This window comes from Mesorhizobium silamurunense, from assembly GCF_014843905.1.
GTDB lineage: Bacteria > Pseudomonadota > Alphaproteobacteria > Rhizobiales > Rhizobiaceae > Mesorhizobium > Mesorhizobium silamurunense.
Map to the genome: position 1 here is coordinate 1 of NZ_LPVS01000053.1, position 55,000 is coordinate 55,000.

General features: G+C 61.2%; 57 protein-coding genes and 1 pseudogene (1 of these 58 cut by a window edge). 21 read left to right on the forward strand and 37 right to left on the reverse strand.

Annotated features, from left to right (window positions below; translation table 11 throughout):
* Window positions 1-299 precede the first annotated feature (299 nt).
* The 11 genes from AU465_RS14435 to AU465_RS14485 form a co-directional block, all read right to left on the reverse strand.
* On the reverse strand, window positions 300-1,517 hold the full coding sequence (locus AU465_RS14435) for an efflux RND transporter periplasmic adaptor subunit (protein WP_192248461.1): 1,218 nt from the start codon (window positions 1,515-1,517) through the stop codon (window positions 300-302).
* A 5-nt stretch (window positions 1,518-1,522) separates the two neighbouring features.
* Window positions 1,523-3,886 carry an ABC transporter permease gene (locus AU465_RS14440; protein WP_192248464.1) on the reverse strand — a complete coding sequence of 788 codons (2,364 nt, stop codon included), beginning with the start codon at window positions 3,884-3,886 and terminating at the stop codon, window positions 1,523-1,525.
* A 6-nt stretch (window positions 3,887-3,892) separates the two neighbouring features.
* Window positions 3,893-4,600 carry an ABC transporter ATP-binding protein gene (locus tag AU465_RS14445; RefSeq protein ID WP_192248467.1) on the reverse strand — a complete coding sequence of 236 codons (708 nt, stop codon included), beginning with the start codon at window positions 4,598-4,600 and terminating at the stop codon, window positions 3,893-3,895.
* Between the two features lie 26 nt (window positions 4,601-4,626).
* Complete coding sequence (locus tag AU465_RS14450) at window positions 4,627-5,841, reverse strand: methionine adenosyltransferase (RefSeq protein WP_192248470.1); 1,215 nt, start codon at window positions 5,839-5,841, stop codon at window positions 4,627-4,629.
* A 28-nt stretch (window positions 5,842-5,869) separates the two neighbouring features.
* On the reverse strand, window positions 5,870-6,550 hold the full coding sequence (locus AU465_RS14455) for a methyltransferase family protein (RefSeq protein WP_192248472.1): 681 nt from the start codon (window positions 6,548-6,550) through the stop codon (window positions 5,870-5,872).
* Complete coding sequence (locus AU465_RS14460) at window positions 6,547-6,804, reverse strand: DUF2933 domain-containing protein (protein ID WP_192248474.1); 258 nt, start codon at window positions 6,802-6,804, stop codon at window positions 6,547-6,549. Before AU465_RS14460 ends, AU465_RS14455 begins: the two co-directional genes overlap by 4 nt.
* A gap of 10 nt (window positions 6,805-6,814) precedes the next feature.
* Window positions 6,815-7,192: a cupredoxin domain-containing protein gene (locus tag AU465_RS14465; protein WP_192248476.1), complete on the reverse strand. Its 378-nt coding sequence runs from the start codon at window positions 7,190-7,192 to the stop codon at window positions 6,815-6,817.
* Entirely contained in the window at window positions 7,189-9,720 is a 2,532-nt protein-coding gene (locus AU465_RS14470) for a heavy metal translocating P-type ATPase (RefSeq protein ID WP_376774855.1), read from the reverse strand. Before AU465_RS14470 ends, AU465_RS14465 begins: the two co-directional genes overlap by 4 nt.
* Window positions 9,721-10,481: 761 nt before the next feature.
* Window positions 10,482-10,730, reverse strand: coding sequence for a hypothetical protein (locus AU465_RS14475; RefSeq protein WP_192248479.1), 249 nt, complete (start codon window positions 10,728-10,730; stop codon window positions 10,482-10,484).
* Window positions 10,709-12,166 (reverse strand): glucoamylase family protein, encoded by a 1,458-nt coding sequence (locus AU465_RS14480; RefSeq protein ID WP_192248481.1) that lies wholly within the window; start codon window positions 12,164-12,166, stop codon window positions 10,709-10,711. Before AU465_RS14480 ends, AU465_RS14475 begins: the two co-directional genes overlap by 22 nt.
* Window positions 12,167-12,234: 68 nt before the next feature.
* On the reverse strand, window positions 12,235-12,648 hold the full coding sequence (locus tag AU465_RS14485; protein WP_192248483.1) for a Spy/CpxP family protein refolding chaperone: 414 nt from the start codon (window positions 12,646-12,648) through the stop codon (window positions 12,235-12,237).
* On the opposite strand from AU465_RS14485, the gene AU465_RS14490 reads away from it, so the two are divergent.
* Entirely contained in the window at window positions 12,614-13,219 is a 606-nt protein-coding gene (locus tag AU465_RS14490; protein ID WP_192248485.1) for a hypothetical protein, read from the forward strand. The genes AU465_RS14485 and AU465_RS14490 overlap by 35 nt on opposite strands.
* Before the next feature lie 280 nt (window positions 13,220-13,499).
* Here AU465_RS14490 and AU465_RS37145 read toward each other — a convergent pair whose 3' ends face one another.
* The 5 genes from AU465_RS37145 to AU465_RS14510 all read right to left on the reverse strand — a co-directional run bounded on the left by AU465_RS37145 (window position 13,500) and on the right by AU465_RS14510 (window position 19,897).
* Complete coding sequence (locus tag AU465_RS37145; RefSeq protein ID WP_281396760.1) at window positions 13,500-13,628, reverse strand: hypothetical protein; 129 nt, start codon at window positions 13,626-13,628, stop codon at window positions 13,500-13,502.
* A gap of 465 nt (window positions 13,629-14,093) precedes the next feature.
* Window positions 14,094-17,285 carry an efflux RND transporter permease subunit gene (locus AU465_RS14495; RefSeq protein ID WP_192248487.1) on the reverse strand — a complete coding sequence of 1,064 codons (3,192 nt, stop codon included), beginning with the start codon at window positions 17,283-17,285 and terminating at the stop codon, window positions 14,094-14,096.
* Window positions 17,282-18,292 carry an efflux RND transporter periplasmic adaptor subunit gene (locus AU465_RS14500; protein WP_192248490.1) on the reverse strand — a complete coding sequence of 337 codons (1,011 nt, stop codon included), beginning with the start codon at window positions 18,290-18,292 and terminating at the stop codon, window positions 17,282-17,284. Before AU465_RS14500 ends, AU465_RS14495 begins: the two co-directional genes overlap by 4 nt.
* An 81-nt stretch (window positions 18,293-18,373) precedes the next feature.
* Window positions 18,374-18,577 carry a YgaP family membrane protein gene (locus tag AU465_RS14505; RefSeq protein WP_192248493.1) on the reverse strand — a complete coding sequence of 68 codons (204 nt, stop codon included), beginning with the start codon at window positions 18,575-18,577 and terminating at the stop codon, window positions 18,374-18,376.
* Window positions 18,578-18,604: 27 nt separating this feature from the next.
* A complete protein-coding gene (locus tag AU465_RS14510; RefSeq protein ID WP_192248496.1) occupies window positions 18,605-19,897 on the reverse strand; it encodes an NAD(P)/FAD-dependent oxidoreductase in 1,293 nt (430 codons plus the stop codon).
* Window positions 19,898-20,066: 169 nt separating this feature from the next.
* Here AU465_RS14510 and AU465_RS14515 point away from each other — a divergent pair, with 169 nt between their 5' ends.
* Both AU465_RS14515 and AU465_RS14520 read left to right on the forward strand, forming a co-directional pair.
* Window positions 20,067-20,363: an ArsR/SmtB family transcription factor gene (locus AU465_RS14515; RefSeq protein ID WP_192249154.1), complete on the forward strand. Its 297-nt coding sequence runs from the start codon at window positions 20,067-20,069 to the stop codon at window positions 20,361-20,363.
* A 134-nt stretch (window positions 20,364-20,497) separates the two neighbouring features.
* Window positions 20,498-20,929 carry a baeRF12 domain-containing protein gene (locus tag AU465_RS14520; RefSeq protein ID WP_312891253.1) on the forward strand — a complete coding sequence of 144 codons (432 nt, stop codon included), beginning with the start codon at window positions 20,498-20,500 and terminating at the stop codon, window positions 20,927-20,929.
* A gap of 779 nt (window positions 20,930-21,708) precedes the next feature.
* On the opposite strand, the gene AU465_RS14525 is transcribed toward AU465_RS14520, so the two are convergent.
* Window positions 21,709-22,536, reverse strand: coding sequence for a universal stress protein (locus tag AU465_RS14525; RefSeq protein WP_192248499.1), 828 nt, complete (start codon window positions 22,534-22,536; stop codon window positions 21,709-21,711).
* Window positions 22,537-22,633: 97 nt separating this feature from the next.
* A complete protein-coding gene (locus tag AU465_RS14530) occupies window positions 22,634-23,167 on the reverse strand; it encodes a flavin reductase family protein (RefSeq protein ID WP_192248502.1) in 534 nt (177 codons plus the stop codon).
* 218 nt (window positions 23,168-23,385) lie between these two features.
* Between AU465_RS14530 and AU465_RS14535 the strand changes: the two genes are divergently transcribed.
* The 7 genes from AU465_RS14535 to AU465_RS14565 all read left to right on the forward strand — a co-directional run bounded on the left by AU465_RS14535 (window position 23,386) and on the right by AU465_RS14565 (window position 27,652).
* On the forward strand, window positions 23,386-23,583 hold the full coding sequence (locus tag AU465_RS14535) for a hypothetical protein (RefSeq protein ID WP_192248504.1): 198 nt from the start codon (window positions 23,386-23,388) through the stop codon (window positions 23,581-23,583).
* On the forward strand, window positions 23,580-23,963 hold the full coding sequence (locus tag AU465_RS14540) for a phasin family protein (protein WP_192248507.1): 384 nt from the start codon (window positions 23,580-23,582) through the stop codon (window positions 23,961-23,963). Before AU465_RS14535 ends, AU465_RS14540 begins: the two co-directional genes overlap by 4 nt.
* Window positions 23,964-24,117: 154 nt before the next feature.
* Window positions 24,118-24,501 (forward strand): c-type cytochrome, encoded by a 384-nt coding sequence (locus tag AU465_RS14545; RefSeq protein ID WP_246506095.1) that lies wholly within the window; start codon window positions 24,118-24,120, stop codon window positions 24,499-24,501.
* Window positions 24,498-25,385, forward strand: coding sequence for a nucleotidyltransferase family protein (locus AU465_RS14550; protein ID WP_210325104.1), 888 nt, complete (start codon window positions 24,498-24,500; stop codon window positions 25,383-25,385). The genes AU465_RS14545 and AU465_RS14550 overlap by 4 nt, the downstream gene beginning before the upstream one ends.
* Window positions 25,363-25,788 (forward strand): DUF3775 domain-containing protein, encoded by a 426-nt coding sequence (locus AU465_RS14555; protein ID WP_192248510.1) that lies wholly within the window; start codon window positions 25,363-25,365, stop codon window positions 25,786-25,788. The genes AU465_RS14550 and AU465_RS14555 overlap by 23 nt, the downstream gene beginning before the upstream one ends.
* A 399-nt stretch (window positions 25,789-26,187) precedes the next feature.
* Window positions 26,188-27,003 carry a universal stress protein gene (locus AU465_RS14560; protein WP_192248513.1) on the forward strand — a complete coding sequence of 272 codons (816 nt, stop codon included), beginning with the start codon at window positions 26,188-26,190 and terminating at the stop codon, window positions 27,001-27,003.
* A 58-nt stretch (window positions 27,004-27,061) separates the two neighbouring features.
* Complete coding sequence (locus AU465_RS14565; RefSeq protein ID WP_192248516.1) at window positions 27,062-27,652, forward strand: universal stress protein; 591 nt, start codon at window positions 27,062-27,064, stop codon at window positions 27,650-27,652.
* A 119-nt stretch (window positions 27,653-27,771) separates the two neighbouring features.
* Here the strand turns inward: AU465_RS14565 and AU465_RS14570 are convergent, their stop codons facing one another.
* Entirely contained in the window at window positions 27,772-27,948 is a 177-nt protein-coding gene (locus AU465_RS14570; RefSeq protein ID WP_192248520.1) for a hypothetical protein, read from the reverse strand.
* Window positions 27,949-28,014: 66 nt separating this feature from the next.
* On the reverse strand, window positions 28,015-29,637 hold the full coding sequence (gene groL / locus AU465_RS14575; RefSeq protein WP_192248523.1) for a chaperonin GroEL: 1,623 nt from the start codon (window positions 29,635-29,637) through the stop codon (window positions 28,015-28,017).
* A gap of 121 nt (window positions 29,638-29,758) precedes the next feature.
* Here groL and AU465_RS14580 point away from each other — a divergent pair, with 121 nt between their 5' ends.
* From AU465_RS14580 to AU465_RS14590, 4 genes and pseudogenes are all read left to right on the forward strand, one after another.
* The gene (locus tag AU465_RS14580; protein WP_210325105.1) at window positions 29,759-30,115 is read left to right on the forward strand and encodes a hydrolase; all 357 of its coding nucleotides are present in this window, start codon (window positions 29,759-29,761) and stop codon (window positions 30,113-30,115) included.
* Window positions 30,057-30,256 (forward strand): annotated as a pseudogene (locus AU465_RS37810) (hydrolase); the annotation flags it as partial. The gene AU465_RS14580 and the pseudogene AU465_RS37810, both read left to right, overlap by 59 nt.
* 107 nt (window positions 30,257-30,363) lie before the next feature.
* A complete protein-coding gene (locus AU465_RS14585) occupies window positions 30,364-31,335 on the forward strand; it encodes an alpha/beta fold hydrolase (RefSeq protein WP_192248527.1) in 972 nt (323 codons plus the stop codon).
* A gap of 130 nt (window positions 31,336-31,465) precedes the next feature.
* Complete coding sequence (locus AU465_RS14590) at window positions 31,466-31,822, forward strand: SHOCT domain-containing protein (protein ID WP_192248530.1); 357 nt, start codon at window positions 31,466-31,468, stop codon at window positions 31,820-31,822.
* Between the two features lie 119 nt (window positions 31,823-31,941).
* Here AU465_RS14590 and arcC read toward each other — a convergent pair whose 3' ends face one another.
* The 8 genes from arcC to AU465_RS14630 form a co-directional block, all read right to left on the reverse strand.
* Window positions 31,942-32,844, reverse strand: coding sequence for a carbamate kinase (arcC, locus tag AU465_RS14595; protein ID WP_192248533.1), 903 nt, complete (start codon window positions 32,842-32,844; stop codon window positions 31,942-31,944).
* Window position 32,845: 1 nt separating this feature from the next.
* Window positions 32,846-33,847 carry an ornithine carbamoyltransferase gene (gene argF, locus AU465_RS14600; RefSeq protein ID WP_192248536.1) on the reverse strand — a complete coding sequence of 334 codons (1,002 nt, stop codon included), beginning with the start codon at window positions 33,845-33,847 and terminating at the stop codon, window positions 32,846-32,848.
* An 11-nt stretch (window positions 33,848-33,858) separates the two neighbouring features.
* Complete coding sequence (locus AU465_RS14605; protein ID WP_192248539.1) at window positions 33,859-35,073, reverse strand: arginine deiminase; 1,215 nt, start codon at window positions 35,071-35,073, stop codon at window positions 33,859-33,861.
* Window positions 35,074-35,084: 11 nt separating this feature from the next.
* Window positions 35,085-36,551, reverse strand: coding sequence for an arginine-ornithine antiporter (gene arcD, locus AU465_RS14610; RefSeq protein ID WP_192248543.1), 1,467 nt, complete (start codon window positions 36,549-36,551; stop codon window positions 35,085-35,087).
* Between the two features lie 121 nt (window positions 36,552-36,672).
* The gene (locus tag AU465_RS14615) at window positions 36,673-37,917 is read right to left on the reverse strand and encodes an MgtC/SapB family protein (protein WP_192249177.1); all 1,245 of its coding nucleotides are present in this window, start codon (window positions 37,915-37,917) and stop codon (window positions 36,673-36,675) included.
* Window positions 37,918-38,007: 90 nt separating this feature from the next.
* Window positions 38,008-38,457 (reverse strand): pyridoxamine 5'-phosphate oxidase family protein, encoded by a 450-nt coding sequence (locus tag AU465_RS14620; protein WP_192248546.1) that lies wholly within the window; start codon window positions 38,455-38,457, stop codon window positions 38,008-38,010.
* The gene (locus AU465_RS14625) at window positions 38,454-39,191 is read right to left on the reverse strand and encodes a phosphoribosyltransferase (RefSeq protein WP_192248549.1); all 738 of its coding nucleotides are present in this window, start codon (window positions 39,189-39,191) and stop codon (window positions 38,454-38,456) included. Before AU465_RS14625 ends, AU465_RS14620 begins: the two co-directional genes overlap by 4 nt.
* Before the next feature lie 3 nt (window positions 39,192-39,194).
* Window positions 39,195-39,623 (reverse strand): DUF2267 domain-containing protein, encoded by a 429-nt coding sequence (locus AU465_RS14630; RefSeq protein ID WP_192248552.1) that lies wholly within the window; start codon window positions 39,621-39,623, stop codon window positions 39,195-39,197.
* Window positions 39,624-39,868: 245 nt separating this feature from the next.
* Here AU465_RS14630 and AU465_RS14635 point away from each other — a divergent pair, with 245 nt between their 5' ends.
* The gene (locus AU465_RS14635; RefSeq protein WP_192248555.1) at window positions 39,869-40,063 is read left to right on the forward strand and encodes a hypothetical protein; all 195 of its coding nucleotides are present in this window, start codon (window positions 39,869-39,871) and stop codon (window positions 40,061-40,063) included.
* Window positions 40,064-40,142: 79 nt separating this feature from the next.
* On the opposite strand, the gene AU465_RS14640 is transcribed toward AU465_RS14635, so the two are convergent.
* The 3 genes from AU465_RS14640 to AU465_RS14650 all read right to left on the reverse strand — a co-directional run bounded on the left by AU465_RS14640 (window position 40,143) and on the right by AU465_RS14650 (window position 43,381).
* Window positions 40,143-40,685: an Hsp20/alpha crystallin family protein gene (locus AU465_RS14640; RefSeq protein ID WP_192248557.1), complete on the reverse strand. Its 543-nt coding sequence runs from the start codon at window positions 40,683-40,685 to the stop codon at window positions 40,143-40,145.
* Between the two features lie 607 nt (window positions 40,686-41,292).
* Window positions 41,293-41,904 carry a response regulator FixJ gene (fixJ, locus tag AU465_RS14645; protein WP_192248560.1) on the reverse strand — a complete coding sequence of 204 codons (612 nt, stop codon included), beginning with the start codon at window positions 41,902-41,904 and terminating at the stop codon, window positions 41,293-41,295.
* Window positions 41,894-43,381, reverse strand: coding sequence for a PAS domain-containing sensor histidine kinase (locus tag AU465_RS14650; RefSeq protein ID WP_192249180.1), 1,488 nt, complete (start codon window positions 43,379-43,381; stop codon window positions 41,894-41,896). Before AU465_RS14650 ends, fixJ begins: the two co-directional genes overlap by 11 nt.
* 266 nt (window positions 43,382-43,647) lie before the next feature.
* On the opposite strand from AU465_RS14650, the gene AU465_RS14655 reads away from it, so the two are divergent.
* Together AU465_RS14655 and mgtA are read left to right on the forward strand one after the other, a co-directional pair.
* Window positions 43,648-44,457, forward strand: coding sequence for a universal stress protein (locus AU465_RS14655; protein ID WP_192248563.1), 810 nt, complete (start codon window positions 43,648-43,650; stop codon window positions 44,455-44,457).
* A gap of 10 nt (window positions 44,458-44,467) precedes the next feature.
* Window positions 44,468-47,143, forward strand: a complete 2,676-nt coding sequence (gene mgtA, locus AU465_RS14660) for a magnesium-translocating P-type ATPase (protein ID WP_192248566.1) — start codon at window positions 44,468-44,470, stop codon at window positions 47,141-47,143.
* A 110-nt stretch (window positions 47,144-47,253) separates the two neighbouring features.
* Here the strand turns inward: mgtA and AU465_RS14665 are convergent, their stop codons facing one another.
* Both AU465_RS14665 and AU465_RS14670 read right to left on the reverse strand, forming a co-directional pair.
* Window positions 47,254-47,721 (reverse strand): DUF2231 domain-containing protein, encoded by a 468-nt coding sequence (locus AU465_RS14665; RefSeq protein ID WP_192248569.1) that lies wholly within the window; start codon window positions 47,719-47,721, stop codon window positions 47,254-47,256.
* A gap of 56 nt (window positions 47,722-47,777) precedes the next feature.
* Complete coding sequence (locus AU465_RS14670) at window positions 47,778-48,044, reverse strand: hypothetical protein (protein ID WP_192248572.1); 267 nt, start codon at window positions 48,042-48,044, stop codon at window positions 47,778-47,780.
* A gap of 127 nt (window positions 48,045-48,171) precedes the next feature.
* On the opposite strand from AU465_RS14670, the gene AU465_RS14675 reads away from it, so the two are divergent.
* From AU465_RS14675 to AU465_RS14685, 3 genes are read left to right on the forward strand one after another with little or no spacing between them, the layout of a single operon-like run.
* On the forward strand, window positions 48,172-48,498 hold the full coding sequence (locus AU465_RS14675) for a PepSY domain-containing protein (protein ID WP_192248575.1): 327 nt from the start codon (window positions 48,172-48,174) through the stop codon (window positions 48,496-48,498).
* On the forward strand, window positions 48,495-49,160 hold the full coding sequence (locus AU465_RS14680; protein ID WP_192248578.1) for a response regulator transcription factor: 666 nt from the start codon (window positions 48,495-48,497) through the stop codon (window positions 49,158-49,160). The genes AU465_RS14675 and AU465_RS14680 overlap by 4 nt, the downstream gene beginning before the upstream one ends.
* A complete protein-coding gene (locus AU465_RS14685) occupies window positions 49,160-50,500 on the forward strand; it encodes a sensor histidine kinase (RefSeq protein WP_192248580.1) in 1,341 nt (446 codons plus the stop codon). The genes AU465_RS14680 and AU465_RS14685 overlap by 1 nt, the downstream gene beginning before the upstream one ends.
* 7 nt (window positions 50,501-50,507) lie before the next feature.
* On the opposite strand, the gene AU465_RS14690 is transcribed toward AU465_RS14685, so the two are convergent.
* The 3 genes from AU465_RS14690 to AU465_RS14700 are packed head-to-tail and all read right to left on the reverse strand — an operon-like array spanning window position 50,508 to window position 53,552.
* Entirely contained in the window at window positions 50,508-52,019 is a 1,512-nt protein-coding gene (locus tag AU465_RS14690; RefSeq protein ID WP_192248583.1) for an RnfABCDGE type electron transport complex subunit D, read from the reverse strand.
* Window positions 52,016-52,756, reverse strand: coding sequence for an FAD:protein FMN transferase (locus tag AU465_RS14695; RefSeq protein WP_192248586.1), 741 nt, complete (start codon window positions 52,754-52,756; stop codon window positions 52,016-52,018). Before AU465_RS14695 ends, AU465_RS14690 begins: the two co-directional genes overlap by 4 nt.
* Before the next feature lie 4 nt (window positions 52,757-52,760).
* Window positions 52,761-53,552: an FMN-binding protein gene (locus tag AU465_RS14700; protein ID WP_192248589.1), complete on the reverse strand. Its 792-nt coding sequence runs from the start codon at window positions 53,550-53,552 to the stop codon at window positions 52,761-52,763.
* Between the two features lie 260 nt (window positions 53,553-53,812).
* On the opposite strand from AU465_RS14700, the gene AU465_RS14705 reads away from it, so the two are divergent.
* On the forward strand, window positions 53,813-54,508 hold the full coding sequence (locus tag AU465_RS14705; RefSeq protein WP_192249183.1) for a VIT1/CCC1 transporter family protein: 696 nt from the start codon (window positions 53,813-53,815) through the stop codon (window positions 54,506-54,508).
* A gap of 25 nt (window positions 54,509-54,533) precedes the next feature.
* Here AU465_RS14705 and AU465_RS14710 read toward each other — a convergent pair whose 3' ends face one another.
* On the reverse strand, window positions 54,534-55,000 hold the 3' portion of the coding sequence (locus AU465_RS14710) for a CBS domain-containing protein (RefSeq protein ID WP_312891254.1). It continues 580 nt past the right edge of the window; only the last 467 of its 1,047 coding nucleotides appear in the window; its start codon lies beyond the right edge, outside the window — the gene reads right to left on this strand; it ends in the stop codon at window positions 54,534-54,536.

A 55,000-nucleotide genomic window follows, 5' to 3' on the forward strand; every position in this document is an offset into this window, starting at 1 on the left:
ACCCATGCGATGTCGGAGGCATCATAGCCTGCAAAGCAGATTGGGACCTTGGACTGAAAGCGCTTGAACTTACGCATGATCCACGCCCTGATCTTCCGGTTAACGTAGTCAGCCAGAGTGGACAGGGCCGAACGGCTGTAGTTCGCCGACCCCATCAGGGCCAGCAGCTTCAAACGGCTGCATGAACAGGCCGGACAGAAGACTGCACCCGACCAATGCGCCAGAACAACGAATTACCTCTTGCATCGCGGGAGCCATCCACAGAAGACATCGCCGGCGACATGCGAGCACGCCGGGATCTATTGAACATTCCGCTCGCGCACCGCTACGCCGTCGCCCACCCGGTCGCTCGGGTGCAGCACGACCCGATCGCCATCCGACAGGCCCGACTCGACCTCGGCCACCCTGCTGTTCCGGTGACCGATCTTGACCACGGTCGTACGCGCTCGTCCGTCCTTGGCGAGATACACGGCCCATTCGTCACCCTTTCGAAACAGTGCTGCCACCGGGACGTTGAGGACATTGTCGTCCCGCCAACTCGTCACATGCACGATCACTCGATAGTCGTGCCCGAGCCGCGACCACGTTTCGGGAGGGGCGACTAAGTCAATCTCCGTATGGACACGCTGCTCCTCGATCCCGAGTGCGGAGACTTTGAGGAAGCCGGCTGGGTCCACACGCGTCACCTTGCCCTGAAGCGTAGGCCCGCCCCAACCGTCGATCCGAACAGGGGCGCCGGGCCTGATCTGGACTGCGTCGGTCGAAAGCAGGTCCGCCACCACCTGCAGATCGAGCGGGTCGCCGATCTCGACGAGCGGCGCGCCGGGCTGGACCATGCCCCCGCTCTCCTGGACGATCTTGAGGATACGGCCGCTCACTGGCGCGCGAAGTTGGATGCAGCAGGCCGGATCCGATTGCGTGACGTCGTCGGCAGGCTGGCCGAGCCGTGCCTGGATCATCGCTTGTTCGTTGCGCCGGACTTCGACCTGCGCCTTCGCGCTCGACAAGGCTGCCTCGTTGGTATCGACTTCGAACCTCGCCTTGTCGAGATCCCCCTGCGATATAGCCCCGCTCTTGGCGAGCTTTTCCGCCCGCTCGAGTTCCGTACGAGAATACCCGAGCGCCGCTTCGAGCCGCTTCACTTCCGCTTCCGCGAAGGTCACGGCCGCTTCGGCCGCGCCCAGCGCCGCCAGCAACTCCTCATGTGTGCGCACGTCGTGAAAGCTGGGGGTAGCTGGTTGCATTACCGCCACCACGGTCTCGTCCTTGGCGACCTGGTCCCCGACATGATGTGGCGGCGAGATTCTGAGAACCTTGCCGGCGATCGGCGCCGACATCGTATAGACGTGCCGTACCTGGGTCTTGGCGTCATCGTCGACCGTGACCTCCATCGGCCCCTTGGTCACAGTCATCAGGTCGACGGGAATTGGCTGCGGCCATGCGAACCAGACCGCAGCCGCGGCGAGCAAGCCGAAGGCCACAATGCCAACAATTCTTTTCATCCAGTCGCTACGCATGGTCTTCAATCCCGCGTCTTGAGAACAGCAACGAGGTCGAGTTGATTAACTCGCCTGCGGACGATCAGGGCGGAGAGCACAGCCGCTGCAATGACAATCGCGCTGGCGGAAACATAGGTGGCAGGTTCGACGATCAGGCGCACCCGCATAAGTTCCCCGGCCAGGTTCGTCTTCATGATCCAGGCAAGACCATAACCGAGGGCCCAGCCCGGCGGCTGCGCGATCAGCGTCAGCAGCGCAAGTTCAAGCAACAGAATGCCGAGCACTTCGCCGCGGGTGAAGCCAAGCACTCGCAGGCTTGCCAGTTCCCTGGCTCGCTCGGACAGGGAGACACGAGCGTTGTTGTAAACCACGCCGAACGCGATGACAGCCGCGAGCCCCGTGTAGATGCTGGACATCGTCGTGACCAGTATTGCCACAGCGTCGCGGAAAGTGGCGAGGGACGCCGTCTGGAGGGCCAGGCTGCTCACGACCGGCATGGCCTTGACCGCCGTGTAGAAGTCATCCTGCCTGTTCTTGTCCAGGCTGACGCTGATGCCGTTCACCATCGGCGCTTCGCGCAGCAGCTTCGCGAGCGCTTCCTGGTCCATCATGCCGCGAATGCCGAGATAATCCTCGACTAGCGCCGCCACAGGAAGCGAGACCGTTCTGCGCTCGCCGTCGAGCAGATCGACCTCGACAGTATCCCCAACCCGCACCTTCAGGATGCTGGCAAGCATATCCGAAATCGCGAGGCCCGATTCCGGCAGGACTACAGGCTGCAGGTCGGCATCGATGATGCGGTTGAGCTCAGCCCCGCGCGGCCTGGCGCGAATCATGATACGGCGCTCGACATGGCCATTCCGGATGCGGACTTGGACCTCTCGATAGGGTTCCGCGTTCAGCACTCCGGGAAGCCTCGCAATCTGGAAGGCCACTTCCCGAGGACGCTTCACGAAAAAGCTAACAGTCGCGTCCTGTCGATCCGCAAGGAAGTAGGTAACATCGATGAGCTGCTCCATCGTGCCCCTTGTGAAGAGCGACACGATCAGGATTGCCGTCGCCAGCGACATGCCGAACGCGGTAAAAAAGGATCGAATTGGATGACGCGCGATGTTGCGCATCATCATTCTCATCGGCTGCGAGACAAGGCCAGCCGGACTGAGGCTCAACGGCAGCGTTCGGTGGAAAACTGGTGGAGCCGGCGGTTGCATGGCGACAGCGGGAGCCAGATTTACAACTTCGCGCAAGGCTCGCAGCGCGCCGATTGTTGCGGCAAACACGCTCAATGCCGCCGCCACGACGTAGAGATCGGGACTCTTTGTGAACAGGAGAAAAGGGAAACGGAAAAAGCCTGCGAATATCCCGGTCACATAGCTGCCGAGCCAAGTACCGATCAGGCTGCCGATGACAATGCCTACCCCCGTGATGATCCCCACGAACTTCAGGTAGTGCAGGACGATGCTGGCGTTGCGGTAGCCGAGCGCCTTCAGCAGGCCGATCTGCTCGCGCTCGAGCGAAACGAGCCGGCTGAGGGTAAGGTTCACCAGGAACGCCGAAACCAGAAGGAAGATCGGCGGCAGCGTGCGGCTCATGTTGTTGAGCATGTCGAGCTCATGGTCGAGCCAGGCATGCGATGTCTGGTCCTTGCGCCCGTAGGCAGCGCGCCCGCCATAGCGGTCGAGCAGGCCGTCGAGACGCGTCATTACCTCGCGCTCCGACATTCCTGGCAGCAGCTTCAGCGACATTGACGAAAAGGCCTCTTGCAGATCATAGGCGCTGGCGAGATCCCTTTCGGACATCCAAATGACACCGAAGCGGCGGCCGTCCGGCATGATGTCGCAAGGGCCGACGGCGTAGATGTACTCGGGAGAAAGGGCGATGCCGACGATCGTCAGATCGCGCTTGCGACCGTTGAGGATTGCGGCAAAGCCTGAGCCCAGCGTGAACCGGTGCGCTTCGGCGAAGTTCTCGTTGACGACGACCTCCCCTTCCCGGCTCGGATCGGGGGTTCGGCCGACACGCATATAGAGGCGATTGAGCTTCGGCTCGCCAACCTCGGGCAGCGAGACGACGATGCCTGTAGCCGGCGCGGTTTGGCCTGGTATGTCGAGCAGCGCGAATTGTGCGATCCGTGCATCGACGGCCGCCACGCCGGGTATTTCGGAGATCCGGCCGACGAGAGCCTTCGGCGCCCGCCGCACCGTGGCGAAGACATCGGCGAAACCGTAGCGCTCGTAATATGCAGTCCTCGTCTCATCGAGAGAACGGTAGGAACCGACGGCGAGAAGAAGTGTCGCCACCCCGCCGCCCACCACGAGTGCGATGGCCAGCGCCTGCGCCCAAAGGTGGACTAGGTCACGGAAGAGCTTTATGTCCAGGGTGCGCATGTCTTTTCACCACTGCAGCTCGGCGGCAGTGCGCCGGGCCTCGTTGGTGACGGCCTTCGATATCTGCCCGTCGCTAAAGAACAGGACCCGATGCGCGACTTCCTGGATGATGGCGTTGTGGGTGATGATGACGGTGGTCGTGGTGAGTTCGGCGTTGACCTTCATCAGCGCATCGATCACCCGAACGCCCGTCCTGGAGTCGAGCGCGCCTGTCGGCTCATCGCAGAGTAGCACCTCCGGACGCTTGGCGATCGCGCGGGCGATGGCGACGCGCTGCTGCTCTCCGCCCGACAGCTGCGCCGGGAAATGATGCATGCGCGACTCCAGCCCAACGAGAGCGAGAGCTTCCTCGGGACGCATCGGATCGTCGGATATCTCCGTGACCAGCGCGACATTCTCGTGGGCCGTCAGGCTTGGGATCAGATTATAGAACTGGAACACGAAGCCGACATGCCGGCGGCGATAGGACGTGAGGCCTCGATCATCGAGATCGGTCAGCCGCAGGTCCCTGAACAGCAGTTCGCCACTCGTGGCGTGATCGAGCCCGCCCATGATGTTGAGCAGCGTCGATTTCCCGCTGCCTGATGGGCCGAGTAAGACAACTACTTCCCCCGCCGAAATCTCCAGGTTCACGCCGCGCAGGGCCTGCACCTGCGTCTCGCCCGAGACGTAGGTCTTGGTCAAATCCCGAGCGGCAAATACTTTTTCAGTCATTTCTCGAACCTGCCTCAGCCGCGCCCTCAAAACGTGGCTATCCTGCCGGCGACAAAATCTTCGATGAGCTTCGGAATCCGGCTCAAGCGATCTGCTGTGATTGTCTCTACGGATCGCCTGACCTTTGCGATTGGCAACCCGTCTCGCGTCGCGACTTTCAGCTGCACGAGGGCGGGCCGAGTTACCGGGTCGCCAATCCGGCTCACCAACAAGCACTCGGCAGCTGCGACCTCGGATAGGTCGGCGCAAATCGCCTGGGTGACGTCACGCGCCGCAACGTTGTAGATCTTCCCGACATGCGACACCGGATTCTTGCCAGCGGCCGCTTCAAGGCTCATTGGCCGACAGGGAGTGATCAAGCCATTGACCCTGTTGCCACGGCCTACCTGGCCGTCATCTCCAGCCTCGGCTGATGTCCCGGTGACGGTGAGATAAAGCGCACCCTCGGACGCTCCATCGGCGGCATTGACGTCCACATCGGACTCTGGGAATCCATGATGTCGGGCAAGTTCCGCCACGAGTGTCTGAAGCTCGGATCTCTCAGCAAAATAATCGTCACTGTGAGCGAGATAATGTCCGATCATAGCGCAGGCGACGGTCAGGCGAACTGACTTGCCTTGTCGAACACCCATCACCTTCACATCCTCGCCCCATGCGGGATGCACGCGAATTCGGTCTCTTCCGTTGATGTGTTGTTCTACGTCAAGTACCAGAGTTTCAAGGGCGCTCATCGGCGCATAGCCAACGCCAATCGAAGTATCATTGGCTAAGGGAGCTTCAGACGTACGCGAAAACAGCTCCTGCAGGTCCTGTGAACCGGGTCGGGTCAGCACGTGAAATCGGACGTCGCGTTCCGCATCGAGCGCGTGCAGGCTGGATTTCAGCCAAGACCGGGATCCCTCGACTGCTATCTCTTTGACCGGGATATTTTCCCGACCGATTTCAGTTGTCGCTCTGCCCGCCAGATAGATGTTTATCGGACTGGTCACAGAGCCACCCCCGAAAGCGGGCGCGGAGCGACCGCCCAGCAGGAGCGCCTTGTCCACGTTGTGGTGAAGGATGCGATCAAAGCGTCGAAAATACTCCAGGGACAGATTGTGCGAGAATGTTTCAGCAAGGGCATCGCAGATGGTGTCCGGATGACCCAGACCCTTACGCTCGACGACTTCGACCGGGTCATTGGGAACATCGTACGCCGTCAGCACCAGCCTTGGTGATGACGCGGTTTCAGGGATCGACATCGCTGCGCGTCCGACTACGAGTGGCTGGTCATGACGGCTTGCCTTCCCCGGACTGGCCGCTCAATCGGGCAAGGACGCGATCCAGCCGCGGCAGGAAGCCGGGGACATTTTTCATGTACGCGCGATACGCGTCGCCGAATTCGGCAACCGCTTCGCGCTCCTCGGCCCGCGCCAGCCTCACATACATGACGACCAGCACCGGGAACATCACCAGCGTTAGCAGCGTCGGCCATTGAACGAGGAAGCCGAGCATCACCAGGATGAAGCCGACATATTGCGGGTGGCGCACGTAGCTGTACGGTCCGCTCGTCGCGAGAGAGCGGTATTGCTGCGCGTCATAGAGAACCCGCCATGCGGCCGCGATCAGCCAGAACCCGCCGCCGATGAATACGAAACTCAGCAGGTGGAACGGTCCGAAATGCGGATTGACCCGCCAGCCGAACATCATTTCCAGCAAGTGCCCGGCATCGTGCGAAAACCAGTCGATCCCCGGATAGCGGGCCTGCAGCCAGCCCGACAGAAAATAGATGGTCAGAGGAAAGCCGTACATCTCCGCAAACAGCGCGACCAGAAACGCGCTGAATGCCCCGAACGATCGCCAATCCCGCCCCGTCCGCGGCTTGAAGAAGCTATAGGCGAACAGAATGAAGACGGCAGAGTTGACGATGACCAGGCTCCAAAGGCCATAGGCTTGAGTGTCGGCGCTCATGACGGCGTCCTTTCGTCGGGCTGGTTGCGGGGTCCGCCGCGTCCGCCATGCCCATGTCCTCCATGCATGAAGAAGTGCATGAAGAGGCAGCCGAACGGCAGCAGATAGAACAGTGCGCCAAGCACATGGGCGCGGTGCTCGGTGAAGAGCAGGAACCCGCCGATCGCAAGGAAGCCAATTAGGCCCAGTCCTGCTCGTGACATCAGAAAGGAACCTTGCGGTTGGTCGTGGTCTGAGTGGTTATGTGTCGACATTGCGGGTCTCCTATTCGACGACGAGGCGGCCGCGGAACATGCCCATGGGGCACGAGAATCCGAACTCGCCTGGTTCCTTGGGCATCAGCTCGACGGCAACGGTTTCACCCGTCGGGAGATCGGCGCTCTTCTGGAAATCGGGGAAGATCACCTTGTCCGAGCAAGAGGCGGTCTCCTCCCGGCGGAAGTTCAGCCGGACCGGGCGGCCGCTGCGGACGACGACCGTATCGGGCGTGTAGCCGCCCTTCACGAGGATCATCGCCTCCTGGTAGCCGCCGCTCGTTTCCGCGGCCCTGGTCCCCTTCGACAACTTGAGCCAGAAGAACCAGATGATGAATGCGACAAGGCTTATTCCGGCGACGGTCACTATCCAGCGGTCGGGTGTCATGAGCCTGTCCTCCTCGGCTGAAAGACGCGCAAACGATTGGCATTGGTGACTACGGTCACCGAACTGAACGCCATGGCGGCGGCGGCGATCAGGGGAGAGAGGAGAAGCCCGATGAACGGGTAGAGCACGCCCGTCGCAACCGGTATGCCCAGCGCGTTGTAGCCAAAGGCGCCGAAGAGGTTCTGCCGGACGTTGCGCATCGTCGCCCGGCTGATCTCGATTGCCGTGACGACGCCCATCAGGCTGCCCTTGATAAGCGTCACGTCGCTCGCTTCGATGGCGACATCGGTTCCAGTGCCAATGGCGAAGCCGACATCCGCCTGGGCGAGCGCTGGCGCGTCGTTGACGCCGTCGCCGACCATGCCGACCGACTTGCCTTCGAGCTGAAGCTTCTGCACCTCATGGGCCTTGTCGTCGGGAAGCACTTCCGCCAGCACGCGATCGATGCCCACTTCGCGAGCGATCGCCCGACCCGTGCGCTCGTTGTCGCCGGTCAACATCACGACCTCGATGCCCAGTGCTTTCAGGATTTCGATGGCCGCCCTGGAGTCCAGTTTCACGGTGTCGGCGACCGCGATCAGCCCTGCCGCCTGCCCGTCGACCGCGACGTACATCGGCGTCTTGCCCTCGTTGGCGAGGCGCTCCCATTGCGGCAGCAGCACGTCCGCGGGAACACCCCGGTCGCGCATGAGCTTGGCGTTGCCAAACAGCACGTCGTGGCCGTCGATTCGACCACTGACGCCGTGGCCCGGGATGGCCGCGAAACCTTCAGCGTCGACCAGCTCGATCTTCCGCGCCTCGGCGCCCTTCACGATGGCCGAGGCTAGGGGATGCTCGGAGCCACGCTCCAGGGAAGCGGTGAGCCGCAGGACGGCGCTCTCTTCGTGGCCTGGCGTCACGACGACGTCGGTCAGCGCCGGCTCGCCCCTGGTGATCGTGCCCGTCTTGTCGAGGATGATCGCGTCGAGCTTTTCGGCCGCCTGCAGCGCGTCGCCGGAGCGGATCAGGATGCCGTTTTCCGCTCCCTTGCCGATGCCGACGGTGAGCGACGTCGGAGTGGCAAGGCCAAGCGCGCAAGGACAGGCGATGATGAGCGTGGTGACCAGGATGACCGTGGCATAAATAAGCCGCGGTTCAGGCCCGAAATCATACCAGGCCACCGCGGCCAGGATCGCGACGATCATAACCGCTGGCACGAAGTAGCCCGACACGGTATCGACGACGCGCTGGATCGGCGCCTTCGAACCCTGCGCGTCCTTCACCATGCGGATGATGCTGGCGAGCGCGGTATCCTTGCCGACCTTGGTCGCGGTGAAGCGGAAGCTGCCTGTCTTGTTGAGCGTGCCGCCAATGACCTCGTCGCCGACCTGCTTTTCGACCGGCATGGATTCGCCCGTGATCATCGACTCGTCGACTGCGCTCGATCCGGCACTCACCTTGCCGTCGACCGGAATCTTTTCGCCAGGACGGACGATCACCGTGTCGCTGACCAGCACTTCCTCGACGGGGAGGTCGATTTCCTTGCCGTCGCGCACGACTCTTGCCGTCTTCGCCTGCAGCCCGATCAGCTTCTTGATCGCCTGGGAGGTCCGGCCCTTGGCCTTGATCTCCAAGGCAAGACCCAGAACGACGAGAGCGACGACGACATCGGTCACGTCCCAGAAGACTTCGGCGAGCGCCATGTCGGGAAAGATCCCTGGCCATGCGACTGCAACGACCGAGTAGAGGAATGCCGCAGTGATACCGATCGCGATCAGCGTGTGCATGTTGGCCGCACGGTGCTTCAGCGCGTCCCACATGCCGACAAAGAACTGTGATCCCGACCACAGCAGGACGGGCAGGCTCAGCACGCCGAGCAGTGCCCAAACGACCCGGCGCGTGTCGCTGCCCATGGGCATCCACTCGCGCAGGCCCGGAATGAGATCGGGGTAGCTGAGCGTCATCACGGGGAGGGAGATAACGGCGGCGAGCCAGAACCTTCGCATCAGGCTGCGGTATTCCTGCCCGTTCGCCGCCTCGGCTGGGTCCAGCGTCTCGTCAGTGGATTTTGCCTTCGGCTCGGCGACCCTGTAGCCGGAGGATTCGATCGATCTCCTCAGTTCCTGGAAATCGGCCCGTTCCGGCTGATACTCCATGTCGACGGCGTTGGGTGCGAGGCTGGCGCGGGCGGCGATCACGCCCGGGGTCATCTTCAGCGCCAGTTCGACACGTGTGGCGCACGAGGTGCAGTGCATGTTCTTGATGGGAATGCGCATCGTCGCCGTACCGGCGGCGTAACCGACGGAGCGGATAGCGCGCAGGATTTCTGCGACCTTCGCCTGGGCTGGGTCATAGTCGACCTTTGCCGCCTGTGTGGCGAGGTTCACCGAGGCCGACTTGACTCCCGTTACTGCCCGAATGGCGTTTTCGATCGCTGGTGGGCAATGTGCGCAATTCATTCCGCCGATGCGGAGGGTGACTGATTCGCGCCCGCTGCCCAGGTCACCAGGAGGGTGGTCAAGGATTGCGGCTTCTGTCCGCATGTTCATCGTCTTCTCCTCGAAACACGTTCGCGACTGGAGCCAGCATTGGCCCAGCACAAAAGAGTGACCCCGGTCGGCAAGCGTGAGGTTTGCTCGCCAAGCAGGTCGTCAGGGGGTGGAACGAGGAGGTCGAAAGGCAGCGTCAGGCTTTGTCAGCGCGAAGCCTAATTGGTCGAGGAAAGCCGGGGCATAGGACTCCGGTACAAGGCCGAAGTCCGATGCCGCTGCAAGGATTGCAGCCGAACAACCGAAGCAATGCCCACCGGCACACAGGCCGCAATTGGCGTGGGCAGCGCCGTCACGACAGCCGGAATCGTCCCGGGCAGATGCGGACATAACGGTCACCGTCGAGGTCGCCCGATCGACTTGGCAGCCGGCAATTGATCGAGCGTCTTTGGCTGACGAAATACCTTGTGAGGCACCGAATTCGTGCGCCTGCGCCTGGCCCGAAGGGGTTAGCAGCAGGAAAAGGGTAAGCCCGAACACAAGCAGGATCGCACCGAAGGCACCGCTTGCGGTCCGATAGTCTCGCTGCCAGATCTGACAAGATCGCCCAGGCACAGCACGGCTTCCAAGCTCTTCACATTTTGAATGATCGCCTGCTCAGTCCAAACGCGCTTTGATGCACGTCAAATCCGATCCACGAACGCTGCCGGGCAAGGCTCCTCGGCATCCCGTCCGAGTGGCCGCACACACGTCAAACCTCTGCCCAGCTTGGCAAGGCTTGGCCTTCCGACATTCGGGTCCGATCCAGCCTCGTCGGCTCGCTATAGGTGCTGGTATGAGAAGTCGCACCGCACAGGAGATTCGCGCCCGGGAACCGTTATGTCGAACTTGATATCGTATCGGTCGCTGCCTGGCAGTTCGACGAAATTGCCGTACGCAACGGTCCCGGCGATCGGCACAGGCTCCATTGCGACGTTCTGCGCACCGACGTGAGCAAGCCCAGATACGTTCGCAGTCACTCGGGCGTTCTCGATCCGCGCGCCGGTCTTCACATCGAACATCGCGAACATGGTCTTTCTCCTAGCTTACGATCGAGTGCTTTCTCAGGGCTCGCGTCAGCATGCGACGACGGATGCTGGTCCAGGATAGGGGCGCTCGAGGCGCTATCCGATGGACGTTCACAAAGCAGTCCAGGACCGAGGTCGTTCAACCAGCCGCCGGTGAACCCGGCCTGGCGCAATCCGGCCACGATGAAAGGGCAACCGCGCATCAAGCGCCAAACCAGATCACTCAGGTAGTTCTCGATCATCAGCACGGTGGGGCCTTGGTTGATGCCGAAGTGCCAGGGCGATACCCACCACCCATACGGATTTCCGGGCTCCCCTGGATGAGTGGGATTGAAGGCCGCTTTGAAGCCGTATCTGTTAAACTCTTTCAGCTTCGCTTGATGGATGCAGAAGTCGAGGGCCTCCAGGACAATCTCCGGAGCGAATGGCAATGAGGCTACGACCGCCCAGGGAGCGAGCGTGCCGTCATCCGGTCCATAGGGAACGCCGCGCCCGACATAGTCGTAGAACTCCCGCTGGATGCCGTTCAGCTTGAGAGTGGCCGGACCGGGTCCTTCGCTTGCAGTGATGCCCCAGCAGCACTCTCCATAGCCGTCAAACTTGCGCGGGTTCATGATGGCATAGCACTGCTGGAGGTAGGTCGCCCGGCGGCTGTTCTCGAAATAGTCGATGCCCTTCTCCCGCATGAAGGCGTCCCGGATTCCGCGAAAGTCGACCCAGGCATGCGAGAGGTGATGCGTGAACAGCGGCCCGGCATAGAGATACTCATAGCCGTAACAGCTCTCCCAGCGAAAGGTCGACGTCCAGGCCGCATAGCTGCTTTCCGGAATCGGATGGGTCGGTGAGCCGAGGCCTAGGATGTAGAGAAGCAGAGCCTCGTCGTAGCCCTCCCAGCGGTATTTGATGAACCCATTTTCCGGCGTCCAGCCGTGCGTCACGGTCTCGCCCAGGTTCTGCGCCCATTGCCAGTCGGCACGGCGATAAAGCGCGTCAGCGAGTGTGCGGATTTCCCGCTCCTCGGCCGCGTCCGCGTCAAAATACGCGGCCGCCGCCAACGCGCCAGCCAGCAACAGGGCGCTGTCGATCGTCGACAGCTCGCAGTGCCAAGCGCGACGGCCAGTCTGCATATCAAGGAAATGATAGTAGAATCCCCGGTAGCCGGTGGCGTCAGGCTCCAGCCCCTGCGGACTCGTCCAGAAAAAGCGTAGTGTGCTTAACGTGCGTGCCGCGGCTGCCTGCCGCGCCATGAACCCGCGCTCGACGGCGACTGGGTAGCAGGCGAGAGCTAGACCCGTCGCGGCGATGCTTGATGGCCAATCGGCGGCGGTCTTGTCGCGGATGAGGCCATTGGCAGGATTCACTTCGTCCAGGAAGTAGTCGAAGGTTTCGTGCTGCAGTTGCAGCAGTTCTTCCTTGCAGACGCTCCGCTTCGTTTTCATGGTCTCACCGGGAGATCCGCGTTGGTGACGTGGGGCCGTCGCGCTGCGTCGCAACGGCCCCTTGGAGCTCACATTATGCCTATCGGCGCCGGCATGAGCAGCTTGTCGGCCACGGCCTTTTGTGCTTCGCTCAACGCTGCGTAAAAGGGCTCGATTGCCGCTTTCAACTGACGCAGGCCTTCGAGCCGTGCAGAGAGCATTTGCTCCACTTGCTCGATCCTCTTCAGCGGCGTCATGGCGGCAGCGCCAGCGGACATCATCGCGCCACCCATCCCGACCATCGCCTCTTTTGCGAGCTTGGCATTGTTACGCATTGCATCGGCCACTGCCTTCCATTGGGGCTGTTGTGCATCGGTCAACTTGAGCTCGGCCTGCAGGAACGCGATGCGCCCTTCGACGTGGTCCGGGGACATCATCTGTTCAGCAGCGCCGTCCTTCGCAGACATCATGCCCATCATCATCCGCATCATCTCGCCGGACATCATTCCGCCCTGGGGCATCATTGCACCCTGCGGCATCATTCCGCCCTGGGGCATCATTGCACCCTGCGGCATCATTCCGCCCTGGGGCATCATTGCACCCTGCGGCATCATTCCGCCCTGGGGCATCATTGCACCCTGCGGCATCATTCCGCCCTGGGGCATCATTGCACCCTGCGGCATCATTCCGCCCTGGGGCATCATTGCACCCTGCGGCATCATTCCGCCCTGGGGCATCATTGCACCCTGCGGCATCATTCCGCCCTGGGGCATCATTGCACCCTGCGGCATCATTCCGCCCTGGGGCATCATTGCACCCTGCGGCATCATTCCGCCCTGGGGCATCATTGCACCCTGCGGCATCATTCCGCCCTGGGGCATCATTGCACCCTGCGGCATCATTCCGCCCTGGGGCATCATTGCACCCTGCGGCATCATTCCGCCCTGGGGCATCATTGCACCCTGCGGCATCATTCCGCCCTGGGGCATCATTGCACCCTGCGGCATCATTCCGCCCTGGGGCATCATTGCACCCTGCGGCATCATTCCGCCCTGGGGCGTCATTCCGCCCTGAGGCATCATCCCGCACATCATCGCGCCCTGAGGCATCATGCCGGCTTGGGACATCATTCCACCCTGGGGCATCATTCCGCCTTGGGGCATTGCCCCGGCACTGTCGACGGATACCGTAGCCGGCGAAGCGGCAGACGCGATCCCCGCAGTGTCGGCGGCATGGTGGGAGTCCTCGGCGAAGGCCGCAGATGTGAAGAGCATGGCTGCAGCGAGGATGGACTTGCTTAGAGGTTTCATTGCTTGGTTCTCCTGGTTTCGTGTTCTGGGCTCGCCCGCGCCGGTCACGCGGCGCTTCCAAGAGTCGGCTGCGGCGCCTGGAACGTGATCCCATTCGGCCCGTTGCTAACAGCATAGGACTTCAGGACCGCCTGGTCCTTGACCGAGATCAGCGACACGGCGTTGTTTCTCATGGTCTTATCTTCAAAATGGGTCATGCGGTGTAGTCGACGACGGTCATCATGCCGGTCGCCATGTAGGCAGGATTTGAACCTGCGACCCCATCGCTCCGAACGGCGGGGTGGCCGGTAAAAGCCCGGATTTCCACCGTTCTTGTCGTCGCTGGGGGCTTCTGTTCACCTTTGTTTCCGACTTCGCAGCTCTAATAAGTAGGTGACCGCGAACGCTGGCTACCGGCACCGCAGAAAAAGCTTAGCGGATAGCGTTACGTGCCATTGGTGCCCGTTAGGCCCACGATTGCCCACGTTCAGGCTAACCCGTGATACGGTATCCGGTGCCAAGCCTTGCTGCATAAGGCTTTGCGCCTCATGTGTGCCCGATGATACCTTTCGCGGTAATTAGCACGGGCGCTCGCGCGTGAGAGAGGCAACCCGGCGGGGGTATCGCGCAGCGGCGTGAAAATCGCGGCTGACGATGTCTCAGCTCCGCAATGCCACATAGATCGCCGGGATGACAAGCACGGTCAGCAGCGTCGACGAGGCAAGCCCGAACAGCAGCGAGATCGCCAGTCCCTGGAAGATTGGATCGGTCAGGATCACCGCTGCGCCGATCATCGCCGCGAGCGCAGTGAGCAGGATCGGCTTGAAGCGGATCGCGCCGGCCTTGAGCAGCACGTGAACGAGTGGCCCGTCTATCCCCCTGGCGTGGCGGATGAAATCCACCAGCAGGATCGAATTGCGCACGATGATGCCGGCAAGCGCGATGAAGCCGATCATCGAAGTTGCCGAGAAGGGTGCCCCGAAGGCCCAGTGGCCAAGCATGATGCCGATGAGTGTGAGCGGAATCGGGGTCAGGATGACCAGCGGCAGCTTGAACGATCCGAACTGCGCGACGACCAGGATATAGATGGCGAGGATAGCCACCATGAAGGCGGCGCCCATGTCGCGGAACGTCACCCAGGTCACCTCCCACTCGCCGTCCCACAATAGGGTGGGCTTGGATTCGTCGTCCGGCTGGCCGTGCAGTGCGATGGCCGGCTTGGGCACGTTACCCCAGTCCGCCTTGGCAATCGCATCGTCCACAGCGAGCATGCCATAGACCGGCGCCTCGAACGCTCCGGCCAGTTCGCCCATGACCATCTCGGCCGGGCGCCCGTTGTGGCGGAAGATCGGGTAGGAGGCTGGCTCCCGGCTCACCCGCACGACGTCGCCAAGCTCGACAATGTCGCGCGCGCCGGGCAGCGCGTTGGCGGCCACCGGCGTTGCCAGGGCGCGCTGATCGACCACGCGGTTTGTCTTCGACAAAGCGATGCGGATCGGGATCGGCAGGCGCCCGCCGCCTCGGTGCGAGTAGCCGACCGTGGTCCCGCCGTAGAGATCGCGCATCGTGTCGTACACATCCGCCTGGTCGACCTTGTAATATTCCAGGTTGTCCTGGTCGATCGAAAGACGGAGCCGTTCCGGCTGGTTGTGGAAGCTGTCGTCGACGTCGACGATGAACGGGATGCTGAAGAAGGTCTCGCGAACCTTGGCCGCGACGGCGCGACGGGTCTCGGCGTCCGGGCCGTAGATTTCGGCCAGCAGCGTGCCGAGCACCGGCGGTCCCGGCGGCGGCTCGACCACCTTCAGCACAGTGCCGGCCGGCATCGTCATTCCCTTCAAGCGATCGCGCAAGTCGAGCGCAATGGCATGGCTGGCGCGGCTGCGGTCGCCCTTGGGAAGCAGGTTGACGACGATGTCGCCCTGTTCGGGGCTCGATCGCAGGTAGTAATGGCGCACCAGGCCGTTGAAGTTGAAAGGCGCGGAGGCGCCTGCGTAGGTCTGGAACGAAACCGCTTCCGGCACCGAGGCCAGCCGGTTCACGGCTGCCTGCAAGAGCCGGTCGGTGTCCTCGACCGACGAGCCCCTGGGCAGGTCCGCCACGATCTGGAGTTCGGTCTTGTTGTCGAAGGGCAGAAGCTTGACCGTCACGTGCTTGGTGTAGATCAGCGCCATGGACCCAATCGTGGCAATACCCACGACCAAAAGGAAGGTCCACGCCCTGAACCGCGACTTCAAGATCGGCCGCGCCACAGCGACGTAGGCCTGTCCCAGCACGCCGCCATGCGCGCTGCCGGCATGGCCAGGCGCGCCGGCCTGATCCTTGCCGCCGAGCTTCAACATCAGCCATGGTGTCAGCATCACCGCGACGAAGAAAGAGAATAACATCGCGGCCGAGGCATTGGCCGGGATCGGGCTCATATAGGGGCCCATGAGGCCGGAGACGAACAGCATGGGAAGCAGCGCCGCCACCACGGTCAGCGTCGCCACGATGGTGGGATTACCGACCTCGGCGACCGCATCGATGGCCGCCCTCGTGCGCGAACGTCCATCGTCCATTGCCCAGTGGCGTGCGATGTTCTCGATGATCACGATTGCGTCGTCGACGAGAATGCCGATGGAGAAGATCAGCGCGAACAGGCTGACGCGATTCAGCGTGTAGCCCATGACGCGCGATGCAAACATGGTCAGCAGGATCGTCGTGGGTATCACCACGGCCACCACCAGAGCCTCTCGCCAACCGATAGCGACTGCGACCAAGAGAACGATGGAGACGGTCGCCAGGCCGAGATGGAAGAGCAGTTCGTTGGCCTTTTCATTGGCCGTCTCGCCGTAGTTGCGCGTCACGCGCATCTCGACGTCCTTCGGGAAGACCTGGCCGCGCACCTGCTCGAGGCGCTTGACGATCGTATCGGCGATGACGACCGCGTTGGTACCCGGTCGCTTCGCGATCGCCACCGACACGGCCGGCGAGCGCTCGAGACCGGTATCGGACTTGACGATGTTGGTGACGCGGTTCTCAGCCGGCGATGTCGCAAGTACGATGCCGGCGACGTCGCGGATATAGATGGGCCGGCCGTCGCGAGCAGTCAGCAGCAGGTTGCCGATGTCGGACAAAGCCTGCAACGTCTGGCCAGCCACCACCACCCGTTGATTGCCCTCATCGCGAACCGTGCCGATCTGGAAGGAGCGGTTGGCGCCCGCGATTTTGCCCGTCAGCTGCTGCAGCGTGATGCCATACAGCGAGAGCTTTTCCGGATCCGGCTCAACCTGGATCTCTTCCGGCTGCTCCCCGACTATGTAGGTGAGGCCGATATCGGGGAGCTTTGCGACCTCGACCTGCAGTTCATGAGCAAGACGCGTCAGGTCCGCCGAAGAGTACCGCGCCGCCGCCTGCGATGCTGGCGTCAGCGTCACCACCACGATGGCGACGTCATCGATGCCGCGCCCGACGATCAGCGGCTCCGGAATCCCGACGGGGATGCGATCCATGTTGGCACGGACCTTTTCGTGAACACGCAGAATCGCAGCGTCCGAGCTGGTGCCGACCTTGAAGCGGGCAGTCACCAGCGCGCCGTCATCCGTGGTTTGGGAGTAGACATGGTCCACACCGTCTATGCCCTTGATGATCGTCTCCAGCGGCTCGGTCACGAGCTTGACGGCATCCTCGGCCTTTAGGCCGTTAGCGGACACGTGGATGTCGACCATGGGTACGGAGATCTGCGGCTCCTCCTCGCGCGGCAGCGTGATCAGGGCCACAAGCCCAAGCGCCAGCGCGGCCAGCAGGAACAGGGGCGTCAGCGGCGATGCGATGAAGGAACGGGTAAGCCAGCCGGCGATGCCGAGTTTCATGGCAGGACGACCTTGTCGCCATCGGCAATACCACTCAGGATCTCGATGCGCGGCTGGCCGGCGTCCTGGAATTTCCCGCCCAGCACGACCGCAACCTCGAGCGGGCCGTCGGCCGTCACGACCGTGACGTAGTCTATGCCGTGGACGGTCCTGAGTGCCTCAGGCGGAACGCCCAGCATGGTCCGTTTGGCAACCGGTATGGAAACGAGCGTGCGCTCATTGACGAAATAGGTCCCGATATCGAGGACTTCTACGTCGGCAATCACACGACCACTCTCGATCTCGGGGTAGACCTTGGCGATCCGCCCCTCGCTAGCCTTGACGAAGCCGGCATTGGTACCCGTGCCGCGTTCGCCGATGTCGACGCGGGCGCCTTCCGTTATTTCGACGGCGTGCCGTTCCGGCAAGGACAGTCGCAGATAGTATTGGCCCGACGCCACCCGTGCGACGGGTTCGCCCGCCATGATCACCGAGCCGGCGGCCACCGGCACGGTCAGCACCCGGCCATCGGCCGGAGCCAGGATATCGCCTTCCCTGGTGCTTTGCTCGATGACCGCCTTCTCGGCAATCGCAGCCGCCAGCTGGTTGGTGACGACATCGAATTGCGTCTTCGCGGCGTCGACCCGGCTTTGAGCCGCGGCACCTTTGGCGAGCAGGTCCTGCGCGCGCTGCAGATCGGTGCGGGCACTATCGAGTTGCGAATTCAGCGCCGCGATCTTGGCGTCGGCGGATCTGAGCTGCAAGGCCAGCTTGTCGTCGACGACCGTGGCGATCACGTCGCCCTTGCTTACCTGGACGCCCTCCGAGACGCGGACGGACGCGACGGTTCCCGAAATCCTCGCCCTGGCCGGCAGGATCGTGCGGCTCTCCACCTGTCCATACACAGCCTTCATCTCGGTGACGGCCGTGGCCTTGACTGTGAAATCGGCGGCGCGTGCATCGACCGCGACAAGGCCGGCGACGCCGATCAAAACAATGTTCGCGAGGGCCGATCGTATGGTTCTCATTATCCTTGTCTCGTCGATTGAATCGGTCGGGAGGCGACCAAGCCGCCTCCCGGCTAGCGGCCATTGCTCGATGACCTACCGTTACTTGAACGCCACACCCTGCTTGCAGCCGAGCTTCTTGAAGACCATTGCCGCCGGGCAGAAGCCCGTGACCGAGGCCTGCACCATGTTGAGCCCTGCAAAGGCGGTCAGGAGGAACCAGTAGGGCGAATGGTAGATGCCGAGCGCCAGCGATATCAGCACCATGAAGCCCGCGAACATGAGAACTGCCCTGTCTATTGTCATCCTTTTTCTCCCGAAGATGCGCCGGCGTTACTCGGCCGGCTCGATGTGGATGGCCTTGAGTTTCTTGATGCCGAGAACGTCGAGCGCCAGCCCCTCATAGAAGGTCTCGCTCCTTCCTTGCCGCACCTTGTGGAGGAAGTATTTCTCGAACCCGACCTTCGCCGCGTGAACCCACTTGCCCTGTGAGGACCAGTTGACGTTTCGGGGAGGGATCTGCGGCTGCGCGACAAAGGCTATGCCTTCATTGCCGAAATCGGCGAGGCAGACCGCATTCCAGGTCGCGACAGCCCTCGGGTGCTCGCCGCGGAGCAGCGCGCCGATGTTCTCGGCCGTTGCCGTGACCATGGATTCGATCATGAAGCCCGTCTTGGGCACGCCCACGGGAAGCGGGGTCTTGCCGACCGGCGGAATGGCCACACAGACGCCGACCGAGAAGATGTTGGGGTAGGCCCGATTGCGCTGATGCTTGTCGATAGTGACGAAGCCGCGGGGATTGACGAGGCCTTCGATCCCTTTGACAGCGTCGACGCCCCGGAATGCCGGCAGCATCATTGAGAAGGCGAAGGGCAGGTCGTGCTTGGCCTTGGTGGCACCATCCTCGTCGACTTCCTCGACATGCATCACACCGGCGTCGACCGAAGTCACCTTGGCGTTGGTGATCCATTTGATGTGGCGATCGCGCATGGCGCTTTCGAGCAGGCCCTTGGTATCGCCGACCCCGTCAAGGCCGAGATGGCCGATATAAGGCTCCGGCGTCACGAAGGTCATCGGCACGCTGTCGCGTACCTTGGCCTTGCGCAGCGCGGTGTCGAGGATGAAGGCGAATTCGTAAGCCGGACCGTAGCAGGACGCACCCTGGACCGCGCCCACGACGACTGGGCCGGGCTTGCGGACCAATTCGTCGAACCTCGCCCGCGTGGCGACGGCATGGTCGATGTGGCAAATGGATTGAGTATGGCCGCCAGGTCCGAGACCCGGCACTTCGTCGAAGGCAAGATCGGGGCCGGTCGCGATGATCAGATAGTCGTAGTCGACGAAGGAGCCGTCATTGAGCTCGACGCGGTTTTCCTTCGGATGCACCTTCTTCGCGCCCTCGGGGCGCAGCGCGATACCGCGCCGCTTGAAGACATCCTCCAAATCGACAGTGACGTCATTGCGCTCCCGCCAGCCGACGGCGACCCAGGGATTGGAAGGCACGAAGGAATAGGACGTGCCCAGCATGACGACGGTCAATCGGTCGTCTCGGCCAAGCTTGTCGCGCATTTCGTATGCCATGATCGTGCCGCCGAGACCTGCTCCGAGGACGACGACGTGGCACATGATATGCTCCCGTTGGTTCGATCTTTCGCAGCATCATGCGTGGGAAAGTCGCGTTCCGCGTTGATCGGGCTCAATTTCCAAAGGCGAGGTACAATTGTAAGGTGACGTCGTCCGATGAGCCCGAACGGTGAGCTTGAATATAACATTCAAAGATTATAAATTCAAGAATATGAATGTAAGAGATTTGATCCCGGCCTCAGCCAAGGCGGCGGAGCTGCTTCGAAGTCTGTCCCACCCGCAGCGGTTGCTGGTGCTATGCGCCCTCGGCAATGAGGAGCGCTCGGTGGCCGAACTGCGAGAACTTCTCGACATCGACCAGGTGCCGATGTCACAACAGCTTATGCGGCTCAGGGCCGACGGGTTGGTCGAAGCCCGTCGCGAAGGGACGACCGTCTATTACCGCATCACCAGGCCGGAAGTGCTGACTGTTATCGGGGCGCTGCATTCGGCTTTCTGCCCGAGTTAGCTGGACCAATCCTGCTTGTCTAAGCCTCGATCCATCAGAGGCGGAGGTGACGTTTCCGGTCTTGATCAATGTCAAAGCGCTTCGCCCCGATCTGGGATTGCCTGCTTGCATAGCAATGAAATCATCAGGCGTGCGTGCCTGATCCGACTGCGGAGAAACAAATGATCCTGAGCAATGGCACTCTTGTAGCGGTCACGGATGGCGAGAGGCTTCGGCTGTTCCACAACAAAGGCCACGAACCGCATCTCGAACTGGTTGAAGTCGAGGATCCCGTCCTTGAGATAGCTCGCGCTGGGTCCGGTGGCAGGCATCGCAGCTCTACTGCCAACCCGGATGAGTCGCGGTTGCGTGAAGACGACTTTGCCGCATCGATTGCGAGCTATCTCAACCATCAAGCTCGCGAGGAAGCGTGCGAGAACATCCTGGTGATCGCCGATCCGCGCACGCTTGGCGAAATGCGCAGGCACTACCAGCCGTCATTGAATGCGAAGCTGCTGGGCGAGATCGGCAAGGACTTCGTCAAGCATTCGGCGGAGGCGATCAAGTTCGCCGTTTCGATCGCCTGAGGATCGGCACGCTGCGGTCCTTGAGCCGACTAGAGCCTGAACACGGTTTCGGTCCAGGGCAAATTGATGCAGCGCCTCAGCCTTGAACGAGGCAGCGATTTCCCGATCGTTACCCGAAGTTCGATCCCTCATCATCGAATGGTGGTGCGGGAGGCGCGCCCAACCGACCCGGGGAACTCTTCGGACGCCCAGCTCACAGAAGCGAGAAATGCGAACCCAAGAAGACGAGGAATTGGCCGGTGATCAGAGGAACTCTTAAGACGGGACCGTCCTCCCCACTGTCCTGGACCGGTTGCCCGCGCACGCACGGGTGCGCCTTCAGGACATCCCTCCAGATGGTTGGGAAGTCCGATCCCTTGCTCCTTTCGGCGTTGCACGCATCAACAAGCCTCGCGACCGCGTTTCTCATCAAGTGAAGATACCCTAAGTGTCTGGTTGCAAAGCATATGCCCGAATATGCGGGGGAAAATTTGATCTTGATCAATGCATCGAAAAGAACCGCTGACAGTCGGATCAACCCGCGGCGTCAACCTATGATATCAAGAAGCGCATCGAGAATGCGCTGAAGCGCAATGCGGAGCTCGAGGCGGAGGAGATCAAGGTCAACGTCCTCGGTAATGGTGCGGCGAGACTCGAAGGCCGGTGCACGCCTTGTCGGAACGTAAGGCCGCCGAGCGTGCCTACCCGCCGAAGAAAGACCAGCGAGTTCCCCCTGGGAGGCAAGGCGACAGCGGCTCCGCGCCCTGTCACCTTTACCATTTTGCTACTCAGAGCGGGCATCAGCTCGACATCAGTCGATTGAGCCAGAACTCGTTGAGCAGCGAACGGGTGACACCGCCGACCACCCATTCTCTCAAACGACTATGTCCGTAGGCGCCCGATACGATCAATTCGGCATTGATCGAGGCGAGGAAATCAAGGAGGCGGTTGGCCTGATCATCGTCCGTCTTGATGACTTCGGTACGCGCCTTGATACCGTGGCCGGCGAGGAAGCTCGCCACGTCCTTGACGCTGTCCTTGATCCAATCATCCGGATTGCGATCGACCGCGACGATGGTGACGTCATTGGCCAGGGTCATCAGTGGCACAGCGTCTGCCACGGCGCGCCTCGCTTCGCGCGTGTCTTTCCAGGCGATGACGACCTTGCCGGCTGGAAGGCTTGCGGCGCCATGGGCCGCAACCAGCACCGGCCTGCCGGCACGCAACACCAGACTGCCCGGATCGGCGGTGCGGTAGGAGTCGCCCTTGGATGCGCCCTGTGAGGCGCTGGTGACGATGAGGTCGGCGAGACGGGAACTTCTGACCAGCGCATGATCCGGGTTCTCGATCGCGCCGCGCCAATCCGTCTTGACCGCTCCGGCGACGAGACTCTCGAATTCGCCTCGGACGCTTCCAAGCCTTTGCCGAATTTCATCCCTCGACTGCTCCCAGAGCTCGGCCGCGATGGCCGCGCCCTCGGGCGCCATCGTTACCGGCAACGGCGCATCAGCAGCGCAGAAGCCGATCAGACGCGCGTCAAAACGTTTGGCAAGATCGATGGCAATCCGCGTCAGCGGTTCGATCGGACCGTCGATGCCAAGGTTCAAAAGAATGGATCTGTAGGTCATCGGAAGCGCCTTCGATTTGAATGTTTCGATGCGCTAAAAAACTACCGCGCGGATAGGACTTCACCTTGATGCGGATCAAAATGCGCCTCGCGAGCCATCAGGGTATAAGGGATTCGAAATGGATCACTTCGCCGTCCACAACGAAGGCACCGTTCCCGATGTGGTGGATCGTCTTCGGTTTTGGCTGTGCCGGATCGATCCAGGCTTTCAGAACCTCCAGGACGAACAGATTGTATCTGTCGACCAGGCGCGTATCGACAACGCGGCATTCGAGATTGGCGAAACATTCGGCCACCAGCGGCGCCGACACCTGCTCAGCGCGCAACGGTGTCAGCCAAGCTGTCGCGAACTTATCCGTATCGCGACCAGGGCAGTTGCCGACTTTGACGACCCTCTCTGCAAGTTCAACGGCAGGAAGTGCGATTACGCACTCCTTTGTCTGACGCAAAGGGAAGAACGAAAAGTCGTTGCTCGACACAACGCAGGCGATCGTCGGTGGCGCAATTTCCACCATCATGTGCCAAGACATGGCCATTACGTTCGCGCGACCTTGCCTGGATCTGGTCGTCAGCAGAACGACCGGACCTGGTTCGATCAGCCGATACACTTCGGCAAGCGGCAGGTCCTTCATCCTCGTCCCTCGATACGCACCCGCAGCATTTGTTCTCGTCGACTTGTTACGGCCAATGTCCCCCTTCGCCTTGATCCGGGTCAAAGCTGCGATGCGGGGTCGTCGAGGAAAGGGCGTTGATCGAAGCGACATGGCAACCGACACCGGTTGATCACGATCAATGCCGGATTGAACGGGTCCTGCGAGTGTTTTGTCGGTACTAACGAAGGATTTCATCCGTGACCGCTGAAGACATCCTCTTGTGGGGGGCGGTGCTCTCCCTCGCCTCCATGGCTGGAGCCGCGCTCTATCTGGAGCTGCCTTCTTCCAAAAGAGGCAAGCGAGCGCCCGCAAGCTTTGGCTTTGGGCGCAGCTCATGGTCTTCGCAAGCCGAAAACAAGACATTGAAGCGAGGAGCAAAAGGAAAGACATCATGATCTGGAATGCAGAAGAGCTCCGCGCGCCGGAGCTGCTCCCTTTCGCCAAATCCGGACAGAAGTTCATGCGCGCCAGCGCCGCTCTGCAGGCGCATTCGATGCGCGCGCTGCTGCGCTACCAGATCGAAGGTGCGTCGTTCCTCAAACGGCGGTTTGAGGATGATCTGAAGCTCCTCGATAGGCTGACGGGTGGCGACGAATTCGTCGATGCCTTCGGCGTGTTCGTGAATTTTGTTCAGAACGCCACTTCCGACTACGCGAACGAGGTTGGCAAGTTCGCTTCCATCGGCGCCAAGCTTGCTTCGGAAACAGCCGAGCGAGTTCGGAAAGAGGTGGAAACGACGATCAACGACATGGCTGCGGCTACCCTGCCTGCCTGAGAACGCGCGGAGAGCGGGCCAGAAGTTGTCTTCACTGCCTTCGCGAACGTCACCGGGACAGCCACATCCATCGGCCAGTCAAAGTCCGTGCAGGAGGCGACCTGAAGCCCATTTGCTTGGCGCTCGACGCATCTCGCTAGGTACGGCGCGGCATTTGAGCCAAGTCAAGGCTCGACATTCCTTCGTGCGGTATTCGGTGGGCATGAAACGTCGAAAAGCATTCAGAATCGTGGCATTTGCCGTCGCCGCTGTCGTCTTCGCATTTCCGGGTCGGGCGGGCGATAACTCGCAAATTGCATACGGCAAGAGGCTCGTGGAAACGAACTGCGCACGCTGCCATGCGGTTGGCACGGCCGGACCAAGCACCCATCCCGACGCGCCGCCCTTTAGATTGTTGCACTTGCGCTATCCGCTCGAAGACCTGCAAGAAGCGCTCGCCGAGGGGATTTCCACCGGTCACCCGGACATGCCCGAGTTCGTGGCCACCCCCGATCAGATTGAGGCCATCATCGCCTACATCGGGAGCCTCGATCGATGATGGGGACTGTTCAGACCGGCATTCATGCTGTCCCGTCAACGGCTGGCGCTTCCCGAAGCTTGCCGGCCATCAATTTGCAGGTTGCAGGCAGGCTGCGTGACTATGCTGATCTACTCGTGCAGCAGGGCGAGGGCAGGTTTCGTGCCAAGGCTTTTCGGTGGGCCGCCGTTGTGATCGCGACGTTCGATCAGATACTTTTGCAGGACGGCCGTGAGGGATTGATCGCGCTTCCCGCCGTTGGAATGGGTATCGCCGGCGCGATCGCGGAAATGGTCAGCACCGGGCGCTGGTCGCAATTGGATCGTTTGCGAGGAGAACTGGCGCCCGAGGTCCTGTTCCGGAGCACCCCCGGCATCGGCGCGAGGCTGGCTCGCCGCCTTGCCGCCGAAGGCCAGATCGAGCGTCTGGAAGAGCTCGAGCATGCCGTTCGTTTCGGCAAGCTGCATGTGAAAGGCCTCGGGCCGAGGCGCATGCGAATGATAGCTGCGGCCATCGCGGAAGGCCTCGGCGTGCCGACACTCCCCCGGCGAACCATACCCGCTCGCCCACCAGTCTCGCAGCTTTTGCAGGTCGACCGGATCTACCGTGAGCGCGCGAGTGCGGGCCAGTTGCGCAAGATAGCGCCGAAGCGTTTCAATCCCGCCGGCGATGCCTGGTTACCCATCCTGCATGCCCGCCACGGTGACTGCATTTCACCGCTATGTTCTCAAACAGCCAGCTCGCGCACCGGCTTCATAAGACGTCCGACTGGGTCGTCATCTACTATCACAAGGACGGCGTGCCTGGTCTCGAGCGGGTCATGGCTCGGTAAACGCATCATCCGTGGAAGAGAAAGCGCCGAAGACGAAGAGGAGATATCGAATGAAACGCGGAATCGGCAGTGAAGATGCCGAGACGCCTGAGCTGACAGTTCCCGTCCGGAAAGTCTGCTTCATAATCGCCAAGGCACATGAATTCGACGTCAAGGTTGCCGCTGGCGAGTCGGACACGGGATCCAATCCGACGGACGATAATGAGATTGCCGTGCTTGAGGACCATGACGACGACTCCGTGCGTGAAGAGCTAGGGTCACTGATCTCGGAGCTCTCCATAGACGAGCAGATCGACCTCGTGGCGTTGATGTGGCTCGGCAGGGACGACGGCCAGGCCGGTGATTGGGAAGAGGTTCGCCAGCAGGCCACCTACGCCCATAACAAGCACACAGCCGGCTACCTCTGCGGCAACCCGCTCCTGGGTGAACACCTTGAGGCGGGTCTTGATGCAATTGGCCTGTCTTGTGGCGACTAGAGAGCGTGTCGCCGACCGGTCCGTTGACATTGATCAAGGTCCTTCCGACGAACCGCCCTTAAGCGTTGTGGCGACCCAGTCAGGGCAGGCCAAGTGGTACTCGTGGAACACATATCGGACAGTACAAGAACGGCTTCGCGGGGTGGGTATCGTCATGATCAAGAGAGGCGATATCGTCCGCATCAACTTCTTTGGCGAGCCTGGAAGACACTGCGTTCTACTGTCCAAGCCTTCAAAAAGGCTCTGCAAAAGGGTTGGAGATGGCTGGTCGGGCGAACCCTGGCGCGTCGTCGACTAAATGATATCAACGATATCGACCCTTCTCCAGCGACCTTGATGCATATCAAAGCGGGTGCCCATGGACCGTGCTGATCTACCTGCTCCTGATGGAGTTTGGATATGATCTACACGACAATACTGGTCCAGCTCGACATCGACGCACCAGCCACGCCGCGCCTGATTTTCGCGCAGGAGATCGCGAGGAAATTCGAGGCGGATCTTATCGCACTAACGGCGGGCGAGGCCTCCATGTTGATGTCGCCGAGCGAATCCCCGCTGGCCGCGGCGGCGATTTTGCGACAGCTGGAAGATCGCATGAAGGAGCTCAAAGAGGAGTTCCTAGCGGTCGTCGGCAACAATGAGCGTGCGTCATGGCGTGCTGAACTTGACGATCCCACGCGCGCTGTTGCCCTGCACGCACGCGCAGCCGATCTGGTGATCACCGGGCCGCCCCCTGCAGCTTCTGCCGGCGACTTCCACAGGACAATTGATCCGGGTGCATTGATCCTTTCCGCTGGAAGGCCCGTTCTGTTAGCCGCGGATGATCTTAGCGCCCTAAAGAGCGAGAAAGTCATGGTCGCCTGGAAAGACTGCCGTGAATCGCGGCGCGCTGTGATCGATGCGATGCCCTTCTTGCGCAATGCCAAGGAGGTGACTGTTTTCAATACGGCCGAGCAGGGGACGCTCGCTGCCCGAGATGGCGCGGCCGATGTTGTGCGCTTCCTGATGAAACACGGAGTTAAGGCCCAGTCCCAGTTGATGGAGAGCGACGAATTGTCAGCGGGCGACTCGATCACAGTCGTCGCAGATCAAATCGGGGCCGACCTGATCGTGGCCGGTGGTTACGGCCACAGCCGGTTCCGAGAATGGGCGTTCGGGGGCGCGACTCGAACCCTGCTCAGGTCGGGCTCGTTCCATAGGCTGCTGTCGAACTGAACAGCCACAGCCGTCGGGTCCGCCGGCCACCTAGACGTAATATCAAGGGGACAAGCCCATGCAGCTCTCGGCATCCCTGTTCTTGACTAGACATGAGCTGAAAGCGCAGCCAGCCCTGATGGGCGAGGCCGCCGCCAGGGAGGGACGCTACTTCGATCTCTGCCTGGTAGGCTGGACGGCGAACCACGAGACCGCCCGGATGACCGCCGAGGAGGTGGTGTTCAGCTCTGGCCGGCCGACGATGATCCTTCCGGGTGAGAAGGACGTCGGCACGATTGGCCATGTCGTCATCGCCTGGGACGGCAGCCGGGTGGCTGCAAGGGCGGTGGCCGACGCCAAACCGTTCCTGGAACCGGCGTCGGCAGTATCGATCGTTACCGTAACGGACGAGAAGGTGTTGCCGCGCCAGGATATCGGTGAACGCCTTGCACATGGGCTTGGGGCGCGCGGCTTGCGGGCGAAGGCCGAGTCAATTCACACCGGCAAGAATGAAATCGGCATCGCTCTTCAGGAGCACGCCGTGAAGATAGGCGGCAATCTTCTCGTCATGGGCGGATGGGGCCATTCTCGCCTTCGGGACTTTGTGCTTGGCGGGGCAACAGAGGGCATCCTATCGGACCTGCGCCTGCCGGTGTTGATGTCTCACTAGGCGCGTTCTCACAGCGCAACGCGTTTCGTGACCGCCTGGTGCTAAGAATGCCGTATTCGCGGACATTGGTTGACGGCAGCTTGTTTCAGGCTTGAAAGCCAAGTGAAATCTGAAATGCGCTAGTCGTCATCATTAAAGGGGTAGAAGTGGACCGCCTTTAACGTGACCGGAACGTCATAGCCTTCGATGAGCACCATGGCCCACTGATCTCCCTGATCATCTTGCCAGGTGTCGGTAACGCGACATCTTACGGCCACATCCATGCCGACCTTGATCTTGTCTGTTCGCTTTGCCATTCTGAACTCCCGTTTTCCGCACGCAAGCCGGCCCTTTAGTTTCCCGCTCCCAGCGTTATTTGCTGCCTACATGGTCATTTCCGGTTCCAGTGAGCGCTCCTTTGCCGGCTCCGGAATATCGGTCATGGTCGCTTCCGTCAGGAGCAGGACGCTGGCGACGGAGACGGCGTTCTCCAGCGCGACGCGCACGACCTTGGTCGGGTCGATGATGCCGGCCTCGACGAGGTCGACATATTCCTTGCGGCCGGCGTCGAAGCCGAAATTTCCCTTGCCTTCGGTCATCTTGGCGACGACCACCCCGCCGTCGACAGCCGAATTCTCGGCGATCTGGCGCACAGGCATTTCGAGCGCGCGCTTGAGGATCTGGACGCCGGTTCGCTCGTCGCCTTCGCAACGCGCCTCTTCATCCGTGACCACACCGATGCAGCGCAGCAAAGCCAGTCCGCCGCCGGGCACTATGCCCTCCGCGACAGCGGCCTTGGTGGCGCTGATGGCGTCGTCGAGCGCTTCCTTCTTCGATTTCATCTCGGCCTCGGTGGGGGCGCCGACCTTAATGACGGCCACCCCGCCGGCGAGCTTGGCCAGCCGCTCCTGCAGCTTCTCCCGGTCATAGTCGCTTGTGGTGTCGCTGATCTCGCGGCGGATCTGTTCGACGCGCCCTTTGATGGCCTTCTGGTCGCCGCTGCCGCCGATGATCGTGGTGTTGTCCTTGTCGACCACTACGCGCTTCGCGCGCCCCAACTGTGCCATCGTGACGTTCTCGAGCTTGAGGCCGATGTCCTCGGAAATGACCTGCCCGCCCGTCAGGATGGCAATATCCTGCAGCATGGCCTTACGACGGTCGCCGAAACCCGGCGCCTTCACGGCGCAATTCTTGAACGTGCCGCGGATCTGATTGACGATCAGCGTTGCAAGCGCCTCGCCCTCCACATCCTCCGCAATCACCAGCAGAGGCGAACCCGATTTCGCTACGGCTTCGAGCAGCTTGATGAGATCATTGAGCGAAGCGATCTTCTTCTCCACGATCAGCACGAGTGCGTCTTCCAGCACCGCTTCCATCTTCTCGGGGTCGGTCACGAAATAGGGGGAGAGGAAGCCACGGTCGAACTGCATTCCCTCGACCACGTCGAGGACCGTTTCGGTGGTCTTCGATTCCTCGACCGTGATGACGCCTTCGCCGCCGACCTTCTCCATGGCTTCGCCGATCAGTTCGCCGATGAGCGGATCATTGTGCGCGGAGATAGTCGCCACCTGTTCCTTCTCGCGCCTGGTCGAGACTGGCCGCGATATTTGCTTGAGCGTTTCGATTGCCCGCTTCGTCGCACGGTCGAGACCGCGCTTGATGTCGATTGCGCTCGCACCGGCAACCACGTTGCGTACGCCGTCTGCAAACATGGCATGGGCGAGTATGGTCGACGTGCTCGTTCCATCGCCAACCATATCGCCTGTTTTCTCGGCCGCCTGTCTCAACATGCGCGCGCCGAGGTTCTCTTCCGGATCCTTCAGGTCGAACTCCTTGGCGATAGTCACGCCGTCGTTGCAGACAATTGGTGCGCCCCATTTCTTTTCGATCAGAACCGACTTCGAGCGCGGACCGAGCGTCACCCGCACGGCATCTGCAAGCTGGGTGGCGCCGCGAAGGATCTTTTCGCGCGCTGCTGAGCGGAACAATACCTGTTTGTGAGCCATAGTCGTCTCCCAGACTGCCAGACCCATCTACATAGGCGCGTTGCCGCCGACCGGCTTTGATGCGCATCAATCGCTATTCCGGGCCGGGTTGACTGATGTGCTCTCACATCAGGAGATGGCCATGCAGACGAACGAGACGCCGCATTACGATGCCAGCGTGAACACGACTGGCTGCTGTCCCAAATTCAATCCTGGCGGCTGGGACGATCAGGAACTACACTTCCGCAACAAGCCATTCGTGAGAGCGACGACCCGCAGCGTCATGCATGTCCCCGTAAACATGGGCGGCGTGTTCGCCAGAGTTAACCAGCACATCGACGCTGCCGGCGCTTCGGCCGGCGGCCAGTTCGTTCTCAGCCGCGACTCTCTCCCCTTGGGCAAGCGAACATCTTTTTTCACTCTCCAAAGCCGTTCCCGAGGAAGAAATGATCACACTGAGCGGCGACTTTCTGACGGAGGTGTTCGAAGGCCCGTATAGCGAGGTAAGGCAGTGGTACGAGGAGATGCGGCAGATCGCGCGCGATCGAAAATCAGAGCCGCGCGACCTCTCTTCTTCTATACGACGTGCCCGAAATGCGCCAAAGCCTACGGAACTATGTCGTTGGTGTCACGGCCGTAGCTTCGCAGGTCACGGCGCGGAGCCGTCACTCAAGGCATTGAGAAAAGGTAACTTACTTCCAAGTGATGGAGACGGAGTCGAGCGCACTGCTTGGAGGAGCATTCGCAATGAATCGAGTTGGCGGTTTCCTGCTGATCATGCTCATCGCGGTAGCGATCACGGCCGGTATGGCTTTCTTGCTTTACAGGGACGAGCTTGGCCGTCTGCGCGATACCGTCAGCCGTGGCAGTCTAGTCGCCAAGCTTGACATCGGCCAGATCGAATACGCCGACAAGGGCGCCGGCGTTCCGCTGCTATCGATCCACGGCGCCGGCGGCGGCTTTGACCAAGGCCTTGCCCTTGCTGCTGATCTTCTGGGCGGGGGCTTTCGGGTCGTCGCGCCTTCGCGCTTCGGCTATCTGCGGACGCCCGTTCCGAAAGACGCCTCTCCAGCCGCGCAGGGCGACGCGCACGCGGCGCTGCTTTCTAGATTGAATGTTCCCAAAGCGGTGGTTATCGGTGTTTCGGCCGGCGCCCGTTCTGCCGTCGAGCTGACACTTCGGCACCCGGACAAGGTCGCTGTTCTCATTCTGGTCGTCCCAGCCCTTTATTCGCCGACCAGTCCGGTCTCGATCGACGTCGGTCGCGGCAACAAGTTCGCATTCTGGGCCGTCAATGCTGGCGGCGATTTCGCCTGGTGGGTCGCCGAGAATATCGCACCGTCGGTACTCATTCGCTTCCTCGGCGTCCGGCCGGCACTGGTGGCGGCTGCGCCCCAGGCCGAGAGGGACCGCGTCATGAGCTTCGTCAGGAGCGTTGAACCGCTGTCGCTGCGCTTCCCTGGAATCAACATCGACAGCGCCCCTGAGTTACACGAGCTGCCGCTGGAAGAAATCACTGCACCGACAATAATCATCTCCGCGCGCGACGATCTGTTTAACACGCTGCCGGCAGCCGAATTCACAGCGGGAAAGATTCCCGGTGCAAAGCTGGTCGTCCACGACACCGGTGGACATCTTTTGGTTGGACGGGTGCAGGAGGTCCGCAAAGCGATCCGCGCGTTTTTGGGTGGCGTGGGCCTGACCCTATCAGGACAGTGAACAATCATCTGCTCGGGGCAAGCCTATGATCGGTTCGTTGTTGTTTCTCCATCGAAGGGACGGTTGATCTCGCGCAAAGCGAAACCTGATCAATGGCGTAGAATGATTTCATTCAGGATGGAGCAGGCCAATGACGAAGGCTTTGGTGAAGTCCGTCGGGGTAGCGAACGCCGCTCTGGCCCTTATCCCCACTTTGGCGTGGGCGCAGGCGCCTTCCGACACTGGAAGATATGATTGGGAACCGCACATGATGTGGGGCGGAGGTTGGTACGCGATGATTTTCGGTCCGCTGTTCATGATCCTCTTCCTCGCGGTGCTGATGCTGGCCGCAGTCGCACTCGTCCGCTGGCTGGGCGGACCATGGTCGGGCCCAGTGTTGCCGCATCATTCAACCGCCAAACCCCTTGACATTCTCAGGGAGCGATTTGCGCGCGGCGAGATCGATAAGGAAGAATTCGAGGAAAGGCGCCGTGTGCTCGGCGAATAGGAGTATTGGCGCCCTGTAGGACGCCGGCCACCTCTTGAAGGAGCGCGCCCATGGCTGGCCTCCGAAATGTGACGAACCCCTGCCTGTACCTTTTCGCAAGGCCGAGGTCCGAAACGAGGCTATGCTTCGAACCAGGTGCCCTGCCGGCCTTTGACGATCTCCACTGCGTCTTCGAGCCGCCCGATCGCCGACGGGTTGCCCGTGGCTTCGACAAATTCGATCGCGGCGCTTACCTTGGGGCCCATTGAGCCGGCCGGGAAATCGCGCCCGGACAATTCTGTTGCCCCGACTTTGCCAAGCGCGCGAGCGTCCGGCGTGCCGTAGCCGACATAGACAGCATCGACATCGGTCAGCATAAGCAGCATGTCGGCCTTCAACTGACGCGCCAGAAGCGAGCTCGCCAGGTCCTTGTCAACGACGGCCTCAACTCCGATCATGCTGCCGTCCTTGCGAGCGATCACGGGGACACCGCCGCCGCCCGTGCAGATCACGACGACGTCGTGCTCGACCAGATAGGAGATCACGGACACTTCCAGTATCTCGAGAGGCCGCGGCGAAGGCACGACGCGACGCCATTTGTCGCCATCGGGCGCAACTGCCCAGCCGCGCTCGCCTGCAAGCTGTCGTGCGGTCGCCTCGTCATAGACAGGGCCGATCGGTTTCGTCGGATGCGCAAAGGCCGGATCGCGAGGGTTTACCTTCACCTGCGTCAGCAACGTCGCAAAAAGCTTGTGGCTCGCAAGGCTGGCAAGCTCCTGCTCGATCATGTAGCCGATCATGCCGGCGCTCTCGGCGCCGAGAACGTCCAGTGGGAAGGCACCGTCTTTCGACGAGGCCGACTGGAGCGCAAGCAGCCCAACCTGCGGGCCGTTGCCATGCGTGATGACGAGTGAGTGGCCTTCCGCGATGAGCGCTGCCAGAATGATCGCGGCGCGCTTGACGTTCGCGCGCTGATTTTCAGCCGTCATCGGCTCACCGCGCCGCAACAGCGCATTCCCGCCCAAAGCTGCGACGATCAGCATCTCAGTTGCCGATCGTGGCGACGAGCAGCGCCTTGATCGTATGCATGCGGTTCTCCGCCTGGTCGAACACGATCGACGCGCCCGACTCGAACACCTGATCCGTAACCTCCATGCAGTCGATCCCGAATTCGCGCGCGACATAGGCGCCGACCTCGGTCTCGGTGTCGTGGAATGCCGGCAGGCAATGCATGAATTTCACATGCGGATTGCCGCTGGCCGACATCACCTCGCTCGTCACCCGATAGGGCGTCAGCTGACGAATGCGCTCCGGCCAGCCGGACTTGTCCTCGCCCATGGAGAGCCAGACATCCGTGTAGATGAAATCAGCGCCTTCGACGCAGCTCTTCACGTCCTCGTCCAATCTGAAGCGGCTGCCGCTGCGCTCCGCCAGGGTTCTCACATGGGCGCAGAATTCGTCGTCCGGCCAAAGCTCCTTGGGTGAAGCTATACGTATGTCGATGCCGACCTTGGCGGCGCCCACGGCCAGGGATTGCGCGACATTGTCCCGACCCTCGCCGACGAATGTGACGGTCACGTCGGACAAATGCTTGTGCGTGAATTCACGCATGGTCATGAAATCGGCGAGGATCTGCGTCGGATGCGCCTCGTCGGTCAGGCCGTTGTAGATGGGCACGCCGGCATGCGCGGCAAGCAGCTCGGCCTGATGCTGCGCAAAGCCGCGATATTCGATCGCATCGTACATGCGGCCAAGCACGCGTGCGGTGTCCTTCATGGACTCCTTGTGTCCGATGTGGCTGCCGGAGGGTCCGAAATAGGTCACGTGCGCACCCTGATCATAGGCAGCCACTTCGAACCCGGTCCGTGTGCGCGTAGAGTCCTTTTCGAAGATGAGGGCGATGTTCTTGCGTACCAGGCGCGGTATCTCGTGCCCGGCCTGCTTGGCGGCCTTGAGATCGGCCGCCAGCTTCAGGAGGAACCGGATCTCCTCGGCCGAAAGGTCGTCCAGCGAAAGCACCGAGCGGCCATGCAGGTTGATCGACATTGGTCTTCCTTTCAGAGGGGATCGCGAGCGATAGGGCAGGTCATGCAGTGGCCGCCGCCGCGGCCGCGGCTGAGCTCGGCGCCCTCGACGGTGATCACCTCGATCCCCGCGCGGCGCAGAAGCGTGTTGGTGTAGACGTTGCGGTCGTAGCCGATGACAACACCCGGCTCGACTGCGACGACGTTGTTGCCGTCGTCCCATTGCTCGCGTTCGGCCTCGTAGCGGTCGCCGCCGGTGGCGATGATCCGGAGCGATTTCAGCCCAAGCGCCTCTGCGACGACCGTGGTGAAGGGGGCATTTTCTTCCCTGACCTCGACCGCTGCATCGCCGTCTCCGGGACGGATTGAGAAGGTGCGCAGCCGCTCGACCACGGGCGGATACATGGTGGCAAGGTCCCGGTCGCAGAAGGTGAAAACGGTGTCGAGATGCATGAAGCTGCGATCTTGTGGCATCAGCGCAGCGATCACGTGCGTTGCTTCGCCGGCGGCGAACAGGCTGCGGGCGAGGTCGCCAACCGCCTGCGGCGTGGTGCGCTCTCCCATCCCGACGAGAACGACGCCTCCGCCGACGGGCATGACGTCGCCTCCTTCCAGGCTGATACCTGTTCCGGCTTGGGGCGATACGAACGGAATGCCACAGTCACGGAAATGCGGGTGGAAGCGGTAGACTGCCTCGACGTTAGCCGCTTCGGGTCGCCTGGCGGGCCAATACATGGCGTTGACGGAAACCGCGCGATAAATCCAGCAGGAACTGTCGCGGGTGAAGAGCTGGTTCGGCAACGGCGGCAGCACGAAGTCTTGAGGCGCCAGCGTCCTTCCGGTCAGGCCCTTGGGCTCAAACGGAAGCTCGGCCCGAGCGATACCGCCGACGAGATAGTTCGTCAGCAGGTCCGCCGGCATTTCGTTCAGCCATCCTCGCATCTCGTCGACCATGTCCAGCCCGACCACGCCAGCATGCACGCGGCGATCGAGAAGCCAGTCGCGTGCCTCGCTGAGGCCCATGGTCTCTGCGAGAAGTTCGCTGAACGGATGAACCGTCACGCCGCGTTCCTGCAAGGCGTCGACGAAAATGTCATGCTCCTGGCGCGCCCGTTTCACCCACAGCACGTCGTCGAACAGTAGCGACTTGCAGTTCTCCGGCGTCAGCCTGCGCAGGCTGAGATCCGGCCTGTGGACCATCACCTCGCGGAGGCGGCCGACTTCCGAGTGGACCCCGAGATTCGCCATGAGAGGTCCCCTCAAAGCGCGCTGACGGCGCCGGTCCACATCTCGTAGACGGCGAGGAGAGCTACAGCGACGAGCGCGACTGCAATGACGGCTTCCACCGGGTGGAAGATGCGCTGATTACCCTCGCGGCGGGCCCAGACGTAGAAGATGATGCCCGGCGCGTAGAGGATCGCACACATGAACAGATACGCAGGTCCGGCCGCGTAAATCAGCCACAGCCCGTAGATCGTCGCCAGCACACCGGCAAAGAGAGGTCCGGCGCGCCGCTCGCCGCTCTCGTAGCTTTCCCCTGTCCAAGCCAGCTTGGCGGCGAAAGCTCCGGAGAAGATGTAAGGTACGAGGATGGCAGCCGAGGCGATGTAGAAGAGAGCCTGGTAGGTGCTCTGCGCAAAGAGCGTGATTACCAGGAAGGCCTGGACGAGCAGATTGGTGATCAGCAGCGATGTCGAGGGAACACCGCGCTCGCTTTCTCGACCGAAGAATTTCGGCATCGTTCCGTCCTTGCCGGCGACATGCGGTATCTCGGCGGCGAGCAAGGTCCAGCTCAAGAAGGCGCCGACGACCGAGACCACGAGCGCGAGATTAATGAGCACTGCGCCCCAGGGCCCGACAACCGCCTCCAGCACGCCCGCCATCGACGGGTTCTTTAGGGCTGCAAGCTCGGGTTGGCTCAGGATGCCAAGCGAAAGCAGCGAGACCAAAGCGTAAAGCGCGAGGCAGGTAAAGAAGCCGAGCACGGTTGCGGTGGCGATGTCCTTTCGGCGCTCTGCCCGGGCAGAAAACACGCTTGCACCCTCGATGCCGATGAAGACCCATAGCGTCACCAGCATCGTGCTCTTCACTTGCGCGGCGATGGAGCCGAGAGAGGCGTTGCCGAGCCCGGTGAAGTCGAGCGACCAGACATTAAGCTTGAAAGCGACGGCGACGACGCCAACGAAGAGGACCACAGGCGCAATTTTGGCCACTGTCACGATGGTGTTGACGACCGCGGCCTGACGAATGCCTGCAAGAATGAGGGAGTGAATCAGCCACAACAGGATCGACGCGCCGAGTACCGCCTGCCACGTGTTCCCGTCACCGAAGGCTGGGAAAAAATAGGACAGCGCGCTGAATACAATCACGGCGTAGGACACGTTGCCGACCCATGCGCTGATCCAATAGCCCCAGGCGCTGTTGAACCCCATGAAGGGTCCAAACCCTGCCTTGGCATAGGCATAGGGACCCGCATCGAGTTCGGGTCGGCGAACTGCCAGCGACCGGTACACGAACACCAGCGCGAGCATTCCGACGGCGGTGATCGCCCAGCCGATCAGGATGGCCAGAGGGCCGGCGCCGGCTGCCATGTTCTGCGGCAGGCTGAACACGCCGGAACCGACCATCGAGCCGATGACGAGCGCTGTCAGGGACCCCAGTCGCAGCTTCGTCGATGCCGTCGCCCTGGCTTCCCGGATTGGGATATTGATTTCTGTCGTGGACATGATGCCCTCCCGAATTGCGGACAGTGGGAGGATTCAACAGGACAGAGAGGTCAGCGCCTTGACGCTGGTCAAATCCAGTTCCTTGCGGCGACCGCCGAGCGCAGACAAAGTTCGTACGGACCTACAGGAGTTGCATGGCGCAGTAACCCGCAGCGGCGGCAATCAAAGTCATGCCGGCCAGCGGCAGCCAGAATCTCACCGGACCTGCGAATGCCGCAAGAGACAGGCGCCCGATCGCGTTCGCCATCAGCGCCGTCAGCACCGCACGTCCTACCGTTTCGATCGAGATTGAATGCTGGACCAGGCGCAGAGCGCTGAGCACTGAGGCGTCGACGTCAAACGCGCCCGCAATAGCGGAACTCGCCAGCAGGCCCTGTTCCTGAAATTGCGAGGCCAGCGCGGCGCTGGCTGTTGATGCGAATGCGAACAGCAGCGCAAAGATCAGCAATGGCACCAATTCGAATGGATTGCGCGCCACGCCAGGACTCTCCGGTTTGTGGCCGTGAATTGCCAATGCGATTGCTCCGCAGGCGGCGAATGCCAGCGCAGCAACGAGCGCGGGCGTGGCGATGAACGCGGCCACGCCCGGCGCCAATGCCAGAACGATGAGGCAGACTCGCAAGATCGAAACCATTGCCGCCAGCGAAGCCGCCCCCACAAAAGATAAGGGATTGTTTGCTGTGTTGGCGGCGCGAGCCAGCGACAGGGTGACAGCGGTGGACGAGACAATCGCGCCGGCAAGGGCGCTGACAATCAAGCCGCGAGCGTTTCCGAGAACGCGCACTGCGACGTAACCAGCGAACGAAATTGAGGCCATCAGCACCGTCAGGAGCCAAATCTCGCGCGGGTTGAAGCCGCCCCAGGGGTCCAAGGTGCGGTCAGGCAGCAGGGGCAGCACGATCGCGGTCATTGCTGCGAGTATCAATGCCGAGCGAAGCTCTATCCAGGTCAGGCGCTGCAGGAGTCCATGCAAGATCTCGCGGCTTGCAAGAAGTGCCGCGAGGGCCGCGCCGCCCGCGGCTGCAACCCGGAAATCGCCGGCCACACAGAGGGCTCCAAGGGCGAAGACGGCAAGGCCCGCGATGACGGAAGTGACGCTGAAATCCTCATCATGCGCGGCTTCGCGTGCCTTGTACCATGCAAAGATGCCGGCGAAGGCGAGGAAGCCGGCGACCAATACGGAATTCGCGCCGAGCGCCTGGGCCAAAGCCGCGACGATACCGCCGAGCAATCCCGAAATGCCGAATGTCCGAATGCCGGCTGTGCGGCTGCGATCGGGCGCGTCGCGCTCACGCCACCCACGCTCCAAGCCGACGAGTAGTCCTATAGCCAGGGCGACGCCGAGCCGGGCTATGAGCGAGTCCACGGCAGTTTGTCCTAAATTGACGGAGAAACCAGCCACTTGGGCCAGCGGCAACGTATGGCATTGCTTCGGCTCGGCCTCACCATTGTACGATCAACTCTCCAGCGCCTCTCGACCCGAAACCTCCGTGATAAATATCCGGAAGAAGACGTGCGGAAGATCATCCTCGACCGGGGGCGTGCCCGGTTTCAGCGCGCCGGGTTCCCACCAGTCGGCATGCTTGCTGAGTAAAGCCCAGGCATGATCGCGCTGTGCCTTGTGTCCTATCCGGTCAGGAAGTTCTTCATAGCGGCCGTTGACAACCACGCTCTTCCATCTTCGTCCCGTAACAATTTCGTCGACTTGAACTGACACGAGAGGATTGGAGCGCATCCAATTGACCTTCTTGCCCAACATGGAAAAGGCATAAAGGTGATTGTCCGCATGGGCGTAGTAGAACGGTACGATATAGGGTTGTCCATCCTTGGCACAGGCAAGGCGGGCAAACCGATTGGCTGCCAATAGCTTCGTGCATTCCAGAGTGGAAAGAGTGCGGATGATCATCGGTCCGTCCTCCTAGTTCTTTGCAGCTGATCCGCTCCGTTTCCTAGCCGTGCCGTAGGCGGCGACTGTCGGGTCGCGATGTCGGCCAGCGTCCAGCGTACGGCCGTCTCCTCAAGGATAGAGGTGACGTCGTCATCGGAGAGCTGCGGGAAATTGAGGTAGTGTAGGCTAAGCGCTCCGAAACGCCCCGGTTGGCTAAGACAGACGGTCCAGTCCGCCTCCGACGCAAGCTGGGTCAAAGTCTCGGTCGGCGCCACGGGAAGGGCGACCACGATTTCGCGAGGTGAACGCCGCTTAAGCGCGCGGATCGCGACCTTCATCGTCGTTCCGGTAGCGGCTCCGTCGTCGACAACAATCGCTGTTTTGCCGGCGACCGACAGGGGCGGACGCTTGCCGCGATATGCCGTGCGGCGTCGCTCGAGCTCGGGACGTTCCGCTGCAATCAGAACGCGAAGCTGATCGTCGTCAAGCGAGTAGGCTTCGACGATTTCCCGATTGAGCACGACGTCCGGGGGATCTCCGTCCACGATTGCGGCCACAGCAAGTTCCGGATTGCCCGGTGCCCCAACTTTACGCACGATGGCCAGATCAAGTGGCGCCTTGAGGGCCTTGGCTACTTCAGCGGCTACGGGAACGCCACCTCGAGGCAAGGCCAGGACAACCGGATCCTGCAGCCGGAGCTTGGCGAGCTCTATTGCAAGTTTCTGGCCAGCCTCCTGCCGATCGCGAAACATCGGTCATCCCTCCGGCCACAACTCGCGGAGCGATTTCTTCATCGAATTCCGGACCTGGACGATCTCGCCATGGGAGATGTGACGGTCGAGAAGTCGGAATACTGCTCCGATTGCCTTGTCGATGTCCACCTCTGGCTCATAGCCGAAGCTTTTTCTGACGCAAATGACGAAGTCGCGCTTCTTGCGCTCGTATGCCAGTTCGGTTGGTTTCCAGCCTTCGAAATAGGTTCCTCTGATCAATGTTGGCAGTTGGGCCGACAGATCAGCCACTTCCTCCGGCGAGAGCCAGTCGCGCAAAGTGTGCAGGACCGATTTCAGCAGGCGGAACGCGCTCTGCTCGTTCCAATCCAAGTCCTTGGCGAGTTCGTTCACCCATTGCTGTGCCTGTTCGGCAGCATGTATGATGGACGTGTGTGAAACGGAGTGTGTCATCGTTGCGATCCTCCAATCTGTTCCTTTCTCCGCCATTCAGACCTGCGCGCATTGCGTTAGGTCAATTTGACGCCCGGTTCATGCTTGAACCGACTGGTGTCGCGAAGGAGATGCTTCGGGACCTGCCGGCACCCGAACTCAGTTTGGAACCGGCTGCCACAGATGTGAACAAGCATGGGTGGGCGACCGAAGCCACTGGGTATAGTCTCCAAACAATGCGTCTTGTCGACAATTGAGAAACTGTCGTGGACCGGTTCATTGCGCGAGCCAACATCGCCCATTTTGAAGAACTGCTCGCCGGGGAAACCGACCCGGGAAAGCGGTGGATGATTCAGGGTTTGCTTGCGCGTGAAAAGGAAAAGCTCGAGATCGCGGAACGCCAGGCGGAGACAGCCCTGAAGCCAGTTACTCCTTCCAAGGCAGACGATCCAGCGGTGTAAGCGAGCCAGGCCCGTCAGGCGGACGGTTTCTTCCTCAGCGCACCTCCCAGGCGCACTGAGGAAGTGATCATTCGAGCCGTTATGCGGCCTTGACGGTGATCTTCTTCTCGGCCTTCTGGGCTTCGGCCGTCTTGGGCAGCTTCACGGTAAGAATGCCCTTGTTGAAGCTGGCGTCGATCTTGTCGACGTCGACCCCCTCAGGCAACTGGAACGAGCGGTGGAAGGAGCCGTAGCGGCGTTCGGAGAGGTAGTAGTCCTTCTCCTTTTCCTCCTTTTCTTCCTTCTTCTCGCCCTTGATCGTCAGCGTGTGGTTGGCAAGCTTGATCTCGACATTCTTTTCGTCGATGCCCGGCAGTTCGGCCGTGATCTCATACTCGTTGGCCTTTTCCACCAGATCCATCGCCGGCGCCACCGGCCAGGCGACGCTACGCAGTGTAGGCAGTTCGCGGCCGAAGAGCGTACGGGTGGACGGCACGCGGAAATCAAACGGATGGAAGTCGTCGAAGAGCCGGTCGATTTCGCGACGCAGGCTCTCGAACGACCCCATCCAATTGTCAGTCCGGACGGAAGCAGGAGCGTTCTTGTCGGTTTTCACGGGCAGTTTCGTTGCGGCTTCAGCCATGGTTTCTCTCCATAAGATAGGTTAATCAGCAAGTACCGCTGCCTCCGCTCTTCCACCCGCAGGTTACCCAGCAGGCGCTAGAGCGAGAGGTCAGCGGACCCGCTCGACAGACATCCTCGCTGAACTGGTCCTTTTGCTTCGCGATTTCCGCGTTTGGCGCGGATCGTCGCGCCCGCTTCGCCAATTCATGCTCGAGCTATCGAGGTCGGCATCAAAGCACCGGTATCAGCAGCCATCGTTGATCCGCATCAAACAAGCCCGAAGAAGAGGCGATTTCGGATCATTGAGCCAAAATCATGCGCGTTCAGCGGACCGCGGATTCGCCGCGAAAGGCCCTCAGGCCAAAAAGTGATTCAAATCAAAGCGCCAGACGGATCTTCCGTCACACTGATCGAATGTGGAATCCCATCGAAAGCGCACCATCCGGTTGCTATCTCGAACTGGCCGTCATCGACAACGATGGTGTGCACGCGCTTGTGTTCCCTTGTGAGAAGGCGTCGGCAGGTTGGACGAACGTGGTAACCGGGGCGCGCCTCGACATACATCCGACCCACTGGCGCGCCTGGAAGCCACAGGTATATCGGCAGGACTCTTTGCAGAATCCGAACTAGCTCTTCGGGTCGGCAATCAAGGCCATGCGTACCAGATGCGAGAGGCTGCCGGCCCCCATCTTACTCATGACATTGGCACGATGGATTTCAACAGTTCGCGGGCTGATCCCAAGATCGTAGGCAATCGTCTTGTTCGGCAGCCCGGAAACAAGGCCGTCGAGCACCTGGCGCTCTCGCTCCGAGAGCATGGCCAGATTCTTCCGAATGTCGGCGGTTTGCGGGTGCGCCGCACGGGCATGGTTGCGGGTGTCCAGAGCCGAGCGAATTGCGTCGATCAGCACTTGGTCATCGAATGGCTTCTCGATGAAATCGGCGGCTCCCTCTTTCATCGCCTGGACCGCCAGGGCGACGTCGGCGTGCCCTGTCATCACAATCACTGGCGCGCTTAGGCCGCGTGCTTTCAGCTGCCGCAGGAACTCGATGCCGTCAATGCCGGGCATGCGCACATCGGTGACGATGCAGCCGTCGATCTCCTTCGGTTCCGTTGCCAGAAATGCGGTGGCCGATTCATGCAGGCGCACGGCGAAGTCGGCCGTCGCAAGAAGGAAACCCAGCGACTTGCGGACGTCGACGTCATCATCGACGACATGAACGACATCACTGACCACCGGCGACCTCTTCCTTCTCTACGGCACGCAAGGTAAACCGAAATGCAGTTCCCCCGCCAGGCATCGACTCGGCCCAAATATGACCGCCATGCGACTCGACGATAGTCCGACAAATAGATAGGCCGACGCCCATTCCATGCTTCTTGGTGGTGACGAAAGGCTGGAAGAGCTGAGCTGAGACCTCAGACGCCAGTCCCGGGCCCGTGTCAATTACGCCAACTTCCGCCATGCCGTCTTGTCTTGCCACGGTAACGACGTGCAATTCCCGGCGAGGCGCGTCCTGCATGGCCTCAACGGCGTTTCTCATCAGGTTGAGCAACACCTGCTCGATCTGGATTCGGTCGGTCAAAACAAGTTCGGCCGCCGGATCGAGATCGTAACTGACACGCACGTCCGCCTCCCTGGCCCCAACCAAAGCCAGCGATGAGGCGTCCTCGATGAGCGCCGGCAGAAATTCGACCTGACGCTCGCTTTCGCCCCTGGCGACAAAGTCCCTGAGGCGACGGATGACGTCGCCGGCGCGCAGGGCCTGCTCGGCAGCCTTCTCGACAGCCTCCTGCAACATGGCGGCATTCTCGTCCTTGCTCTTCTCAAGGAGACGGCGGCTGCCCTTGAGGTAGTTCGTGATGGCTGTCAGCGGCTGGTTTATCTCATGCGCCAATGTCGAGGCCATTTCGCCGAGCGCGGTGAATCTTGCCATGTGAAGCAGCTCCTGCTGCTGCTCCTGCATCCTGGCTTCCGTTCTGTGGCGTTCCGTCAGGTCGCGGCAGAAGCCGGTGAAGAAGCGGCCGGTTCCCGGATGCATTTCGCCGACGGCGAGTTCCATCGGGAAGGTCGATCCATCCTTGCGCATCCCGGTTACCGTGCGCCCAAGCCCGATGATGCGGCGCTCTCCTGTCGTCAGATAACGCTGCATGTATGTGTCGTGCTCTTCCCTATAAGGCGAGGGCATCAGCAATTTGACGTTTTGACCGATGACTTCGCTGGCTTTGTAGCCAAACAATGTCTCTGCTGCCGTGCTGAAGGATTGGATAAGAGCGCTTTCATCGATGACGATCATCGCATCGGGCACCGTCGCCAGGATCGAACGCAGGTGATCCTCACGCAACTGCAGCGCAGCGTTGGCGAACGACAGATCGCTGACGTCGGTGCCTTGAACAAAGATAGCAGTGATCTGCCCGTCGGCTGCTCTCACGGGCTGGTAGACGAAGTCGAGGATCCGTTCCTCTGTGGCGCCTGTTTGGAGGTTGCGATAGACGACCTTCACACTTCGGCCCACATAGGGCTCGCCGGTTTCGTAGACGCGATCCAGCAGTTCGAAAAAGCCTTGACCTTCAAGGTCGGGAAACGCTTCGCGCATAGATTTGCCGATAACGTTCCGCTCGCCGACCATTCGCTTGTAAGCGGCATTTGCAAATTCGAATACATGGCCAGGCTCTTTCAGCAAGGTCATGAAGCCGGGAGCCCGATCGAACATCCGTGCGAGAAGCTGATGTTCGGGCACATTGTGATGCTGTGCTGGATGAATTGACGAAGCAGGCGTCTTGGCGACGGCGTCCGCAAACGAAGCTGGCCCCTTCTTTGTCACATCTTGCCCTGCATTGAGAGAACACTGCCGACCGCTGGTTTAGCACCCACGCATCCATTCGCAAACAACTCGCTCCACCCATTTTGACCCATGTCAAAGTGCTTCCCCCCGCGAGAGAGCATTAGGGATCAACCCATTTCCCGTGAGGTGCCCGCATGTCCTACAAAACGATAATCGTTAACCTCGCCGTAGACGCAAATCCCACGCCGATCGTCAAGCTTGCTGCGGAGCTGGCTCGGCGCTTTGAAGCACACCTCATCGGCCTGGCGGCGGCAGACGTGCCGCCCTTGGTAGCGACCGACAACGGGCTCGTCTACGAAGGCGAGGTCATGCAGATCCAGCGGACGGAAATCGAGAAGCGCCTCGCCGAACTGCGAGAAGATTTCGAGCGGCTTGTTCCAGCCTCGATCAGCAGTGAATGGGTGCAGTACATTTGCGGCCCGACCCGAGCTCTGGGGCTGGTAGCGCGTTCTGCCGACCTTATCGTAACGGGTGAGGGAGGAGAGAATGTCTTTCGCGCTCTCGATATCGCTAGTCTTGTGCTCGGCGCAGGCCGACCGGTGCTGGTCGCCGCGAGCAACGCCGAACATGTCCTCGGAAAGACCGTCCTGGTCGCCTGGAAGGACAGCAAGGAAGCACGAAGGGCTTTATCCGATTCCTTGCCCTTCCTTGCCAAGGCCAACGAGGTTGTCGTTGCCACCATTCAGGCCGACTCTGGACAAGATGTCCGGAACGAGCTCGCGGATGTCGCGGTGTTTCTGGAACAGCATGGTATTGCGGCCCGCACCGAAGTGATCATTGGCGACGCGGATGGTGATAGACTAGTGGCGTTTGCGCGCTCAATCCACGCGGATCTTATCGTCTCCGGTGCCTACGGTCATAGCAGGCTGCGGGAATGGGCTTTCGGTGGGGTCACACGCACGCTCATCGGCGAGAGCGGTATCAATCGCCTCTTGTCGAACTGATTGGCCGGCCATGGTGACCGGTAGAGCCGATGCGACGGAAGGGGCGGCGATCCGGCCCGGCGAGCCGCAGTCGATCGGCCGTGCGCCCGATATCGCCAAGCGAGCCTACTGGTCGCTTGAAACAGACCAGCTAGTCGAACAACTGGAGACCTCTACCTCCGGACTCCTGAGCGTGGATTCAGCGATCCGGCTTGCCAAATTTGGACGAAACGCACTGGCGCCTCGGTCGAACGGATCGGCATTGGCGGTATTCGCGCGCCAGTTTCGCAGCCCACTGGTCCTGATCCTGGTCTTTGCCGCCGTCGTTTCGGTGTTCGTCGGCGAGGGTCATGAAGCAGCAATAATCGGCGCGATTGTGCTTGCCAGCTGTATCCTCAGCTTCACTCAGGAATATGGGGCCTCTCGTGCTATGGAGGCGCTGCAGCGGCGCATCTCCCGCAAGGCCACCGTGCTTCGGGACAGCTTCGAACGGATTGTCGACGTCGAGAACATCGTTCCTGGCGACGTTGTCTGCTTGTCAGCAGGAAATCTCATCCCCGTCGATGGTGTCGTCCTGGAGTCGCGGGATTTCAACGTCAGCGAATCCGTTCTCACTGGCGAAACCTTTCCCGTTGTGAAGTCCGCTGGCCGCTCGGCGGCGGAAGCTGGTATCGCGCAGCGGACCAATGCCGTCTTCACCGGCACCTCAGTCCGCAGCGGAACGGCGAAAGTGCTTGCCGTCGCCACGGGAGCGCAGACCGAGTTCGCGTCGATCGCCGAAGCCTTGGAGCGACGGATGCCGGAAACCGAGTTCGCCCGAGGCATCAGAATGTTCGGATATCTGATGACCGAGATCATGCTTGCGATCGTCATCATGGTGTTCTTCGCCAATGTGATGCTCGACAGGCCGCTGATTGAATCCCTTCTGTTTTCGCTTGCCCTCGCTGTCGGCCTGACGCCCGAACTGCTTCCCGCAATCATCAGTGTCACCCTGGCCAGAGGCGCGCGGACAATGGCCGCCAGCGGGGTCATCGTGCGTCGCCTCGACGCGATCGAGAACCTCGGCAGCATGGACCTGCTCTGCACCGACAAGACAGGAACACTGACGCAGGGCGTCATTCACCTCGATGGATCGTTTGATGTCGAGGGCATCGCTTCGAAGGACGTTCTGCTTTGGGCACGGCTGAACGCGACGTTGCAAACGGGCCTGAAGAATCCTCTGGATGAAGCAATTGCAAATGCTCCGCATGGCCAAGAGGATTTGTCAGGTTTCACCAAGATCGACGAGATCCCCTACGATTTTATTCGCAAACGGTTGTCGGTCGCCGTGCAGGACAGCGCGCGCGAACAGATCCTCATCACCAAGGGAGCCGTCCAGAACGTCATCGAGGTTTGTGGCTTCGTGCAAGGCCCGCACGGCTTGGCGCCCCTTGGCATGGCTGACCGGCACGCGATCGACGAGAAATTCAGACGCTGGAGCGCGCAAGGGTATCGCGTTCTCGGGCTGGCGATCCGGCGATTTCAGAATAACACGGCTTTCAGCCGCGACAATGAAGCCGCAATGGCATTCGTGGGGTTCCTGCTATTTCTCGATCCACCGAAGGAGGGGATGCGGGAAACACTGTCAGCACTTGCCGATCGCGGCGTTGGTGTAAAGGTCATTTCTGGTGACAACCGTTATGTCGCCGCGCATTTGGCTGAGGCTGTGGGCCTCCGGTCCGACAGGATCATGACCGGCGAGGATCTGTCGAAGCTGACGAAGAACGGGCTTCTGGCCGGCGTCCGCAATACCGATCTCTTCGTCGAGATCGACCCAAACCAGAAAGAGCGCATTGTCGAGGCACTGCGCCGGAGCGGCCACGTGGTCGGCTATCTAGGCGATGGCATCAACGACGCGCCAGCGCTTCATGAAGCCGACATCGGCATTTCGGTCGATACCGCCGTCGATGTCGCCCGCGAGGCCGCGGACATCATCTTGCTGAAGCGCGATCTGGGCGTGCTTGTGCAGGGTGTCGACGATGGCCGGAAGACGTTCGCCAACACAATGAAATACATCTCCATCACGACCAGCGCCAATTTCGGCAACATGATCAGCATGGCCGCCGCCTCGCTCTACCTGCCGTTCCTGCCGCTGCTGGCAAAGCAGATCCTGCTGAACAACTTCCTCTCCGACATCCCAGCTCTTGCGATCGCGGGGGACAATGTCGATGCCGATCAGGTGCTGAGGCCGCGTCACTGGGACATCCACTTCGTGAGGCGTTTCATGGTGAGCTTCGGACTGGTGAGCTCCCTGTTCGACCTTGCAACCTTCGCGTTCCTTCTTCTGGCCGTTCACGCCACGGCAGCTACGTTTCAGACCGCGTGGTTCGTGGAATCCGTGCTTACCGAACTTGCCATCGTGCTAGTCGTGCGGACCCACAAGAGGCTGTGGCGGAGCCATCCTAGCCATTTGCTTGCGGGCCTCACCCTCGGCGTCGCCGTTATCGCCATCGCTATCCCGTTCGCTCCGTTCGCCAGCTGGTTCGGATTTGTGCCTCTGGCAGGACCGGTACTGGCCGGACTGCTCGCGATCACCGTGCTGTACGTAATTGTGTCGGAGGTTACCAAGAGCCGGCTTTTCGATCATGGCAGTCGAGACAGGCACAGACGAAAAGCAAGCCCACATCTGGATCGAGCCACAGCCAGACCGGCCCGCATTGCAGGCTGAGCCAAGGATGTGGCTCGATGACTACCGCTGAGCACGACTACTCGCACCGGTCTCCAAGCGGAGGCATGCCATTTTCGCATAGCGATGGATCGAGGTCGAACATTGAAAAGTCACCCTCCAACCGCAGCCTTGGTGACGTTCACGCCAAGGTCGTAAACCAGCTGCCCACCGTAATAGCCTGTTGCGGTGACCAGCGCCGCGCCGGCTATTTCAATCGCGGGAATGGCAAGGGCCAGCGTACCCAGCTCTCGATTTCGCACCCACAGCACGAGCCGGAGCAGGCCCCAACCCAGAAAGGCCAAGGCACTGATCTCGCCCAAGCCCTCATGGATTTCTGCTATCTCGCTGCTGAAGCCGGCGGCTTCCGCGTGGTCAAGGGCCATGCCGCCGAAGAACCAGGTGCCGACGGCAAACAGCCCTGCGGCGACGGCGGCAAAGCTGGAAATCGTCCCCACGCCCGAGCGCGTCGTTACGGCGTTGCGATTGGCGAGCGCGGCAAGGTCGATGACTACAAGCGCGTACATGAGCACGATGGGGAAATGCACAAGAATGGGATGGATATGCTGAATTTCAGGCATCGCAAATATTCTCCAGGAAGGTTGGAAGTGCTGGTCGATGGACGCTCGATCGGCTTTCAGTTGTCGCTGTCCCCGAATTCCTCGTCTTCCCGATCGCTGCCGGCGCCGGATACGGACCTGCTGTCGCCACATTCGTCGTCGCCGACACCTTTGACTGACTTGGGACCGGTGGCGCTCATCATGGGGATGGCCTCGAGGTCGATTGTTGCGGAAGAAGTGGCGGATGCAGTTGCGCATGATTGATGGCTGGATTCTGCGGCGGCGGGTATGACAAAGGCGATCAGGCCTCCAAGGGGGACAAGCAAGACAGGAAGATTGCGCATGGTTTCGTATCCTTCTCTGCGCACCCATCATCGGGCGCGGCGGCCCTTGATAGAGACGTGGTCCTTGCCGCCGGCTGACGATGATTGACAGCGGTTTGACAGCTTCCGCATGCGACAGCTCTCTTCCATGAAAACCGCCTCGATGCGCCTGGCAGCTTTGGGGGTGGCCGCACTTGTGCTGGCCATGCCACTGGCCGCTAAGGCGCAGGACGACGACGATGACCACGATCGGGCGCGCGATCTTTATGAGCGCGGCGAAATCGAGGGCCTTGCCGATATCATGACCATTGTCCGCGCCAAGGCTCCTGGTGAGATTGTTGCGATCGACCTCATTCGCGCCGGAGGCAAGTGGATCTATCGGTTCCAGGTGGTTGATGCTGATGGTAGGCGCAGGATCGTTGATGTCGATGCCGGCGCGGGTGGCGTCTTGGGCGGTGAAGGCGACCGCAAATGAAGATCCTCGTGGCCGAAGACGAACCACGCATCGCGACCGACATCGCGGCGGTTTTGAAGGCGTCGGGCATGGCCGTCGATATCGTGAATGATGGCGAAGCGGCCTGGTTTGCCGGCGACGTTGAGAACTACGATGCGGCGATTCTCGATCTGGGATTGCCGAAGCTTGACGGCCTCACGGTGCTGAAGCGCTGGCGCGCCAATGGCCGCCGCTTTCCAGTCTTGATCCTGACGGCGCGGGGACTGTGGACCGAGCGGGTGGAAGGCATCAACGCCGGCGCCGACGATTACCTTCCGAAGCCTTTTGAAATGGAGGAACTGCTGGCGAGACTACGCGCCATCCTGCGCCGTTCGAGCGGGCAGGCCGCGCCGGTGCTGAAATCAGGTCCTATGCTGCTCGACACGCGCCAGATGCGCATCTCGCTTCGTGGCATCCCTGTGGCACTTTCACCGCTCGAGTATCGGCTCCTCGCGTTCCTGATGCATCACGCCGGTCGTGTGGTCGCGCCAACGGAACTCGCGGAACATCTGTACAGTTCCGACAATGAACGCGACCCGAACACGATCGAAGTCATCGTTGCGCGTCTACGGCGGAAACTCGGTAGTGATGTCATCGAGACGCGACGCGGCTTCGGATATTTCGTGCCGGACGGCCCTGACTGATGCGTAATTCAATCCGCTTCAGGCTTTGGTCGGCCGCGGCCATATCGATTGTGATTGCTCTTGCCATCGCCGGCGTTGGCCTGCGCTATCTGTTTGAGCTCAACGTCGAGAGGCGGGTTGTCAGCGAATTGACCGTTGACCTCAATGAGCTGATCGGCGCGACGAGTTTCGCAGCCGATGGCCGCCTGTCGGTCGCGTCGACGCTGTCTGACCAGCGCTTCGCCAATCCACTGTCCGGGCACTACTGGCAGGTGGAAGATCTGGCCACCCACAGCCTCGTTCGATCGCGTTCCCTTTGGGATGCCGCGCTCGCCTTGCCGGAGCAGGCAGCGAATGGTGAACTGAGGAAGGAAGAACTCAAGGGGCCGGGCGGCGAACTCACCGTAGCCGTCCTGCGCACGATCACCGATGCTGACGGGCGGGCCTTCCGCGCCGTCGTGGCGGAAGACCATCGCAACGTGGAGGTGTCGGTAGGCGAGTACGTCCGAGACCTCGCGCCAGCGCTCATTGTGCTCGCATTCGCCCTGATGGGGGCGTTCTTCATCCAGATCACCGTAGGCTTGGCGCCGTTGGAAGGCCTGCGAGTCGCTGTCAGAGACGTGATTGCGCAGCGGACGGCCCGACTTGATGTGGCCGCCCCAAGCGAAGTGCAGCCCCTCGCAGACGAGATCAACCGCTTGCTCGAGGCCCAGGGGAAAGCACTCTCTCGCGCTCGCTCGCGCGCCACCGATCTGGCCCATGGCCTCAAGACGCCTCTCCAGGTTCTATCCGCCGATATCCGGGCTTTACGCAAGAAAGGCGAAACCGAACTTGCCGACGAGATCGAGAAAAGCACTGGTGCAATTCGCCGTCATGTGGAGCGAGAGTTGGCTCGCTCTCGCCTGGCACCTGGTGTCTCTGGCAAAGCCGCGTGTCGCGTCCGGGAGGTGGCTGCCGGCGTGATCGCCGTGGTCAAACGCACGCCATGGGGCAAGCAGCTCTCATTTGTCATCGACGCGGCAGAAGAAATAGTGGCACCGGTCGACGAGGGCGACCTATCGGAGATTTTGGGCAATCTGTTGGAGAATGCGGCGCGTTTTGCGAAATCCGCGATCCGTGTGAGTGCATCCAGAAGCTCCGATGAGGTCGTCATTGCCGTCGCCGATGATGGTCCGGGCATTCCCGAAGCGGGCCTGCATGCCGCCTTATCGCGTGGTGTCCAGCTCGACAGCAAGGGTGGCGGCAGCGGTCTCGGCCTGGCGATCGTCTCGGACATCGTCGAAGCCTATGGCGGCCGCCTTAAGATGACCAATGCCAACTCCGGGCTGACGGTGTCCATTTACCTGCCCCGGCATGGTTGAGCGGCGTTCAGGCGAATCCAGGGAAGTAATCGACCTTAATTCTAGAACGGCGAACGCCCATGGCCAGTAGCTTCTCGCGCAGAGACTTAACCATGACCTGCGGGCCGGAGATGTAGAATGTCCGTTCGAGATAGTCGGGCATCGTCAGCCGCACCAGGCGGGCATCGATATAGCCGGGATACTGGCCGCGCTCAGCACCATTGGCCACTGCATGAAACGTCCTTATGCCCAGTTCGCGTCTCGCCAAGCCAAGCACGTCGCGATAGGCGATGTCGTCTTGTCCCTCTGTTCCATAGAGGACGACGATCGGCCGCGCCTCGTTGCGATCGACGAGATATTGCAGCATCGAACGGAACGGCGTGATGCCGATACCGCCGGCCAGGAAAGCGATCTTGGTCTTCGGATTGGATGGCAGCGTGAAATCGCCGGCCAGTTGTGAAGCGTGGATCGTGGCGCCGGGCTTCATGCCGCTAAGCGCACGCTTGAAGGCGCTCGATTGCGGATAGAACTTGACGCCCAGCCGCACCGATTGCTCGGTAGGCGATGAGGCAACGGTGAAATAACGCCGGTTGCCGCGGCTGTCGCAACGTTCGAGGCCTAGCGTCCACTCAAGGTATTGGCCGGCCTGGAAAGCGAGTTTTCGCGATGGCCTGAAGATGAAGTCATAGCTATCGGCGGCGGTTTGCTCGATCCGTTCCAAACTCAGCACGAGGCGCCCCTTCGGGCCCACCGAGTAGCCGAAGAGATTGCCAACCAGAAGAGCAAGCTCCGGGGTGAAATAGAACGATCCTATATGAATGTTGGGCGCGAACAGGAAGCCGACGATGGCGGCGAAGGCGATCCGCGGCCAGCGCTGTGTAGGCGCCGTCAACGGCTCGGTCAGCATCACAAAGCCGAAGAACAGTAGCGGTGACGAGCTCAGCGTTTCCTTGACGGCGCCGCCATATTGCGCTGGCTCCGTTGTCGCCAGAACGGTCACCAGGGCCACGACCAGAAATGTCACGACGAGGTCCAGGCGGCGCAGCTTTCGGACGACCAGAATCCCTCCGATCAGGACAGGGGAAAGCAGCCACGGATTGCCACCGACCCACCAGGTGGCGGGCTGGTCCAGCAGCAGCGCGGACAGCGCAACGCCGAGGGCCGCTGGATTGAAAAGGTGCTTTCTGCCGACAGCGAAGATGAATTTGGATGAGATCGCCCAAACCGAAGCGAAAGCGACGGCCCCAATGCCCTTGAGATCCGTCACGGCCACCGGATCGAGGATGAGGGCCAGAATGAGAGCGGTGATGTAGACGGATTCGTTGTTTGCCGGAACCTCGAAGACCAGCGCGAACGCCCTATTGGTGATCCAGCAGGCGGCGAGCGCCAGGATCGTGGTGAAGGCGAGCGCCAGCGGATCATGCGGTACGAGCTTGACGAAGCAGAAGGCGAAGGCCGTGCCCAGCAGAACCATCAGATAGTAGAGCACCAGCCTGTACATGGTCAGGTGATCGAGGAATCGGTCGACTGCCTTGATCATGGTTCGCAAAGGTCTCCGAAACCGCTTGTCGGCGTGGCGCGGCCCTTGACGTCGACCACATACCCCTCCAGCCCGGGAGCCTGCTCGATGAACAGGATGCCGTCCCGGCCCATGGCGAAAGCCGCGGTGGCGAAGCGATCGGCTTCGAGAACATCGGATCCGACGACCGTCAGACTGACGATGTCGGTAATGGGATCGCCGGAGCCATAGGGATTGTAGATGTGTTGGCCGCGCGCATAGGTGCCGGAGGTGGCGACGCCCCGGCCGCGCGGGTAGATGACCTTGACAATCTCATCCGCATTGAAGGGATTGCGGATCCCTACGCTCCAGTCTCCGCCGGACGCATTCCTGCCGCAAGACTGAATGTCGCCGCCCGCCTCGATGAAGAAATCGCTGACGCCAGCCTTGCGAACGATATCGGCCGCGTTGCGGATTGCCCAGCCCTTGACGATCCCGGATGGATCAAGCGAACCGTCTGCCTTGTGGATGTCGAAATATCCGCCCGTCTCATTCCTTGTTCGCTCCGCGAGCGCCAGCACTTCCATCATCTCGCCGCTCCAATCCTTGACTGGAACGTCGCCTCGATTGATGGCGGAAATCTCACTATCGGCCCTGTATGTGCTGAAGCGGCGATCGATTTGCTCGAAATAGTCGAAGACGGAGCGGACCAGCGTGCTAGGCGCGCCGCCGATGTCGACCATGACGGGCATTCCCATCAGAATCCGGGTTTCGCGCATGGCGTCAGGAAGAAGCCTTCCTCAGCGCGCCGCCAAGCGATTGGATGAAGGCCTTGCTGGTCAGCGTTGCGCCTGAAATGATGTCCACGTCGGCGCTTTGCGCGCTGATCGCTTCATCGCGCAGCATCGGCAATGCCTGTCGATTTATGTTGACCGAGGTACGGCGGTCATTGGGGTATCGCAGAATCTTGAGCGCCGTGAGGCGGCCACCCTGAACGAGCGCCTGAAGCTGGATGATGCCGTAGTAGGCGTCGGCGGCGGGGCCGGTGTAGACCCCGTCAGCATAGCCGTGGGCTGCGAGCTTCATGCCGGTGTGAATGACGCGAGCGGCTGCCTGCGGATATACCGGCCGCGGCTGAGGGATCGGAATATAGACGGCAGGCGTCACGGCGAATGACGGTGTCTCCGGCGGGGCGGCATTTGCGCTTGGGAGTTCGACCTTTGGCTTCGGCGGTGGAGGCGGTGTCTGTGCCACCCCCGGCTGCCTGTCGGCAAGAGTGGGCTGCGGTGCCGCAGCCGCAATCGTTGCCGCGGTATCTTTCCTGGCTTCGACGGTTTTGCGTGACGCCGGCTCGCGCAGCACATTCAGCTGGGGAGCCGGGGGCAGGGTCGCCGCCGGTGCCGGCGCCGGACCAGCAGGAGTGGGTGGAGTGGCCGGCGACAGCATGTTCTGCTCGGCAGCATTGGCGGTCCCCTGTGTGTCAACCAGATCGTTGTCGGGAAGTTTGCCGGCCTGATCCCAGACATAGGCCCCAGACGAGGCGATCACGAAGAGAGACAAGGCGATCTGTTTCATAATCATTGTTCCCAGTTTCGGGCGCACTCCGGCTGAGCCGTTGCATGCGTGTTGGGAGCAATATCTCATGCGCTAGCTGACAACTGGCTGTCAGCGCGGCTTCGGCTGCAAAAAGTGCTGTTTGGCAAAACGAGGGCCGCCAATTGACTTGGATCAGAGCGTTTGCTCGGATCCAGGCGCAATGAGCGTCAGCCTGTCTTCTTACGTTGCCGATATGGACACGCAACCGTGACGAAACCGACAAATATTCCTTCATTCAGATGAGCCGTCTTCACGCCGAAAATCATTTGGTGTCACGCGTCGGCTGGTTACGGGCCGCGGTGCTCGGCGCCAACGACGGCATCGTCTCGACCGCTAGCTTGATCATTGGGGTTGCAACCGCCAATGCGACGACGGCCAACGTGCTGGTAGCGGGCGTCGCCGGCCTCGTGGCCGGCGCCATGTCAATGGCCGCCGGCGAATATGTATCCGTCAGTTCCCAGGCCGATACTGAGCACGCAGATCTCGCACGTGAGCGAAAAGAGCTGGCGAACCAACCCGAGTTCGAGAGACAGGAGCTTGCCCAGATCTACATTGATAGGGGTGTAGAGCCTCGATTGGCGTTGCAGGTGGCTGACCAGTTGATGGCCAAGGACGCCCTAACCGCACATGCCCGTGACGAGCTTGGCATTTCCGAGACAACCGCGGCACGACCGGTCCTGGCCGCCCTGGCATCGGCGGCGGCGTTCTCAATCGGCGCGGTCATGCCGTTGGCGATGGTGCTGCTTTCACCGCCCTCAAGACTCGTTGCCGTCGTTTCGATCACATCGCTGCTGTTCTTGGCGGTACTGGGCGCGATCGGCGCGCGCGCCGGCGGCGCCAATGTGCTGAAGGCTACCGCTCGGGTCACCTTTTGGGGAGCGCTGGCGATGGCCCTGACCGCAGGCATTGGCGCGATATTCGGAACGGCAGGTTAGGTCATTCCCTTCGCGCCACCGGCGCTCAGGACACAAGCACCACGGACAGCGGCCCCGCGCAGAAGAGATTGTCCCTGATCTCTTTGACACCTTTGATGTTTTCCGCCGCGACAACTGCTGCCTTTCGCTGACGCTCGTCGAAAATGGCACCGCTCAGTTCGACGACGCCTTTGTCGACCTTTACGCCGATCAAAGTGCCGTCGCCCCATGAATGACCCTGAAGCTCGGCCAGGATATCCTTGCGGATGAGCTCGTCATCGGCAGTCGTCGCACCCGATTGGGGCAGGATGCGCGCCAGCGCGCGTAGCAGGTCGGTTCGGGTAACGATGCCGACGATCTTGCCTTCCTCGACGATGGGCACGTTCTTGATGTCGTGGTGGGACATCAATTCGACGATTTCGGCAAGCGAGGCACTCGGCTGCGCCGAGACGACCTCACTTGTCATCACCTCGTCGGCTCGACGTCCGTTTGCGCGAACATATTCGTCGGCCA

Excerpts from the sequence above, each read along its gene's own strand:
- AU465_RS14435 (WP_192248461.1), bottom strand. The coding sequence starts at position 1,517 with ATGCGTAGCGACTGGATGAAAAGAATTGTTGGCATTGTGGCCTTCGGC.
- AU465_RS14440 (WP_192248464.1), bottom strand. The coding sequence starts at position 3,886 with ATGCGCACCCTGGACATAAAGCTCTTCCGTGACCTAGTCCACCTTTGG.
- AU465_RS14445 (WP_192248467.1), bottom strand. The coding sequence starts at position 4,600 with ATGACTGAAAAAGTATTTGCCGCTCGGGATTTGACCAAGACCTACGTC.
- AU465_RS14450 (WP_192248470.1), bottom strand. The coding sequence starts at position 5,841 with ATGTCGATCCCTGAAACCGCGTCATCACCAAGGCTGGTGCTGACGGCG.
- AU465_RS14455 (WP_192248472.1), bottom strand. The coding sequence starts at position 6,550 with ATGAGCGCCGACACTCAAGCCTATGGCCTTTGGAGCCTGGTCATCGTC.
- AU465_RS14460 (WP_192248474.1), bottom strand. The coding sequence starts at position 6,804 with ATGTCGACACATAACCACTCAGACCACGACCAACCGCAAGGTTCCTTT.
- AU465_RS14465 (WP_192248476.1), bottom strand. The coding sequence starts at position 7,192 with ATGACACCCGACCGCTGGATAGTGACCGTCGCCGGAATAAGCCTTGTC.
- AU465_RS14470 (WP_376774855.1), bottom strand. The coding sequence starts at position 9,720 with ATGAACATGCGGACAGAAGCCGCAATCCTTGACCACCCTCCTGGTGAC.
- AU465_RS14475 (WP_192248479.1), bottom strand. The coding sequence starts at position 10,730 with ATGTTCGCGATGTTCGATGTGAAGACCGGCGCGCGGATCGAGAACGCC.
- AU465_RS14480 (WP_192248481.1), bottom strand. The coding sequence starts at position 12,166 with ATGAAAACGAAGCGGAGCGTCTGCAAGGAAGAACTGCTGCAACTGCAG.
- AU465_RS14490 (WP_192248485.1), top strand. The coding sequence starts at position 12,614 with ATGCCCATCATCATCCGCATCATCTCGCCGGACATCATTCCGCCCTGG.
- AU465_RS14485 (WP_192248483.1), bottom strand. The coding sequence starts at position 12,648 with ATGTCCGGCGAGATGATGCGGATGATGATGGGCATGATGTCTGCGAAG.
- AU465_RS37145 (WP_281396760.1), bottom strand. The coding sequence starts at position 13,628 with ATGAGAAACAACGCCGTGTCGCTGATCTCGGTCAAGGACCAGGCGGTC.
- AU465_RS14495 (WP_192248487.1), bottom strand. The coding sequence starts at position 17,285 with ATGAAACTCGGCATCGCCGGCTGGCTTACCCGTTCCTTCATCGCATCG.
- AU465_RS14500 (WP_192248490.1), bottom strand. The coding sequence starts at position 18,292 with ATGAGAACCATACGATCGGCCCTCGCGAACATTGTTTTGATCGGCGTC.
- AU465_RS14505 (WP_192248493.1), bottom strand. The coding sequence starts at position 18,577 with ATGACAATAGACAGGGCAGTTCTCATGTTCGCGGGCTTCATGGTGCTG.
- AU465_RS14510 (WP_192248496.1), bottom strand. The coding sequence starts at position 19,897 with ATGTGCCACGTCGTCGTCCTCGGAGCAGGTCTCGGCGGCACGATCATG.
- AU465_RS14515 (WP_192249154.1), top strand. The coding sequence starts at position 20,067 with ATGAATGTAAGAGATTTGATCCCGGCCTCAGCCAAGGCGGCGGAGCTG.
- AU465_RS14525 (WP_192248499.1), bottom strand. The coding sequence starts at position 22,536 with ATGACCTACAGATCCATTCTTTTGAACCTTGGCATCGACGGTCCGATC.
- AU465_RS14530 (WP_192248502.1), bottom strand. The coding sequence starts at position 23,167 with ATGAAGGACCTGCCGCTTGCCGAAGTGTATCGGCTGATCGAACCAGGT.
- AU465_RS14540 (WP_192248507.1), top strand. The coding sequence starts at position 23,580 with ATGATCTGGAATGCAGAAGAGCTCCGCGCGCCGGAGCTGCTCCCTTTC.
- AU465_RS14550 (WP_210325104.1), top strand. The coding sequence starts at position 24,498 with ATGATGGGGACTGTTCAGACCGGCATTCATGCTGTCCCGTCAACGGCT.
- AU465_RS14555 (WP_192248510.1), top strand. The coding sequence starts at position 25,363 with ATGAAACGCGGAATCGGCAGTGAAGATGCCGAGACGCCTGAGCTGACA.
- AU465_RS14560 (WP_192248513.1), top strand. The coding sequence starts at position 26,188 with ATGATCTACACGACAATACTGGTCCAGCTCGACATCGACGCACCAGCC.
- AU465_RS14565 (WP_192248516.1), top strand. The coding sequence starts at position 27,062 with ATGCAGCTCTCGGCATCCCTGTTCTTGACTAGACATGAGCTGAAAGCG.
- AU465_RS14570 (WP_192248520.1), bottom strand. The coding sequence starts at position 27,948 with ATGGCAAAGCGAACAGACAAGATCAAGGTCGGCATGGATGTGGCCGTA.
- groL (WP_192248523.1), bottom strand. The coding sequence starts at position 29,637 with ATGGCTCACAAACAGGTATTGTTCCGCTCAGCAGCGCGCGAAAAGATC.
- AU465_RS14580 (WP_210325105.1), top strand. The coding sequence starts at position 29,759 with ATGCAGACGAACGAGACGCCGCATTACGATGCCAGCGTGAACACGACT.
- AU465_RS14585 (WP_192248527.1), top strand. The coding sequence starts at position 30,364 with ATGAATCGAGTTGGCGGTTTCCTGCTGATCATGCTCATCGCGGTAGCG.
- AU465_RS14590 (WP_192248530.1), top strand. The coding sequence starts at position 31,466 with ATGACGAAGGCTTTGGTGAAGTCCGTCGGGGTAGCGAACGCCGCTCTG.
- arcC (WP_192248533.1), bottom strand. The coding sequence starts at position 32,844 with ATGCTGATCGTCGCAGCTTTGGGCGGGAATGCGCTGTTGCGGCGCGGT.
- argF (WP_192248536.1), bottom strand. The coding sequence starts at position 33,847 with ATGTCGATCAACCTGCATGGCCGCTCGGTGCTTTCGCTGGACGACCTT.
- AU465_RS14605 (WP_192248539.1), bottom strand. The coding sequence starts at position 35,073 with ATGGCGAATCTCGGGGTCCACTCGGAAGTCGGCCGCCTCCGCGAGGTG.
- arcD (WP_192248543.1), bottom strand. The coding sequence starts at position 36,551 with ATGTCCACGACAGAAATCAATATCCCAATCCGGGAAGCCAGGGCGACG.
- AU465_RS14620 (WP_192248546.1), bottom strand. The coding sequence starts at position 38,457 with ATGATCATCCGCACTCTTTCCACTCTGGAATGCACGAAGCTATTGGCA.
- AU465_RS14625 (WP_192248549.1), bottom strand. The coding sequence starts at position 39,191 with ATGTTTCGCGATCGGCAGGAGGCTGGCCAGAAACTTGCAATAGAGCTC.
- AU465_RS14630 (WP_192248552.1), bottom strand. The coding sequence starts at position 39,623 with ATGACACACTCCGTTTCACACACGTCCATCATACATGCTGCCGAACAG.
- AU465_RS14640 (WP_192248557.1), bottom strand. The coding sequence starts at position 40,685 with ATGGCTGAAGCCGCAACGAAACTGCCCGTGAAAACCGACAAGAACGCT.
- AU465_RS14650 (WP_192249180.1), bottom strand. The coding sequence starts at position 43,381 with ATGTTCGATCGGGCTCCCGGCTTCATGACCTTGCTGAAAGAGCCTGGC.
- AU465_RS14655 (WP_192248563.1), top strand. The coding sequence starts at position 43,648 with ATGTCCTACAAAACGATAATCGTTAACCTCGCCGTAGACGCAAATCCC.
- mgtA (WP_192248566.1), top strand. The coding sequence starts at position 44,468 with ATGGTGACCGGTAGAGCCGATGCGACGGAAGGGGCGGCGATCCGGCCC.
- AU465_RS14665 (WP_192248569.1), bottom strand. The coding sequence starts at position 47,721 with ATGCCTGAAATTCAGCATATCCATCCCATTCTTGTGCATTTCCCCATC.
- AU465_RS14670 (WP_192248572.1), bottom strand. The coding sequence starts at position 48,044 with ATGCGCAATCTTCCTGTCTTGCTTGTCCCCCTTGGAGGCCTGATCGCC.
- AU465_RS14675 (WP_192248575.1), top strand. The coding sequence starts at position 48,172 with ATGAAAACCGCCTCGATGCGCCTGGCAGCTTTGGGGGTGGCCGCACTT.
- AU465_RS14680 (WP_192248578.1), top strand. The coding sequence starts at position 48,495 with ATGAAGATCCTCGTGGCCGAAGACGAACCACGCATCGCGACCGACATC.
- AU465_RS14685 (WP_192248580.1), top strand. The coding sequence starts at position 49,160 with ATGCGTAATTCAATCCGCTTCAGGCTTTGGTCGGCCGCGGCCATATCG.
- AU465_RS14690 (WP_192248583.1), bottom strand. The coding sequence starts at position 52,019 with ATGATCAAGGCAGTCGACCGATTCCTCGATCACCTGACCATGTACAGG.
- AU465_RS14695 (WP_192248586.1), bottom strand. The coding sequence starts at position 52,756 with ATGCGCGAAACCCGGATTCTGATGGGAATGCCCGTCATGGTCGACATC.
- AU465_RS14700 (WP_192248589.1), bottom strand. The coding sequence starts at position 53,552 with ATGAAACAGATCGCCTTGTCTCTCTTCGTGATCGCCTCGTCTGGGGCC.
- AU465_RS14705 (WP_192249183.1), top strand. The coding sequence starts at position 53,813 with ATGAGCCGTCTTCACGCCGAAAATCATTTGGTGTCACGCGTCGGCTGG.